This window comes from Amycolatopsis sp. NPDC098790 (assembly GCF_044759945.1).
In the GTDB taxonomy this organism is placed as follows: domain Bacteria; phylum Actinomycetota; class Actinomycetes; order Mycobacteriales; family Pseudonocardiaceae; genus Amycolatopsis.
Genome location: NZ_JBIWAI010000001.1, coordinates 777,577 through 830,487 on the forward strand (window position 1 = coordinate 777,577; position 52,911 = coordinate 830,487).

General features: G+C 70.6%; 56 protein-coding genes and 2 tRNA genes (1 of these 58 only partly in view). 24 read left to right on the forward strand and 34 right to left on the reverse strand.

What is annotated here, in order from left to right; all coding sequences use genetic code 11:
* On the forward strand, positions 1-92 hold the end of the coding sequence (locus ACIQWX_RS03950) for a polysaccharide deacetylase family protein (protein ID WP_400865197.1). The gene continues 673 nt to the left of window position 1, outside the view; only the last 92 of its 765 coding nucleotides appear in the window; the start codon falls outside the window, past its left edge; the stop codon is at positions 90-92.
* Here the strand turns inward: ACIQWX_RS03950 and ACIQWX_RS03955 are convergent.
* The 4 genes from ACIQWX_RS03955 to ACIQWX_RS03970 form a co-directional block, all read right to left on the reverse strand.
* The gene (locus ACIQWX_RS03955; RefSeq protein ID WP_400865200.1) at positions 89-562 is read right to left on the reverse strand and encodes a carboxypeptidase regulatory-like domain-containing protein; all 474 of its coding nucleotides are present in this window, start codon (positions 560-562) and stop codon (positions 89-91) included. The two genes, ACIQWX_RS03950 and ACIQWX_RS03955, sit on opposite strands and share 4 nt — an antisense overlap.
* Positions 559-1,164, reverse strand: coding sequence for an RNA polymerase sigma factor (locus tag ACIQWX_RS03960; protein ID WP_400865203.1), 606 nt, complete (start codon positions 1,162-1,164; stop codon positions 559-561). The genes ACIQWX_RS03955 and ACIQWX_RS03960 overlap by 4 nt, the downstream gene beginning before the upstream one ends.
* Positions 1,165-1,588: 424 nt before the next feature.
* On the reverse strand, positions 1,589-2,254 hold the full coding sequence (locus tag ACIQWX_RS03965) for an SGNH/GDSL hydrolase family protein (RefSeq protein ID WP_400865206.1): 666 nt from the start codon (positions 2,252-2,254) through the stop codon (positions 1,589-1,591).
* Positions 2,255-2,264: 10 nt separating this feature from the next.
* On the reverse strand, positions 2,265-2,876 hold the full coding sequence (locus ACIQWX_RS03970; RefSeq protein WP_400865209.1) for an NAD(P)-dependent oxidoreductase: 612 nt from the start codon (positions 2,874-2,876) through the stop codon (positions 2,265-2,267).
* Between the two features lie 83 nt (positions 2,877-2,959).
* On the opposite strand from ACIQWX_RS03970, the gene ACIQWX_RS03975 reads away from it, so the two are divergent.
* Entirely contained in the window at positions 2,960-3,523 is a 564-nt protein-coding gene (locus ACIQWX_RS03975) for a TetR/AcrR family transcriptional regulator (RefSeq protein WP_400865212.1), read from the forward strand.
* Here ACIQWX_RS03975 and ACIQWX_RS03980 read toward each other — a convergent pair.
* On the reverse strand, positions 3,520-4,008 hold the full coding sequence (locus ACIQWX_RS03980) for a GbsR/MarR family transcriptional regulator (protein ID WP_400865215.1): 489 nt from the start codon (positions 4,006-4,008) through the stop codon (positions 3,520-3,522). The genes ACIQWX_RS03975 and ACIQWX_RS03980 overlap by 4 nt on opposite strands.
* A gap of 93 nt (positions 4,009-4,101) precedes the next feature.
* Here ACIQWX_RS03980 and ACIQWX_RS03985 point away from each other — a divergent pair, with 93 nt between their 5' ends.
* Together ACIQWX_RS03985 and ACIQWX_RS03990 are read left to right on the forward strand one after the other, a co-directional pair.
* Positions 4,102-4,998 carry an ATP-binding cassette domain-containing protein gene (locus ACIQWX_RS03985; RefSeq protein WP_400865218.1) on the forward strand — a complete coding sequence of 299 codons (897 nt, stop codon included), beginning with the start codon at positions 4,102-4,104 and terminating at the stop codon, positions 4,996-4,998.
* Positions 4,995-6,632 (forward strand): ABC transporter permease, encoded by a 1,638-nt coding sequence (locus ACIQWX_RS03990; protein ID WP_400865221.1) that lies wholly within the window; start codon positions 4,995-4,997, stop codon positions 6,630-6,632. The genes ACIQWX_RS03985 and ACIQWX_RS03990 overlap by 4 nt, the downstream gene beginning before the upstream one ends.
* On the opposite strand, the gene ACIQWX_RS03995 is transcribed toward ACIQWX_RS03990, so the two are convergent.
* Together ACIQWX_RS03995 and ACIQWX_RS04000 are read right to left on the reverse strand one after the other, a co-directional pair.
* On the reverse strand, positions 6,629-7,102 hold the full coding sequence (locus tag ACIQWX_RS03995) for a hypothetical protein (protein WP_400865223.1): 474 nt from the start codon (positions 7,100-7,102) through the stop codon (positions 6,629-6,631). The genes ACIQWX_RS03990 and ACIQWX_RS03995 overlap by 4 nt on opposite strands.
* 39 nt (positions 7,103-7,141) lie before the next feature.
* Positions 7,142-7,465 carry a hypothetical protein gene (locus ACIQWX_RS04000; RefSeq protein ID WP_400865226.1) on the reverse strand — a complete coding sequence of 108 codons (324 nt, stop codon included), beginning with the start codon at positions 7,463-7,465 and terminating at the stop codon, positions 7,142-7,144.
* 127 nt (positions 7,466-7,592) lie between these two features.
* Between ACIQWX_RS04000 and ACIQWX_RS04005 the strand changes: the two genes are divergently transcribed.
* Complete coding sequence (locus tag ACIQWX_RS04005; RefSeq protein WP_400865229.1) at positions 7,593-8,816, forward strand: MFS transporter; 1,224 nt, start codon at positions 7,593-7,595, stop codon at positions 8,814-8,816.
* Here the strand turns inward: ACIQWX_RS04005 and ACIQWX_RS04010 are convergent.
* Positions 8,787-9,341: a TetR/AcrR family transcriptional regulator gene (locus tag ACIQWX_RS04010; RefSeq protein ID WP_400865232.1), complete on the reverse strand. Its 555-nt coding sequence runs from the start codon at positions 9,339-9,341 to the stop codon at positions 8,787-8,789. The genes ACIQWX_RS04005 and ACIQWX_RS04010 overlap by 30 nt on opposite strands.
* Positions 9,342-9,437: 96 nt before the next feature.
* Here ACIQWX_RS04010 and ACIQWX_RS04015 point away from each other — a divergent pair, with 96 nt between their 5' ends.
* The gene (locus ACIQWX_RS04015) at positions 9,438-9,857 is read left to right on the forward strand and encodes a nuclear transport factor 2 family protein (RefSeq protein WP_400865235.1); all 420 of its coding nucleotides are present in this window, start codon (positions 9,438-9,440) and stop codon (positions 9,855-9,857) included.
* Here ACIQWX_RS04015 and ACIQWX_RS04020 read toward each other — a convergent pair.
* The 3 genes from ACIQWX_RS04020 to ACIQWX_RS04030 all read right to left on the reverse strand — a co-directional run bounded on the left by ACIQWX_RS04020 (position 9,820) and on the right by ACIQWX_RS04030 (position 11,536).
* On the reverse strand, positions 9,820-10,608 hold the full coding sequence (locus ACIQWX_RS04020) for a metal-dependent hydrolase (RefSeq protein WP_400869380.1): 789 nt from the start codon (positions 10,606-10,608) through the stop codon (positions 9,820-9,822). The genes ACIQWX_RS04015 and ACIQWX_RS04020 overlap by 38 nt on opposite strands.
* A gap of 59 nt (positions 10,609-10,667) precedes the next feature.
* A complete protein-coding gene (locus tag ACIQWX_RS04025) occupies positions 10,668-11,021 on the reverse strand; it encodes an STAS domain-containing protein (protein WP_086673555.1) in 354 nt (117 codons plus the stop codon).
* A 206-nt stretch (positions 11,022-11,227) separates the two neighbouring features.
* Positions 11,228-11,536, reverse strand: coding sequence for a WhiB family transcriptional regulator (locus tag ACIQWX_RS04030; RefSeq protein WP_400865238.1), 309 nt, complete (start codon positions 11,534-11,536; stop codon positions 11,228-11,230).
* A 162-nt stretch (positions 11,537-11,698) separates the two neighbouring features.
* Here ACIQWX_RS04030 and ACIQWX_RS04035 point away from each other — a divergent pair, with 162 nt between their 5' ends.
* The 3 genes from ACIQWX_RS04035 to ACIQWX_RS04045 all read left to right on the forward strand — a co-directional run bounded on the left by ACIQWX_RS04035 (position 11,699) and on the right by ACIQWX_RS04045 (position 13,367).
* The gene (locus tag ACIQWX_RS04035; RefSeq protein ID WP_400865241.1) at positions 11,699-12,115 is read left to right on the forward strand and encodes an anti-sigma factor; all 417 of its coding nucleotides are present in this window, start codon (positions 11,699-11,701) and stop codon (positions 12,113-12,115) included.
* A complete protein-coding gene (locus ACIQWX_RS04040) occupies positions 12,112-12,885 on the forward strand; it encodes a SigB/SigF/SigG family RNA polymerase sigma factor (RefSeq protein WP_400865244.1) in 774 nt (257 codons plus the stop codon). The genes ACIQWX_RS04035 and ACIQWX_RS04040 overlap by 4 nt, the downstream gene beginning before the upstream one ends.
* Before the next feature lie 62 nt (positions 12,886-12,947).
* Entirely contained in the window at positions 12,948-13,367 is a 420-nt protein-coding gene (locus ACIQWX_RS04045; protein ID WP_400865246.1) for an ATP-binding protein, read from the forward strand.
* Here the strand turns inward: ACIQWX_RS04045 and ACIQWX_RS04050 are convergent, their stop codons facing one another.
* On the reverse strand, positions 13,368-13,859 hold the full coding sequence (locus ACIQWX_RS04050) for a MarR family winged helix-turn-helix transcriptional regulator (RefSeq protein WP_400865248.1): 492 nt from the start codon (positions 13,857-13,859) through the stop codon (positions 13,368-13,370).
* 33 nt (positions 13,860-13,892) lie between these two features.
* On the opposite strand from ACIQWX_RS04050, the gene ACIQWX_RS04055 reads away from it, so the two are divergent.
* Both ACIQWX_RS04055 and ACIQWX_RS04060 read left to right on the forward strand, forming a co-directional pair.
* Complete coding sequence (locus ACIQWX_RS04055; protein ID WP_400865250.1) at positions 13,893-14,870, forward strand: aldo/keto reductase; 978 nt, start codon at positions 13,893-13,895, stop codon at positions 14,868-14,870.
* Between the two features lie 18 nt (positions 14,871-14,888).
* Complete coding sequence (locus tag ACIQWX_RS04060; protein WP_400865252.1) at positions 14,889-15,527, forward strand: nitroreductase family protein; 639 nt, start codon at positions 14,889-14,891, stop codon at positions 15,525-15,527.
* A gap of 106 nt (positions 15,528-15,633) precedes the next feature.
* On the opposite strand, the gene ACIQWX_RS04065 is transcribed toward ACIQWX_RS04060, so the two are convergent.
* The 3 genes from ACIQWX_RS04065 to ACIQWX_RS04075 form a co-directional block, all read right to left on the reverse strand.
* Positions 15,634-16,377, reverse strand: coding sequence for a 3D domain-containing protein (locus tag ACIQWX_RS04065; RefSeq protein WP_400865255.1), 744 nt, complete (start codon positions 16,375-16,377; stop codon positions 15,634-15,636).
* Positions 16,378-16,520: 143 nt separating this feature from the next.
* Positions 16,521-17,162 carry an alpha/beta fold hydrolase gene (locus tag ACIQWX_RS04070; protein WP_400865258.1) on the reverse strand — a complete coding sequence of 214 codons (642 nt, stop codon included), beginning with the start codon at positions 17,160-17,162 and terminating at the stop codon, positions 16,521-16,523.
* A gap of 10 nt (positions 17,163-17,172) precedes the next feature.
* Complete coding sequence (locus ACIQWX_RS04075) at positions 17,173-17,853, reverse strand: HNH endonuclease family protein (RefSeq protein ID WP_400865261.1); 681 nt, start codon at positions 17,851-17,853, stop codon at positions 17,173-17,175.
* Positions 17,854-18,031: 178 nt separating this feature from the next.
* On the opposite strand from ACIQWX_RS04075, the gene ACIQWX_RS04080 reads away from it, so the two are divergent.
* Both ACIQWX_RS04080 and ACIQWX_RS04085 read left to right on the forward strand, forming a co-directional pair.
* Positions 18,032-19,075 (forward strand): tetratricopeptide repeat protein, encoded by a 1,044-nt coding sequence (locus ACIQWX_RS04080; protein ID WP_400865263.1) that lies wholly within the window; start codon positions 18,032-18,034, stop codon positions 19,073-19,075.
* A gap of 70 nt (positions 19,076-19,145) precedes the next feature.
* The gene (locus ACIQWX_RS04085) at positions 19,146-19,643 is read left to right on the forward strand and encodes a hydrogenase maturation protease (protein WP_400865265.1); all 498 of its coding nucleotides are present in this window, start codon (positions 19,146-19,148) and stop codon (positions 19,641-19,643) included.
* Here the strand turns inward: ACIQWX_RS04085 and ACIQWX_RS04090 are convergent.
* Positions 19,621-20,529, reverse strand: a complete 909-nt coding sequence (locus tag ACIQWX_RS04090) for a LysR family transcriptional regulator (protein WP_400865267.1) — start codon at positions 20,527-20,529, stop codon at positions 19,621-19,623. The genes ACIQWX_RS04085 and ACIQWX_RS04090 overlap by 23 nt on opposite strands.
* Positions 20,530-20,615: 86 nt before the next feature.
* On the opposite strand from ACIQWX_RS04090, the gene ACIQWX_RS04095 reads away from it, so the two are divergent.
* Complete coding sequence (locus tag ACIQWX_RS04095) at positions 20,616-21,917, forward strand: aspartate aminotransferase family protein (RefSeq protein ID WP_400865269.1); 1,302 nt, start codon at positions 20,616-20,618, stop codon at positions 21,915-21,917.
* Positions 21,918-21,973: 56 nt separating this feature from the next.
* Here ACIQWX_RS04095 and ACIQWX_RS04100 read toward each other — a convergent pair whose 3' ends face one another.
* From ACIQWX_RS04100 to ACIQWX_RS04115, 4 genes are all read right to left on the reverse strand, one after another.
* Positions 21,974-23,323 carry a cellulose binding domain-containing protein gene (locus ACIQWX_RS04100; RefSeq protein ID WP_400865271.1) on the reverse strand — a complete coding sequence of 450 codons (1,350 nt, stop codon included), beginning with the start codon at positions 23,321-23,323 and terminating at the stop codon, positions 21,974-21,976.
* Positions 23,320-24,951 (reverse strand): glycosyl hydrolase family 18 protein, encoded by a 1,632-nt coding sequence (locus ACIQWX_RS04105; RefSeq protein ID WP_400865273.1) that lies wholly within the window; start codon positions 24,949-24,951, stop codon positions 23,320-23,322. The genes ACIQWX_RS04100 and ACIQWX_RS04105 overlap by 4 nt, the downstream gene beginning before the upstream one ends.
* A 320-nt stretch (positions 24,952-25,271) precedes the next feature.
* Positions 25,272-25,574, reverse strand: a complete 303-nt coding sequence (locus tag ACIQWX_RS04110; protein ID WP_400865276.1) for a Tn7 transposase TnsA N-terminal domain-containing protein — start codon at positions 25,572-25,574, stop codon at positions 25,272-25,274.
* Positions 25,575-26,504, reverse strand: coding sequence for a sigma factor-like helix-turn-helix DNA-binding protein (locus ACIQWX_RS04115; protein ID WP_400865278.1), 930 nt, complete (start codon positions 26,502-26,504; stop codon positions 25,575-25,577).
* A gap of 517 nt (positions 26,505-27,021) precedes the next feature.
* Between ACIQWX_RS04115 and ACIQWX_RS04120 the strand changes: the two genes are divergently transcribed.
* From ACIQWX_RS04120 to ACIQWX_RS04130, 3 genes are read left to right on the forward strand one after another with little or no spacing between them, the layout of a single operon-like run.
* Positions 27,022-27,648, forward strand: coding sequence for a hypothetical protein (locus ACIQWX_RS04120; RefSeq protein ID WP_400865281.1), 627 nt, complete (start codon positions 27,022-27,024; stop codon positions 27,646-27,648).
* 6 nt (positions 27,649-27,654) lie between these two features.
* Positions 27,655-30,795: a helicase HerA domain-containing protein gene (locus ACIQWX_RS04125; RefSeq protein ID WP_400865282.1), complete on the forward strand. Its 3,141-nt coding sequence runs from the start codon at positions 27,655-27,657 to the stop codon at positions 30,793-30,795.
* A 16-nt stretch (positions 30,796-30,811) separates the two neighbouring features.
* Complete coding sequence (locus tag ACIQWX_RS04130) at positions 30,812-32,527, forward strand: AIPR family protein (RefSeq protein ID WP_400869382.1); 1,716 nt, start codon at positions 30,812-30,814, stop codon at positions 32,525-32,527.
* Between the two features lies 1 nt (position 32,528).
* Here the strand turns inward: ACIQWX_RS04130 and ACIQWX_RS04135 are convergent, their stop codons facing one another.
* The 6 genes from ACIQWX_RS04135 to ACIQWX_RS04160 form a co-directional block, all read right to left on the reverse strand.
* Entirely contained in the window at positions 32,529-32,996 is a 468-nt protein-coding gene (locus ACIQWX_RS04135; protein WP_400865285.1) for a hypothetical protein, read from the reverse strand.
* Positions 32,997-33,114: 118 nt separating this feature from the next.
* Positions 33,115-33,188: transfer RNA gene (locus tag ACIQWX_RS04140), tRNA-Arg, on the reverse strand.
* A gap of 41 nt (positions 33,189-33,229) precedes the next feature.
* Positions 33,230-33,319 (reverse strand) — tRNA-Ser (locus ACIQWX_RS04145).
* A 65-nt stretch (positions 33,320-33,384) separates the two neighbouring features.
* Positions 33,385-35,100: a phosphatidylglycerol lysyltransferase domain-containing protein gene (locus tag ACIQWX_RS04150; RefSeq protein WP_400865287.1), complete on the reverse strand. Its 1,716-nt coding sequence runs from the start codon at positions 35,098-35,100 to the stop codon at positions 33,385-33,387.
* Between the two features lie 37 nt (positions 35,101-35,137).
* Positions 35,138-37,117 carry an acetoacetate--CoA ligase gene (locus ACIQWX_RS04155; protein WP_400865290.1) on the reverse strand — a complete coding sequence of 660 codons (1,980 nt, stop codon included), beginning with the start codon at positions 37,115-37,117 and terminating at the stop codon, positions 35,138-35,140.
* 119 nt (positions 37,118-37,236) lie between these two features.
* Complete coding sequence (locus ACIQWX_RS04160) at positions 37,237-37,866, reverse strand: dienelactone hydrolase family protein (RefSeq protein WP_400865293.1); 630 nt, start codon at positions 37,864-37,866, stop codon at positions 37,237-37,239.
* Positions 37,867-38,012: 146 nt separating this feature from the next.
* On the opposite strand from ACIQWX_RS04160, the gene hisC reads away from it, so the two are divergent.
* Entirely contained in the window at positions 38,013-39,068 is a 1,056-nt protein-coding gene (gene hisC / locus ACIQWX_RS04165) for a histidinol-phosphate transaminase (protein ID WP_400865295.1), read from the forward strand.
* Here hisC and ACIQWX_RS04170 read toward each other — a convergent pair.
* The 3 genes from ACIQWX_RS04170 to ACIQWX_RS04180 all read right to left on the reverse strand — a co-directional run bounded on the left by ACIQWX_RS04170 (position 39,058) and on the right by ACIQWX_RS04180 (position 40,812).
* Complete coding sequence (locus tag ACIQWX_RS04170; RefSeq protein ID WP_400865297.1) at positions 39,058-39,834, reverse strand: sulfite exporter TauE/SafE family protein; 777 nt, start codon at positions 39,832-39,834, stop codon at positions 39,058-39,060. The two genes, hisC and ACIQWX_RS04170, sit on opposite strands and share 11 nt — an antisense overlap.
* Before the next feature lie 79 nt (positions 39,835-39,913).
* Positions 39,914-40,267 carry a VOC family protein gene (locus tag ACIQWX_RS04175; RefSeq protein WP_400865299.1) on the reverse strand — a complete coding sequence of 118 codons (354 nt, stop codon included), beginning with the start codon at positions 40,265-40,267 and terminating at the stop codon, positions 39,914-39,916.
* Positions 40,264-40,812: a GNAT family N-acetyltransferase gene (locus ACIQWX_RS04180; protein WP_400865301.1), complete on the reverse strand. Its 549-nt coding sequence runs from the start codon at positions 40,810-40,812 to the stop codon at positions 40,264-40,266. Before ACIQWX_RS04180 ends, ACIQWX_RS04175 begins: the two co-directional genes overlap by 4 nt.
* Before the next feature lie 115 nt (positions 40,813-40,927).
* Here ACIQWX_RS04180 and ACIQWX_RS04185 point away from each other — a divergent pair, with 115 nt between their 5' ends.
* Both ACIQWX_RS04185 and ACIQWX_RS04190 read left to right on the forward strand, forming a co-directional pair.
* Positions 40,928-41,611, forward strand: coding sequence for a FadR/GntR family transcriptional regulator (locus tag ACIQWX_RS04185; protein WP_400865304.1), 684 nt, complete (start codon positions 40,928-40,930; stop codon positions 41,609-41,611).
* Complete coding sequence (locus tag ACIQWX_RS04190; protein WP_400865307.1) at positions 41,611-42,423, forward strand: class I SAM-dependent methyltransferase; 813 nt, start codon at positions 41,611-41,613, stop codon at positions 42,421-42,423. Before ACIQWX_RS04185 ends, ACIQWX_RS04190 begins: the two co-directional genes overlap by 1 nt.
* Here the strand turns inward: ACIQWX_RS04190 and ACIQWX_RS04195 are convergent.
* The gene (locus tag ACIQWX_RS04195) at positions 42,420-42,917 is read right to left on the reverse strand and encodes an FBP domain-containing protein (RefSeq protein WP_400865309.1); all 498 of its coding nucleotides are present in this window, start codon (positions 42,915-42,917) and stop codon (positions 42,420-42,422) included. The two genes, ACIQWX_RS04190 and ACIQWX_RS04195, sit on opposite strands and share 4 nt — an antisense overlap.
* A gap of 64 nt (positions 42,918-42,981) precedes the next feature.
* Between ACIQWX_RS04195 and ACIQWX_RS04200 the strand changes: the two genes are divergently transcribed.
* Complete coding sequence (locus ACIQWX_RS04200; RefSeq protein ID WP_400865311.1) at positions 42,982-44,481, forward strand: adenylate/guanylate cyclase domain-containing protein; 1,500 nt, start codon at positions 42,982-42,984, stop codon at positions 44,479-44,481.
* Here the strand turns inward: ACIQWX_RS04200 and ACIQWX_RS04205 are convergent.
* A complete protein-coding gene (locus ACIQWX_RS04205; RefSeq protein ID WP_400865313.1) occupies positions 44,469-45,458 on the reverse strand; it encodes a beta-ketoacyl-ACP synthase III in 990 nt (329 codons plus the stop codon). The two genes, ACIQWX_RS04200 and ACIQWX_RS04205, sit on opposite strands and share 13 nt — an antisense overlap.
* 213 nt (positions 45,459-45,671) lie before the next feature.
* Between ACIQWX_RS04205 and ACIQWX_RS04210 the strand changes: the two genes are divergently transcribed.
* Complete coding sequence (locus ACIQWX_RS04210; RefSeq protein ID WP_364463295.1) at positions 45,672-46,145, forward strand: Lrp/AsnC family transcriptional regulator; 474 nt, start codon at positions 45,672-45,674, stop codon at positions 46,143-46,145.
* Here the strand turns inward: ACIQWX_RS04210 and ACIQWX_RS04215 are convergent.
* Both ACIQWX_RS04215 and ACIQWX_RS04220 read right to left on the reverse strand, forming a co-directional pair.
* Positions 46,123-47,202, reverse strand: coding sequence for an FAD-dependent monooxygenase (locus ACIQWX_RS04215; RefSeq protein WP_400865315.1), 1,080 nt, complete (start codon positions 47,200-47,202; stop codon positions 46,123-46,125). The two genes, ACIQWX_RS04210 and ACIQWX_RS04215, sit on opposite strands and share 23 nt — an antisense overlap.
* Complete coding sequence (locus ACIQWX_RS04220) at positions 47,199-47,627, reverse strand: GbsR/MarR family transcriptional regulator (protein ID WP_400865317.1); 429 nt, start codon at positions 47,625-47,627, stop codon at positions 47,199-47,201. The genes ACIQWX_RS04215 and ACIQWX_RS04220 overlap by 4 nt, the downstream gene beginning before the upstream one ends.
* Positions 47,628-47,932: 305 nt before the next feature.
* On the opposite strand from ACIQWX_RS04220, the gene ACIQWX_RS04225 reads away from it, so the two are divergent.
* Positions 47,933-48,337 carry an SsgA family sporulation/cell division regulator gene (locus ACIQWX_RS04225; RefSeq protein WP_400865319.1) on the forward strand — a complete coding sequence of 135 codons (405 nt, stop codon included), beginning with the start codon at positions 47,933-47,935 and terminating at the stop codon, positions 48,335-48,337.
* Between the two features lie 95 nt (positions 48,338-48,432).
* On the opposite strand, the gene ACIQWX_RS04230 is transcribed toward ACIQWX_RS04225, so the two are convergent.
* The gene (locus ACIQWX_RS04230; protein ID WP_400865321.1) at positions 48,433-49,536 is read right to left on the reverse strand and encodes a S1 family peptidase; all 1,104 of its coding nucleotides are present in this window, start codon (positions 49,534-49,536) and stop codon (positions 48,433-48,435) included.
* Positions 49,537-49,982: 446 nt separating this feature from the next.
* Here ACIQWX_RS04230 and ACIQWX_RS04235 point away from each other — a divergent pair, with 446 nt between their 5' ends.
* On the forward strand, positions 49,983-52,892 hold the full coding sequence (locus tag ACIQWX_RS04235) for an ATP-binding protein (RefSeq protein ID WP_400865323.1): 2,910 nt from the start codon (positions 49,983-49,985) through the stop codon (positions 52,890-52,892).
* Positions 52,893-52,911: the final 19 nt, after the last annotated feature.

A 52,911-nucleotide genomic window follows, 5' to 3' on the forward strand; every position in this document is an offset into this window, starting at 1 on the left:
GCAAGACCTTCAAAGAGGACTACACGGCGTTCGTCGAGCAGGCGAAGAAGGACGGGCTGACCCCCGTCCCCCTGGCCGACTTCCTCGGTTAGAGCACCACCGTCGGCGTCACGACCGTCCGGCGGCACGACACGTCACCGAGGTGCACGAGGATCTGCGTCGTCCCGCGCGGCACGTTGTCCAGCACGAACCGGCCGCCTTCGTCGGCGGTCGTGGACGACGTGCCGTGCTCGGCGACCCGCACCTCGACGCCGTACTGGCCGGCCGGCACGAGCCAGCCGTCGATGCGGTGCAGCTTGCCCATCTTCGTCAGGTTGATCATCACCGTCAGGTCGCTGACGGTGAACGTGATCGTCCCGGTGCCGCCGCCGCGCACGCCGGCGAGGTTGTCCAGCCGCTCCCACCGCGCGACCTCGACGTCGAGGTCTTCGAGGGCGAGCGCGAACTGGACCCGCTGCACCAGATCACCCGGCGGCGGGTCGAGCTCGTCGAGGAAGCGGCCGATGCCGGCCAGGATCAATTCGTCGGAAAAGGCCTCGCCCGGCGTTCCGAGGTCGTTCATCGGCTTCCCCCTTCACTGACGAGCAGATCGCGCATCTGGTCGAGGCAGCGCCCCCTGGTCGGGCCGACGCTGCCGCGTGGCATGCGCAGCGCCTCGGCGACGAGCTGGTACTCCGCGCGACCCGCGAGCACGGTCAGCCGGAGCAGTTCCTGACAGCGTTGGGGCAGCCGGACGAAGGCGCGCCAGACCCGGCGGTCGCGGTCGGCGCGGACGGCTTCGTCTTCGGGTGCCGGTTGGGTGCTCGGCATGGCCTCGGCGACCTCGTCGCTCAAGGGCACCGGCTGGATGCGGCGGCCGAAGGGGTGGGTGGCCTCGCGCCGGGTGGTCGTGATGAGCCAGGCGGCGAGGGCCTTGGGGTCGCGGAGCTTGGCGAGCTGGCTGAACAACGCCAGCCACACGGTCTGCACGACGTCCTCGGCGACCGAGCGGTCGAGACCGTTGGCGCGGGCGACGTGCCAGACGAGCGGGGTCAGCTCGGCGACGAGGCGGTCCATCGCCCGGCGGTCGCCGTCACGGGCCGCGCGCATGCACGCGGCGTGCAGCTCGGCGCCGGTCAAGCCTTCCCAGGGCGGGTCTACCTCTGTGGTCTGCACGTCGGTCACGGTATCTGCCCCTCTTCGGAAAAGTCTTCGAGTCGGCTTCGGCAGTATCGCGGGTCCTTCGGGGGGAAGGAGCGTGCAGGTGGATCTCGGATACATCAAGTCACTTACTTCGTCGGTCGCGCTTGTCGGTCACATGACGATCGCGGGAGGTACCGGCCGACGCGAGCGGGTGAACCCGCGCCGACCGGTACTCCCCTCCCTCAAGGACCCGCTCCCCAACGGGCCCCGCCGGATGTCCCCTCCCCCGAAGGGCACCCGGCCGACGGTGTCCGGAAGCCCCCTCGGCTCCCGGTCACCGCGCATTTCCGAACTCGGCACCCCCTGCCTCGTTCCCATCTCCGTGCTTGGCTGCTCCACAGGACGCAGTGGCGGCACCGCCAGATACCGGAATCTCCAAGTTTTTTCGAAGATCGACGCAGAGCGGCTAACTGATCACGGGGAGTGCGAGATTTCCGGCCCAGCGGGCGTATCCGGCGGGTCCGGGGTGGAAGCGGTCGGACGCGAAGGCGGCCGGGTCGAGCAGGGCGGGGTCCATCGGCACGTGCCGGACGCCGGGGAGCTTCGCGAGGGTCGCGGCCGCCTTGTCGAGGGCGGTGGACCGGGCGGCGAGGACGTCCCGCAGCGGCCGCGGCAGCGCCGGGAAGCGCGACATCGGCGGTACTCCGGCCAGCAGGACGTCGACCGGGCCGAGCCGGCGCCTGATTTCGAGGACGAGTTCCAGCAGGTCACGGCGGTAAGCGGCCGCGCTCCGGAGTTCGATCGTGTCGTTGACGCCGAGGGCGACCACGACCAGGTCGGCTGGGCGCAGCAGCGGGACCAGCTCGGCGCGGGCGACCCGGGCGTTGGCGCCGGTCCGCCCGGCCGCCTGCCAGCGCACCGCCCGGCCGCCCCGCGCGAGTTCGCGGGCGAGGCAGCCGGTGAGCGCTTCCTCGTGGGTCGCCGCGCCGACGCCGTCCACTGTGGATTCGCCGAGCACGGCCAGGCGGAACGGCTCGCCGTCTCCCGGCACGAGCCCCTCGGTCGGCCCGGCGGCGCCGGGGAGCCGCGGGGTCTTGCGCTTGACGTACAGGGCTTGAGCCAGGATCACCATGGCTCCGACGCTAGCCGTGGGCGATCGAAACCTTGGCCCTGATCAGCGTGGGGTCCGCCACGGCGTCGAGCAGGTACGCGGCGACGTCGGCGCGCCGGATCGTGTAACTGCCCCGGACGTTGCCGTCGAGCCGGCTCTTGACGGCTCCGGTGCGCGGGCCGTTGAGCAGCATCGGCGGGCGGACGACGGTCCAGTCCACCGCGCTGGCCATGACCAGGGCCTCCATCGCGCGCATGTCCGCGTACCCGTGCTTGAGGACCGCGTTGAGCATCGGTTTCACGAGCGTGCGGGTGAAAACGCCGTCGCCGTCCGCGTCGAGCCCGCTGGCGCTGACCACCAGCAAGCGCTTCACGCCGGCCTCGAGCGCCGCGCGGGCGCCGTCCGTCTGGACGGTCGTCGGCTTGCGGTCGCGCGTGCCCAGCGCCGAGATGACCGCGTCCCGGCCTTCGAAAGCGGCTGCCAGCTTGTCGTGTTCGTGCAGGCCGGCGACGACTACGCGAGCCGGCAGCTGGAGTTTCGCGGGGTCGCGCACGACGGCCGTGACGTCCCAGCCGCGTTCGAGAGCCTGCTTGACGACCTCGCCGCCGACGCCGCCGGTCGCCCCCAGAACGGTGATCCTCATGGTGTCTCCTTCGTGGTTAGTGAACACTCACCAGGTAAGGTGAGTGTTCACTAACCACGCTGAGAACGCACTCAGGAGCCACCATGGGAAGCCGTGCGGAGATCGTCGCCGCGGCCGCGAAGGTGATGCGCGAGCAGGGCTACGCCCACGCGACGACGAAGGTCATCGCGCAGACCGCGGGTTACTCGGAGGCGATGCTGTACAAGCACTTTCGGGACAAGACGGACTTGTTCCTGAGCGTGCTCACCGAGGAGCTGCCAGCACTGGGCACCGCGCTGGCCGAGCTGACCGCGAACCCGGGTGGGGCGCCGCTGCGGGACAACCTGGCCCGGCTCGCGCGGCTCGGCCTGGCCTTCTACACGGAGGGGTTCCCGATCGCCGTGTCGGTGTTCTCTTCGCGGGACTTGCTGCGAGGCCACCGCGAACGCCTGGGCGGACACGGCCCGCGCGCGCTGTTGGACGGCGTCGCGGAGTACCTGCGCGCCGAGCGCGAGCTGGGCCGGATCAACGCGGAGGCCGACGTCGAGGCAGCAGCTGCCCTGTTGCTGGGGGCGTGTTTCCAGCAGGCGTTCCTGGCGACGTTCGAGGAGCGCGAGCCGGCCGACCTGGCCGACCGGCTCGCGGACACCCTGCTCGCCGCGCTCTAGGCGTTCCGCTCCTCGCGGAGCTTGTGCCAGCGCTCGTACATGCCGTTCAGCTCGACCAGCATGAACGACAGGAAGTCCCGCATCTCGGCGAGCCGCTGCCCGGCCGGCGAGTCCTCGCCGAGTGCTTCGACGCCGCTCTCGGCCGCGTCACGCCACATGATGATCAGCCGGTCGCGCTTGAGGAACGTGGCGTACCAGAGGTCGTCGTAGAGGCGGTAGTGGTCGCGGCGCTCACCGGGCTCGCGTTCCTTGGCGACCAGGCCGATCTGCTCGAGGTAGCGCACCGCGCCGGAGACGGCCGCCGGGCTCACCGACAGCTGTGAGGCCAGGTCGGCGGCGGTCAGCCGGGCGTCGTCGGTGGTCATCAGCGCGGCGAACACCCGCGCGGACATGCGTTGCATCCCGATCTGCGAGAGCACGAGCCCGAGGCTCTCGACGTAACGGCGGACGGCGTCTTCGTCTCTCTTCGTGTCAGGCGTCGTCATCGGCCCATCCTCCCGTACCCGTCCCCCAAGATCACTCAATCTAGACATTTTCTTAACTTCACAACTTCGTGAAGCAAGTGTAGCTTCCGAAGCATGGAAAATGCCATTTCGGTCCGCGACCTGCACAAGTCGTTCGGCCGGACGAAGGCCCTCGACGGCCTCGATCTGCAGGTACCCGCTGGGGAGGTGCACGGCTTCCTCGGCCCCAACGGCGCCGGGAAGTCGACGACCGTCCGGGTGCTGCTCGGCTTGCTCCACGCGGACTCGGGGGACGTCCGGCTGCTCGGCGGCGACCCCTGGAAGGACGCGGCGAGCCTGCACCGCCGCCTGGCCTACGTGCCCGGCGACGTCAACCTCTGGCCCAACCTCTCCGGCGGCGAGGTGATCGACCTGCTCGGCCGCCTGCGCGGCGGGCTCGACGAGAAGCGCCGCGCCGACCTGATCGAGCGGTTCGACCTCGACCCGAAGAAGAAGGGGCGGACGTACTCGAAGGGGAACCGGCAGAAGGTCGCCATCGTCGCCGCGCTCGCGTCGCGGGTCGACCTGCTGATCCTCGACGAGCCGACGTCCGGCCTCGACCCGCTGATGGAGGCGACGTTCCAGTACGCCATCCAGGAGGAGCGCGAGCAGGGCCGGACCGTGCTGCTCTCCAGCCACATCCTCGCCGAGGTCGAGGCGCTGTGCGACAAGGTCAGCATCATCCGCAACGGCCGCACGGTCGAGTCCGGCACCCTCGCCGAGCTGCGCCACCTGACCCGGACGTCGATCACCGCCGAGCTGGCCGGGCCGCCCAACGGGCTGACGAAGCTGGCGAACATCCACGACCTCAAGGTCGACGGCAACCGCGTCCGCTTCGACGTCGAGACGCGCTCGCTCGACGACGCCCTGCGTCAGCTCACCGAAGTCGGCGTCCGCAGCCTGGTCAGCCAGCCGCCGACGCTGGAAGAGCTGTTCCTGCGGCACTACACGACCGAGGCGAGCGCGAAATGACCGCGACCCTCTCGCGCGCCGAAGCCGAGGTCGCGCCCGCGCACGAATTCGCGGGCACCTGGCACCTCACGCGCCTCGCGCTGCGCCGCGACCGCGTGGTCCTGCCGATCTGGATCGTGCTGCTGAGCATCGTCCCGGCCAGCACGGTCAACACGTTCACGCAGTTCTACCCGACGGTCGCCGACCGGCTGGCCCTGCAGGCCGGCGCGAACACCAACCCGTCGTACGCGCTGCTGTACGGCCCGCCGTTCGACTTGACCACCGCCGGCGGGTTCATCGCCTGGCGCATGTGCGGGTTCCTGGCGCTGCTGACCGGGATCATGGTGGTCTTCACGGTCACCCGGCACACCCGCGCGGAGGAGGACACGGGCCGCGCGGAGCTGCTCGGGTCCGCGGTCGTCGGCCGGTACGCGGCGCTGACGTCGGCGCTGCTGGTGGCCGGGGGCGCGAGCGTGCTGATCGGGCTGGTCCAGGCGGTCAGCCTGATCGGCTCCGGCCTGCCCGCCGCCGGTTCGGTCGCCTTCGGCGCGTCGGAAGCGTTGGCGGGCTTGGTGTTCACGGCCGTCGCGGCGGTCGCCGTCCAGCTCGCCGAGTACTCCCGCACGGCCAACGGGATCGGCACCGCGGTCGTCGGCGCGGCGTTCCTGCTGCGCGGCGCCGGGGATTCCACTGTGGACGCCCGCTGGCTGTCGTGGCTGTCGCCGATCGGCTGGGTGCAGCAGGTCCGCGCGTTCGCCGTCGAACGCTGGTGGGTGCTGTTGCTGCCGGTCGCGTTGGCGCTGGTCGTCGGCGCGGCCGGGTACTGGCTGCTCCCCCGCCGCGACGTCGGCGTCGGCATCCTGCCGCCGCGGCCGGGCCCGGCGCGGGCGGCGGCGAGCCTGCGGACGCCGTTCGCGCTGGCCTGGCGGCTGCACCGCGGCCCGCTGCTCGGCTGGGCCATCGGCACGGCGGTCGTCGGCGCGGTGTTCGGCTCGATCGCCAGCGGCATCGGCGACCTCGTCGGGTCGAGCCCGCAGGCGCAGCAGATCTTCGAACGGCTCGGCGGCAGCCACGCGCTGACGCAGGCGTTCCTCGCCGCGATGGCCGGGATGTTCGCGATGGTCGCGTCGCTGTACGGGATCCAGGCGGTGCTGCGGATGCGCGGCGAGGAGACGGCGATCCGGCTCGAGCCGGTGCTGGCCACGAGCGTCGGCAAGCTCCGCTGGGCGGGCGGGCACCTGGTGTTCGCGTTCTTCGGGACGGCGTTGCTGCTGCTCGTCGGCGGGCTGTTCATGGGGCTGGCCAACGGGTTGCGCACCGGCGACGTCGGCGGCTCGGTCGGCGACGCGCTCGCCGGGATGCTCGTCCAGCTGCCGGCGGCCTGGGTGGTCGTCGCGCTGGCGGTGACGATCTTCGGGCTGGCGCCGGGGTTCTCGGCCGCCGCGTGGGCGGTGGGCGCGCTGGCGCTGCTGCTGAGCCTGTTCGGCCCGGTCGTCAACCTGCCGCAGGCCGTGCTGGACGTGTCGCCGTTCCAGCACCCGCCGAAGCTCCCCGGCCAGGAGCTCGTCGCGACGCCGCTGGTCTGGCTGACGGCGATCGCGGTCGTGGCGCTGGTGGCCGGCCTGGTGGGCTGGCGCCGCCGCGACGTCGGCTAGCGCGGTTTCAGCTCGTGGCCCGGACCGGCCACGAGCTGGGCCTGCGGCCCGCCCTGCCCGCAGGCGGGCCCGCCGGGGTGCAGGAACCCGGGCGTGACGGTGACGGTGTGCGGGCGGCCGTCGTCGAACCGGACGGTGACCTTGACGGGCTCGGCGGGCAGGCCGGGGATGTCGGCGAAGCCCTGGAGGCCACCGGTCGGGACCATCGAGGCACTGCAGGCGGCGTCCGGGCCGGTCCCGGTGCAGGACGTGGAGCCGGCGGCGGTCTCCGGCTGGAGGTCGAGGGGCCGCGTGACGCACTGGTCGCCCCAGCAGGCGTCGAGCGTCCCGCGGGTGACGCCGGCGGGGTCCGGGACGGTGAGCCCGATGCCGACCCGGGTACCGATGGCCGGGCAGGCCACCTCACCGCTGCCGGCCCCCTGGCCGCACCCGGCGACGAGGAGCACCGCGACCCACGAAATCCTTCGCATGTGGTCAGGACGGAGTTCCGGGCGCGCGGGTTGCACGGGTCAGTCACGCCACCCGCTGGTGAGCGGAAGAGCGGGCGAGCTTTCGGTGGTGGCGGTGGCCGTGGCCGACGGCGTCACGGTCACTTCGACGACGCTCGTCGTGGTGGTCGGCGGCGAGGTCTGCACCGAGGTGACGGTGGACGGCGGCACGGACGCGGTCACGGTGACGGGCACGGCGGAGATGGTGGTGGCCGTCGGAGTGGTGAGATCGGCGGGCTTGGGAGCCGCCCGCCCGGCGATGAGCAGCGCGGCCACGAGCAGCCCGGCGGAGAAGCCCGCCAGCCCGGTGACCGCGGCGGAGCCCCAGGTAGGTCGTCCGTGCATCCGGGCACCCCCTCGCCACGCGCAGCGCAGGTACGAGGAATAACTCGCGTCGATCTTAGCTGGTGTTACGGAACGTGCACCTTGAGTCGACTTGACTCAACTTTGCGGATCGTGCCACGTTGGGATCATGGGGGCACTGGGGAACCGCGACTTCCGCCGGCTGTGGCTCGCCGATCTGGTGAGCCAGCTCGGGAGCCGGGTCGACGTGCTGGCGGTGCCGCTGCTGGCGGTAACCGCACTCGGCGCGTCGGTTTTCGAGGTTTCCCTCCTGCGGACGGCGGAAAGCCTGCCGTACCTGGTGCTCGGCCTGCAGGTCGGCGCGTGGTGCGACCGGATGCGCCACCGCCCGGTGTTGATCGCCGCCGACGCCGGGCGCGCGGTGCTGATCGCGTCGGTCCCGATCGCCGCGCTGTTCGGCGTGCTCGGGCTGGCGCACCTGCTGGTCGTCGTGTTCGGGGTCGGGCTGCTCGGCGTGTTCTTCGACATCGCGCACCAGACGTACGTCCCGCGGCTGGTCACGCGGGACGAGCTGCCGGACGCGAACTCCCGGCTCCAGACGAACCTGTCGATGGCCGCGGTCGCGGGTCCCGGCCTGGCCGGGCTGGTCGTGCAGGCGCTCGGCAACGCCGCGGCCCTGACCGTCGACGCCGTCAGCTACCTGGGCTCGGCCCTGTGGCTGCGCCGGATCGAAACGCCCGACGTGCGGCCCGAACCCCGGCCGCGGCGGCTGCTCCGCGAGATCGGCGACGGCCTCCGCGTCGTCCGCGGCGACCGGGTCCTGCTGGCCATCAGCCTGCACGGCGCCGTGTCGAGCTTCTTCCAGTCGGTGCACCTGGCCATCGTCGTCGTGTTCCTCGCGCGTGACGTCGGCCTTTCGCCGTGGGCCATCGGGCTGCTCGGCACCGTGACGCTGAGCGGCGCGCTCACCGCCGGGCTCACCGCGCGGCGCATCGGCGCGCGGATCGGCGGCGCGCGGGCGCTGACGGGTGCGGCGGTGCTGTACGGCCTGGCCTACCAGCTCTACCCGTTCACCGGTCCCGGCTGGGCGCTCGCCTGCTACGTCGTCGCCGGGTTCTTCGCGAGCTTCGGCGTCATCGTGCTGAACGTGTTCGGCATGAGCTTCCAGCAGGCCGTCGCGCCACCCGAATTGCTGGGCCGGGTCAACTCGATCACCCACACGCTGATCTTCGGCGCGATCCCGCTCGGCAGCCTCCTCGGCGGGGCGCTGGCGGGCGCGTTCGGGATGCGGGTGACGCTCCACATCGCGGCGGCCGGCGTGCTGGCGTCGGCCGCGATCCTGCTGTGGTCGCCGTTGCGGAAGCTACGCGACCTGACCGCTGTCGGCGCGTAGCCCGTCGACGACGACGCGGACCAGGTGCCGGCTGCCCGGCGAGTACCGCTCAACCGCGAGGCAGCCGACGATGAGCGCCCGCAGGTCGTCGCCGTCGATGTCGCGGCGGACGGCGCCGACGTCCTGGGCCCGCTTCAGCAGTTCGCCGAGCGCGGTGCGGAAGCCGTCGCCCGCGCCGGCCTTGAAGGCGTGGCCACTGGTCTCGGCGAGCGCGTCGCAGATGGCCCGGTTGAGCGACGCCTGCTTGATGACGCGGACGAAGTAGTCGAGGAAGACTTCGCCGGGCTCGTCGGCGGTGACGAGTCCGCGCGCCTCTTCGGCGAACTGCTCGATCCGCTCGAGGACAACGGCCTGGAAGAGCGCTTCCTTGCTGGGGAAGTGCCGGTAGACGGTGCCGGCGCCGACACCGGCCAGCCGCGCGATGTCGTCGAGGGGCACGGCGAGCCCGTCGGCGGCGAACGCCTCCTCGGCGGCAGCCAGGACCTTGGCCCGGTTGCGCCGCGCGTCCGCGCGCATCTTCTCCATGTTCGTCTCCTCGTTGACAACCGGAACGCTGGCTCCGTATCGTCGTAAGCGGGTGCACCGTTCCGATTCAACGCCCAGTCTTCCAGGAGAATTCCGATGCCCGAGACCCGTGCCGTGTTCGACCGCTTCCTCGCCGCCTCGGTCGAAAACCGGTGGGACGACCTCGCCGACTGCTACGCCGAAGACGTGGTCCTCGAAATGCCGTTCACCCTGCCCGGGGCACCTCGCGTGACCAACGGCCGCGAGGAACTACGCCGCCGGTTCCGCCGCGCCGGTGCGTCTCGGCGCATCACCAAGGCCGCGAACGTCGTCGTCCACGAGACGACGGACCCGTCTGTGCTGGTCGCGGAGTTCGACCTCCACCAGGAAATGGCCGGCGAGAGCTTCGTAGCGACCTACGTGATGGTGATGACGATCAAGGACGGCCTGATCACGCACACCCGCGACTACACCGACACCGCCGCGGCGGCGGCGCGGCTCAAGGCGTTGTCGCCTGCTGACTCGCCGGCGGGATGAACAGCCGCTCGACCGTGCTCACCGACCAGTCCCACACCCCGGGCACCAGCAGCACGCCGAGCACCACGAACACCGGGAAGACCAGCCGCTTCTCGACCTTCTTGCCCGTCTTGAACCGCAGGGCCTTCGGGGGCCCGATCTCATACCAGGTCTCGCCCGCGATCGGGATCGGGAACAGGAACGGGCAGCCGGACTCGGTCAGCGCGTCACCCAGGCAATGGGTCAGGCAGCCCGCCGCGACCGCGACGCCGAGCCAGCCCGAAATCGAGGCCAGCTCGCCCGCTCGGTCGGGCGGCGCCGTGAAGAACCACCAGGCCACCGCCGAACCGCTCACCGGCAGCAGCCAGTCGCCCAAAGCGCCTTCGGCCAGCATCAGCCCGAAGATCACCACGCCGACGACGGCCCACGGGCCACCTTCCGTAGTGCCCCAAGAGGTGAGCAAACCGAGGCCGGCCGCGAACAGGACCGTGTGGGACAGGTGACGGTGCTGGCCCGTCACCTTCTCGTCGCGAGGCCCCTTCGTCAGCGCGTAGAACGCCGCCGACACGCGGCGCAGCAGCCAGGACAGGGCGCCCGTCAGCCAGCCGAGCAGGCGGGACGCGCTCGCTCCGGGGTGGTCGAGGTCGGGCAGCAGGGCGAACCCCGCCGTCGTCGCGGCGAAGACCACCGCCTGGTGCACCGAACCGGCCCCGACCGCGGGCGCCAGGGCCAAGCCCGCGCACCAGCCGGTCAGGGCGTGCGTCCGCCCCATCATCGTGCCGTCCCCCAGGTCCACGCGGAAAAATCAGTCCGCGGAACCGTAGCGGGCGGTCAGGCTTGGGGGTCCTCCGACACGCTCAGGTGTTCGGCCACGCCGGTGAGCTCGATCACGCGGCTCACGGCGGGACTCGGGACGACCTCGAGCTCGACTTCCTGCTCGCCGGCCTGGCGTTGTGCGCGGAGCACCACGTTCAGCGCGGAGGAATCGAAGAAGGTCACCCCGGTCAGATCGGCCACGACCCGCTGCGCGCGCTTGTCCGCGATCAGCCCCGCCAGGGCCTCCTGCAGCTGCGGGCTGGTGAGCAGATCGAGCTCGCCGGTGACCACCACCCGGGGCTCCGTCGCGTCGGTGTCCAGCGTGATGCCGAACCCGGGCGGGGTGGCGTTCTGGTCGGCTGCGGGCATGCAGTTTCTCCTCGTCAGGCGCTGCTCCTGCGCCGGGTACGCGCCTGCTGTCTCAAGCGGCAACCGTGTCACCGTGCCTTCCTGAAGCTCACGCCGGCACGGTCAAAGGCAACTCCGGGGCCAACCCTAACCCAGGATGCGACCGAGCCCGCCACGGCCGCCGCCCTTTCGCTCGCACTCTTCACGTGTGATCGGATCCTGCCTGGTCAGTGCGCACCGACGGCCTTGCGCGCCGCCCTGCGCTGGCGCAGGAACAGCTGCCGCCGCTCGATCTCGCCGAGGCCGCCCCAGATGCCGTACGGCTCCTGCACGGTCATCGCGTGCGTGCGGCACTGCGCCAGCACCGGGCAGGTCTGGCAGATGGCCTTGGCCCGGGACTCGCGCCGCTCGCGCGCCGAACCCCGCTCGTTGTCCGTGTGGAAGAACAGGCTGCTGTCCGCGCCCCGGCACGAACCGCGCAGCTGCCACTCCCACTCTTCAGCAACCACGTTGGGCAGCCGGCTGACGTCAGCCATGTCGTCCCTGCCTTTCCCCGGAAGAGCATGTCGACCCGTACATGCCCGCCGGTGGAGCGGATCAAACGCGGGTTTGGTTTGCTCACCCCACGGGCATCTCGCGACCGGGCGTGAAGAGGACACCGCCGACCCCTGGAGCGCGAGCCGGAGAAAGGAACAAACGTGGAGGACAACGCCCCGCTCGTCCCGGAAGGCGCGCAGGTCATCGAGGTGCGGACGGCCGCGATCCCGCACGTCGTGCCGACGCTGCGCACGATCGTGGCGGACATCGCCATGCGCCAGGACTTCGACCTCGACGCCGTCGAGGACCTCCGGATGGCGGTGGACGAAGCCTGCTCACTGCTGCTCCCCGCCGCCTCGGACGGCAAGCTCACCTGTGTCTTCTCGTGGAGCGGGCCGCGCATCGAGGTCTCGGTGTCGGTGCTTTCGGACACGCCCGACCACGAAGACGACTCCGGCCTGTCGTGGCAGCTGCTGACCGCGCTCGCGACGTCGGCCGAGCGCACGGTGACCCCGGAGAACGGGCGCTACCTGTCCCGGGTCGACCTCGTCCGGGAGAGCCAGGCGGCGGACTCGTGAGCGATCCCGCCGGGGACAGCGGGAACGACGTCGCCGCGCTGTTCACCCAACTCGCCGGGCTGCCGGCGGACTCCCCGGAGCGGGAGCGCATCCGCGACACGCTGGTGCGCACGCACCTGGAGCTCGCGCGCAACCTGGCCCGGAAGTTCCGCAACCGCGACGAGGCGATGGAGGACCTGGTCCAGATCGCCACGGTCGGGCTGATCCACGCCGTCGACCGGTTCGACCCCGAGCAGGGGACGGACTTCCTGGCGTTCGCCGTCCCGACGATCTCCGGGGAGCTGCGCCACCACTTCCGCGACAACAGCTGGTCGGTGCGGGTGCCGCGGCGGCTCAAGGAGCTGAACGCGAACATCTCCGCCGCGCGCGAAGAGCTCACGGTGCAGCTTTCGCGCGCGCCGAAGCCCAGTGAGATCGCGGCGCGGCTCGGGGTGCCGATCGAGGACGTCTACGAGGGTCTTCGCGCCGGTCAGGGCCGCTATGGCGCGTCGCTGGACCATCTGCTGGAGAACGCCGCGCACACGCGGTTCGGTGCGCCGGACGCCGAGCTCGGCCAGGCCGAGCTGCGCGAGGCGCTGCGCCCGATGCTGGACAGCCTGCCCGAGCGGGAGCGCAAGATCGTCGCGCTGCGGTTCGGGTCCGGGATGAGCCAGTCGGACATCGCGCGCCGCGTCGGGGTCTCCCAGATGCAGGTGTCGCGGTTGCTGGCCGCGACGTTGAAGAAGCTGCGTTCGGGCCTGGACGAATCCGAGCTCGCCGACGGCACCTGATTAGCCGCTCAGCCGCTTGGGTACCAAGCGGACGGTACCGGAACTCACTGGGAGGGGGACCGATGACGACATCGAGGATGCCGCAGCGCACGGCTGTTCAGGCCGCGCCGCTGATGGTGCCCCTCCCGGACGACGTGACGGCCCCGGCCCGGGCGCGGCACGAGGTGCGCTCGGCCCTGCTCGCGGCCGGCCTGTGCGAGGCGCAGCTGGACGACGTCCTGCTGGCCACGTCCGAACTGGTCACCAACGCTTTCGAGCACGGCGAGCACCCGTGGCGCCTCGAGCTGGCGTACGCCGACGCGCGGCTGACCCTGCGGGTGTACGACGCGGGCCGCCTGCTGCCCGAGCTGCGGGCGCCGTCGCCCGCCCAGGCGCGTAGCCGCGGGCTCGTCCTGGTCCAGGCGCTCTCGGAGGACTGGGGTTTCGAACGCTGCCCCGGCGGCAAGGTCGTCTGGGCCGTCTTCCGCATCCTCGGCGCCTGATCAGGGCTCCAGCAGCTCCCGCGCGGCGGCGGTCTCCGCGATCCGCTGCCGGAACGGCTTCCGTTCCAAGGCCTCGACGATCGCCGCCAGCACCCCGCGCAACGGATAGGGCAGCTCGGCTTCCAGCGCCTCCGACGCCTCGGTCGTCGCCGTCCACTCCGCCTCGATCAGCGGCAGCAGGCCGCGGGTCTTCTCGGTCAGGGACACGATCCGCTGGCGGGCGTCCGCGCCCGGTTCGAGGCTGACGAGCCCGGCCCGGTTCATCTGCGCGACGGTCTGGCTGGCCGCCGAGTGCGTCACGCCCATCTCCGCCGCGAGGTCGCGGATGGCCAGCGGGCCGCGCGCGAGCAGCGCCCGCACGACTCCCGAGTACCGCGGGCGGTAGTCGGCGAGGCCGATGTCGGCGAGGAACTTCGCGACGTCGCCGTCGAGGATCTCGAGGACGTGCCGCATCCGGGTCCCCAGCCCGTCCGGACCCGATGTCATGGCCATGACCGCCGATCATAGGTGTGCTTGGATCGCGGCATGGAGAACCGGAAGATCGCCCGGCTGGGCCGTGAGGTGTCCGTCGTCGGGCTCGGCTGCTGGCAGCTCGGCGCGGACTGGGGCGAAGTCGACGAAAAGGACGCACTGGCGGTGCTGGACGCGGCGGCCGACGCCGGCGTCACCTTCTTCGACACCGCGGACGTCTACGGCGACGGGCGCAGCGAGCGGCTGGTCGGCCGGTTCGCGGCCACGCGCGACGGGGTGTTCGTCGCGACCAAGATGGGCCGACGGGTCGAGCAGGTGCCGGAGAACTACGTCGCCGCGAACTTCCGCGAGTGGAACGACCGGTCGCGCCGCAACCTCGGCGTGGACACGCTCGACCTGGTCCAGCTGCACTGCCCGCCGACGCCGGTGTACTCGTCGGACGCGGTGTACGACGCTCTCGACGAGATGGTCTCCGAAGGCCGGATCAAGGCGTACGGCGTGAGCGTCGAGACGGTTTCGGAGGCGCTGACCGCGTTGGCGCGGCCGAACGTCGCTTCGGTGCAGATCATCCTGAACTGCCTGCGGCTCAAGCCACTCGAGCAGGTGCTGCCCGCGGCGGCCGAGGCGGGAGCGGGGATCATCGCGCGGGTGCCGCTGGCGTCGGGTCTGCTGTCGGGTCGCTACACGGCGTCGACGACGTTCGCCGCGGACGACCACCGGAACTTCAACCGCCACGGCGAGGCGTTCGACGTCGGCGAGACGTTCTCCGGCGTGCCGTACGAGGTCGGGCTGGAGGCCGTCGAGCGGCTGCGCGGGCTGGTGCCGGCGGACCAGACGCTGGCGCAGTTCGCGCTGCGCTGGATCATCGACCAGCCGGGCGTGAGCACGGTGATCCCGGGCGCGCGCAACGCTTCGCAGGCCACGGCGAACACGGCCGCGGCTTCGCTGCCGCCGTTGTCCGCGGAGGCGCTGGCGGGGGTGCGCGAGACGTACGACGAGCTGGTGCGTCCGCTCGTGCACGATCGCTGGTAGTCCCGGCATGATGGGCCGATGATGACGCCCGAAGAGCTCCTGACGACCACCAGGACCGTCCGCAAGCGGCTCGACCTGAACCGGCCCGTGCCGCTCGACCTGGTGAAGCACTGCGTGCAGGTGGCGCTGCAGGCGCCGAGCGGCTCGAACACCCAGCGCTGGCAGTGGCTGGTGGTCACGGACGCGGACCAGCGCGCGGCGCTCGGGAGCATCTACAGCCGGGCGTGCCGCGAGTACCTGTCTTCGGATCGCGCGGCCGGGAAGCTCTTCGCGGACGACCCGGTGCGGGCCCCGGTGCAGCAGCGGATCGGCAGCAGCGTCGAGTACCTGGCCGACCGGATGGGCGACGTGCCGGTGCTGGTGGTGCCGTGCCTGGAGACGCCGTCTGCGGAGCTCCCGGCGGGCAACCAGGCGGGGCTGTGGGCATCGCTGCTGCCGGCGGTGTGGAGCTACATGCTGGCGGCGCGGTCGGTGACGCTGGGAACGGCGTGGACGACGCTGCACCTGGCGTACGAGCAGGAGGCCGCGGAGGTGCTGGGGCTGCCGAAGAACGTCCACCAGGCGGCGCTGATCCCGACGGCGTTCTACACGGGCGAGACGTTCAAACCGGCGGCGCGGCAGCCGCTGGAAGAGGTCCTGCACCTCGACCGCTGGTAGGCGGTCGTGAGTGAGAAACAGTGTTGAAACACTGTTTCTCACTCACGACCCTTTGGCGGCCTCCTCGCCGGGGCGTTTGGGGACGTCGGCGAGGAAGCCGGGTCGCTCAGCGCACGGTCAAGGTGAGCCGCTGGATGCCCCACGCGTCGGCTTGGGAGCCGGGCAGCCAGACGTCGACGATGTCGTCCTTGATCCAGCTGCCGATGTCCGCCGCGAAGCATTCGCCGTAGCCCGGCACGGAAAACCTGGTGCCCCACGGGATGATCCGGGCGTCGACCGCGCAGAAGCCCGGGCCGGCGCTGTACCCCAGCGCGGTCTGGGCGACGTCGTTGTAGGACGTGACGCGGTAGTTCAGCGTCGTCCCGGCCGGGACGCGGTAGGCGGCGAGGTGGTTGCCGCTGTCGAGGCGGTAGGCCGTCGAGATCTGGCCGAGCGAACCGGGCGAGTTGTCCTCGGCCGTCATCGCGTAGAGCTGGTAGTTCGCGTTCTGGCACGGGCTCGCGTCGGTGACGGTGAGCGTCGGCTGGCCCCAGTCGCTGATCCACTGCAGGGCCTGGCCGTTGCGGAACGCGCGGTAGGCCTTCGCGCCGGCGACGCGGGCGAAGGTGAACGTGAGCTTGCCGTCCGCGCCGAGGCCGCCGCTGACCGAGCCGGGCGCGGGCAGGCGGTTCGTGACGTCGACGGCGCCGACGAGCGTGCCGGGACCGTGGCCGCCGGTGACCGGGCGGTCCGGGATGGTGCCTTGGTAGAAGTGCTGGCAGGCGGGCAAAGTGGCCGCAGACGCGGCCGGAGCGACGACAACGCTGCCGGCCGCGAAGGCCGCCAGCGCGAGGACCCTGGCGAAGCGCATGACGGGGAGACCTCCATGGTGGGGACCGGGGTGGAGGTGACGCAGGTGGGGAGGTGCGGGTTCGCCGCGCACCTGACGTTAAGTGGCCTGGACCACTCAGTCAATAGGTCTAGACCTTTAAGTTTCCCGGTACCCCGATCGGCTCAGCCGAGGTAACTCACCAGGCGGTCGGCGATCTGCGCGGGGTGACTCAGCGGAGCGCAGTGCGGGCCGTCGACCTCGTCCGGTGTCAGGCCCAGGCGCTCCTGCGCGACCCGGCGCTGGAAGTCCGGCGTGAAGAACCGGTCGTCTCGGCACAGCAGCACCCGCGTCGGGACGTCCGGGTGCGCCGGCAGCGGCCACGGCTCGTCCCACTCCTTGCTCACCTGGTCGCGCCCGTGCGCCTGGCACTGCGCGGCCAGCTCCGGTGAGACGCCGTTGAAGAACTGCTCGGTCTCGCTCAAGCCCTCGGGCGACGAAAAGCCCGTGGCGGACCACCACTGACCCGGCGGCTCCCCCGGCGCCGGGATCATCCCGGCCAGGTAGACCAGCAGCCGCGCGCGCAGCTTCGCCGCGACCAGCGACGCCGTGAACCCGCCGTACGAATGCCCGACGACGGCGACGTCCGAAGCGTCGCCCAACGCCGTCAAAACCGTGTCCACGAACGAAGACAGCCCCGCCGACGGGTCCGTGATCGGCAGGTCCGGCGCGACGAAGCCGTGGCCGCGCGCCTCCAGTTCCGGGCCGAGCAGGTGGAAGTCCCACCCGCTGCCGCCGCCCCCGTGGATCAGCGCGAAGGTCGTCATGCCGGCCAGCTCAGCAGCGCCGGAGCATGTCCGTCAAGGCGGTTTTCTCGCCTTCGGTGATCGTCAGGCCGTAGTAGTGCTTCACCACGATCCAGTCGGTCGCGTAGGTGCACCAGAACGCCACGAGCGGCGGCTTCCACTGGTCCGGCGCCTTGTCGCTCTTCTGCTGGTTGAGGTTGTCGGTGACGGCGAACAGCTGCGGCCGGGTGAGGTCGTTGGCGAACTGCTCGCGTTTCTCGGTCGTCCACGTCTTCGCGCCGCTGGCCCACGCCTGCCCGAGCGGGACCATGTGGTCGATGTCGAGGTCGGTCGCCTTGGTCCAGGTCTCGTCGTCGTAGACGCTCGTCCACGTCCCGGACGTCGCCTTGCAGTCCTTGTCGGTCTGGACGTCCTTGCCGGCGCGCTTCAGGACGACTTCGCGGGTGTCACAGCCTGACCCTTGGCTGTCCCAGTGCGGGAACTTCTCACGCGAGTAGCCGTCCATGGACGTTCGCGCGGCGACGGTCAGCTCGCCGAGCTGCTTCTGCACGTCGGCCGCGGTGGCCGGGACCGGTGCCGCGGACGACGACGCGGGCGGCGTCGCGCCGGAGCTTCTGCTCGTCGCCCAGTACCCGAAGAAGGCGATCGCCAGGATCGCGACTACCAGCAGAGATCGTTGGGTCACGCTGAGCCGAAAGCCGCGGGCCGCCACGATTTTCTCCTCTCGAATTCACCTGAGCGCGGCGTAGTCTCACCCCTGCCGGCCTGGGAAAACCGCGCCGACACGACGACCTGGCGCGAATGTGACCTCGCCCACCCACGGCAGGGGTGTCACACCGAGCCGATCATCTGCGACTACCGGAGCAGGACCCATCCGGAGGGAGCAGCCGATGCCCGGCCGGCTCAAGAAGTTCGACGAGTTCTTCCAGCGCAAAGCCGCGGAAGGCGGCAACGTCGTCGCCATGGCGCGGATGGGCTCCGCCATGCGCGAGCAGGGGAACCTCGCCGAGGCCGAGTCGTGGTTCCGCAAGGCCGCGATGGGCGGCGACCGCGTCTCGATGACGTCGCTGGCGCACCTGCTCTCCGAACGCGGTGCGCAGGAAGAGGCCGAGCGCTGGTACCACGAGGCCGCGCTGGCCGGCGAGCCGCACGGGATGCTGAACCTCGCCCGCTCCTACGAGCGGCGCGGCAAGCGCGAGGACGCCCAGCACTGGTACGGCGAGGCCGCCCGCACCGGCGACCTGCCCTCGATCGCCGCGCTGGGGCACATGCTGCGCGAACAGGGCCGGACCGAAGAGGCCGAATCGTGGCTGCGCCAGGCCGCCGACGCCGGGGTCACGAGCGCGATGATCGACCTCGGCGTCGTGCTGCGCGACCGCGGACAGGCCGCCGAAGCGTCCCGCTGGTGGCGTTCGGCCGTGCAGGCCGGCGACCTCGCCGCCACCTGCCAGCTGGGGAGGCAGGCCGAACGGCTCGGCCGCCCCGGCGACGCCGAGTCGTGGTACCGCCAGGGCGCGGCGGGCGGGCACGTCGAGGCGATCGTCCGGCTCGGGCTGCTGCTGCACCGCCGCGGTGACCTCGAGGAAGCCGAGAACTGGTACCTCGACGCGGCCGAGCGCGGCGACCCGGCCGCGATGACCAACCTCGGCGTGCTGGCCCGCAACCGCGGCGACGAAGGCGAGGCCGCCGCTTGGTACCGCAAGGCCGCCGAGCACGGCAGCGTCCCCGCGCTCACCAACCTCGGGCACCTCGCCGAGCACCGCGAGGACCTCGGCGAGGCCGAGCGGTGGTTCCGCCGGGCCGCCGACACCGGCGACGTCCAGGGCATGCTCAGCCTGGCCCGGATGCTGCGCTCGCGCGGCGCCGCGCACGAGGCCGAGCAGTGGCTCGCGCGAGCGGAGCACGTCCAGGACGATCGAGAGCACCGCGTCTGACTATTGTGTGACCCACTTCACAGATCTAGCCTGGACCGGGGACGAGCCACCGCACTGTGGAGGTCGCGGAATGAGGCCACGAGTCCTGGTCGCCGGCATCGGCAACACCTTCCTGAGCGACGACGGTTTCGGCGTCGAGGTCATCAAGGAGCTGGAGGCGGCCGACCTGCCGCCGTGGGTGCAGATCGCCGACTACGGCATCGCGGTCACGCACCTCGCCTACGACCTGATGGGCGGCTACGACACGACGATCCTGCTCGACGCGACCCCGCACGGCCGCCCGCCCGGCACGCTGTCCCTGCTCGAGGCGGACACCGACGACCTGACCGCGTCGGCCTCCATCGACGCGCACGGCCTGCGCCCGGACGCGGTGTTCCGCCTGCTGAACCTGCTCGGCGGCGACGCCGGACGCGTCCTGGTGGTCGGCTGCGAACCGGCGTGCCTCGACGGCGGGATCGGCCTGTCCCCGGAGGTGGCAGCCGCCGTCCCGGCCGCGGTCCGCGCGGTCACCGAGCTCGCCTGGGGAACCAGCCCGGAGCTGCCGCTCAAGGAAAGCGCGGAGGTCTGAGCGCCGGGAGGTCGGGTGGCTGTCGCAGCGCGTCGAGGACCACGTTCACCCCCCCGCGCAACGGTGTTCCCCTGCGCACCACCGCCGCGATCGTGCGGGTCACCGGTGTTGCCAGCTCGCGCGTCGTCACCCGGTAGCGCCGGTCCACCGCCAGCAGGGGCAGCAGCGCGATCGACAATCCCGCCTCCACGTGCTGCAACGTCATCAGGTAGTTGCTGAACCGGCACACCACCCGCGGCTCGAAGCCCGACTCGCGGCACAGTCGCAGCGTCAGCTCCGCCATGTACGACTGCGGCACGTCCAGCGCCCACGCCGAGTCCGCGTACGCCGACAGATCCGCCGGGCCGCGAGCCCCCTCCGAAGACGTCACCAGCACGATCGGGTCCGTCGCCAGCGGGACGATGTCGAGGTCGGGGCCCAGGGGCAGCTGGACGAAGTCGGTCGTCGTGATGATCACGTCCGCGTCGCCGCCGCGCAGGGCCGGGATGCTCGCGTGCGGCTCCAGCTCCAGCAGCTCGACGTCCAGGTGCGGGTACGCGCTCGCGAGCCGCGTCACCGCCGGGACCGCCATCGTGTGGATCGCGCTCTGGAACGCGCCCAGCCTGACCAGGCCGACCGGCTCCTCGCCGAGGCTGCGCAGCTCCGCCTCGACCGTGTCCATGTGGTCGAGGATCGCCCGCGCGCGCCGCGCCAGCACCAGCCCCGCCGGCGTCAGCCGGACCCGGCGGCCGGTGCGTTCCAGCAGCTGGGTGCGGGTTTCCGCTTCGAGAACGGCCAGCTGCTGCGACACGCTCGACGCGCTCAGGTTCGCGTCCTGCGCCACCGCGCGGACCGTCCCCAGCGTGTCGAGCCGGCTCAGCAGCCGCAGGCGCCACGGGTTCAGCATCACCCCATTCTTGTGCGGAAGAACCGAACAAGAAAGCCGGAATCGTGAGATGGACGTGACGCTCGAAGCGGCCTTACCGTCGAGTCATGGCTGACACCTTCTGGGGCGACGTCGACCGGCACCTCGTGCGTTACGGCGGCGCCTTCACCCACGAAATCATCGACCGGGCCGAAGGCAGCTTCGTCTTCACCGAAGACGGCCGCCGGATCCTCGACTTCACCTCCGGCCAGATGAGCGCGATCCTCGGGCACGCGCACCCGGAGATCGTCGAGACCGTCCGGCGGCAGGTGGGCAGGCTGGACCACCTGTTCAGCGGCATGCTGAGCCGCCCGGTCGTCGACCTCGCGCGCCGGCTGGCCGAGACGCTGCCGTCACCGCTGGAGAAGGCGCTGCTGCTCACCACCGGCGCCGAGTCGAACGAGGCCGCCGTCCGGATGGCCAAGCTGGTCACGGGCAAGCACGAGATCGTCTCGTTCGCGCGCTCGTGGCACGGGATGACGCAGGCCGCGGCGAGCGCGACGTACAGCGCGGGCCGTCGCGGCTACGGCCCGGCCGCGCCGGGCAACTTCGCCATCCCGGCGCCGAACGCGTACCGCCCGGACTTCACCGACGCTGCCGGCGAGCTGGATTGGCGCCGCCAGCTGGACTTCGGGTTCGAGCTGATCGACGCGCAGTCCGTCGGCAGCCTGGCCGCGTTCCTGGCCGAGCCGATCCTGAGCTCCGGCGGGATCATCGAGCCCCCGCCGGGCTACTTCGCCGCGCTGGCCGAGAAGTGCCGCGAGCGCGGCATGCTGCTGATCCTCGACGAAGCCCAGACCGGGTTGTGCCGCACGGGGAACTGGTACGCGTTCGAGCGCGACGGCATTGTCCCGGACATCTTGACGCTGTCGAAGACGCTGGGCGCCGGGCTCCCGCTGGCCGCCGTGCTGACGAGTGCCGCCATCGAGCAGGAAGCGCACGACCGCGAGTTCCTGTTCTTCACGACGCACGTGTCGGACCCGCTCCCGGCGGCGGTCGGCAACACGGTGCTGGACGTGCTGACCCGCGACCGCCTCGACGCGCGGGCCCTCGAACTGGGCTCGTTGCTGCGCCGGGGCCTGGAGGAGATCGCGACGCGGCACGAGGTCGTCGGCGACATCCGCGGCCGCGGCCTGCTGGCCGGGCTGGAACTAGTGGTGGACCGGGAAACGAAGAAGAGCTCGGACGAGCTGGGCGCGCGGGTCACGCAGCGGTGCCTCGAACTGGGGCTGCACATGAACATCGTGCAGCTGCCCGGGATGGGCGGGGTGTTCCGGATCGCGCCGCCGCTGACGGCGTCCGAAGAGGAGATCTCCCTTGGTCTGTCCATTTTGGACCAGGCGATCGGCGACGCCGTCAAGATGTCATGAGAAAGGCCTCCTTGCCGGCCCGGGGAGCCGGCAAGGAGGCCTTTTCCACGACGACGTCAGAAGCCCGCCGTCACCTTGGTGAAGTCCCAGTCGTTCTGGGCGATGCCGCTGCACGCGGCCTGGACGCCGCCGCCGGGGCAGCCCCGGTCGCGGTTGACCGACCAGAACGCCAGGCGGGCGATCTTGTTCGACTTGGCCCAGTTGGTGATCTGGGTCCACGTCGACACGTCGGTCAGCTCCTGCTGGTCGGACAGCCCGTTCATGCCCGAGATGCCCAGGTGCGCGTACGCCGTGGCGTCACTCCAGCCGAACGTCGACTTGAGCTTGTCCCGCAGGCCGTTCGCCGCGCTGACCGTGCTGTTGTACATGTTCGCGCCGCCGCCGAAGTCGAACGGCATGATCGTGTACACGTCCACGTTCGCGCCCAGGGCCTTCGACTGGTCGATGAGCCGGTTGCCGTAGAAGTTCGGGCCGGTCGTCGACGTGCCGAAGGTGAGGATCGTCTGGATCCCCGGGTTGTTCTGCTTGACGATCTTCAGCGCGTTCAGGATGCGGTCCTGCACGGCCTCGTTCTCGAACTCGTCGGAGTTCTCGATGTCGATGTCGATCGCCTTCAGCCCGTACGCGTTGATCACCTGCTGGTAGGCGCCGGCCAGCGCGGCCGGCGTCGAGCAGTTCGGCCCGAGCTTGTTGCCGCTCCAGCCGCCGAACGACGGGACGATCTGGCCGCCCGCCGCCTTGATCTGCGCGATCGCGGTGGCGTCGGCGCTGCCCTGCAGGGGCCGGCTGCTGTCCCACGCCGGGTTGCAGCCACCGCTGGCGTTGATGAACGCCATGGTGAACCACTTGATCCCGGTCGCGTTCATGACCGTCTGCGGGTTCGGCGGGCTGCCCCAGCCCATGTACAGGTACGGCGCGCCCTTGCCACCGGTACCGGGCGGCGGGGTCGTCGTGGGCGGGGGCGTCGTCGTAGGCGGCGGTGTGGTCGTGGGGGGCGTGCCCCCGGCGGAGCACGAACCCCCGTTCAGCTTGCAGTTCGACGGCGCCGTGTACGCACCGGAGTACGCCACGTTGAAGCCGAAGCTCGCGCTACCGCCGTTGCCGACGTTGCCGTTCCACGTGTTCTTCACCGTGACGTGCTGGCCGGACGCCGTGTAGCTGCCGTCCCACAGCGACGAGACCTTCGCCCCGGAAGGCAGGTCGAACTCGACGGTCCAAGCCGCGAGCGTCGAGCCCGAGCCGTTGGCGATCGTGTACTTGCCTTCGTACCCGGTGCCCCAGTCGGAGCCCTTCGAGAAGGTCGCGGACACGCCGCCCGCCGCGTTCGCCGGGGCGATCACGAACATCGCGCCGATCGTGGCGGCCGCGGCCGCCAGCCCGAGTGCGGGCAACCACCGGCGCGTCACGACAGGCCGTTCTTCATCGCGGTGATGAGCTCGCCGCCCGTGGTGTCGCCGGTCAGCTCCCAGAAGAAGGCGCCGCCGAGACCCTGCTGCTTGGCGTAGGACATCTTCCCGCCGATGGTCGCCGGGGTGTCGTAGCTCCACCAGTTGCTGCCGCACTTGGCGTACGCGGTGCCGGCGAAGGTGCCGGTCGACGGGCAGGAGTTCTTGAGGACCTTGTAGTCCTCGATGCCCTGCTCGTACGTGCCCGGCGCGGGACCGGTCGCCGTGCCACCCGGCGTCGACTGCGTGACGCCGGTCCAGCCGCGGCCGTAGAACCCGATGCCCAGCAACAGCTTGCTCGACGGGACGCCCTTGCTCTTCAGCTTCTGGATGGCCGCGTCGGAGTAGAAGCCCGGGGTCGGGATGCCGGTGAAGTTGGTGAGCGGGGAGTGCGGGGCCGTCGGGCCCTGCGCCGCCCAGGCGCCGAAGTAGTCGTACGTCATGACGTTGTACCAGTCGACGTACTGCGCGGCGCCGCCGTAGTCGGCGACGTCGAGCTTGCCGCCGTTGCTGCCGTCCGCCGTGATGGCCGAGGTGATGAGGAACGACGAGCCGAACTTCGCCCGCAGCGCGCCCATCAGGTTCTTGTAGGCCGCGGCACCGCTGGTGTCACAGGAAAGGCCGCACGCGTTGGGGTACTCCCAGTCGATGTCGATGCCGTCCCAGATGTCCGCCCAGCGCGGGTCCTTCAGCAGGTTGTAGCAGGACTGCGCGAACGCGGCCGCGTTCTGCGACGCCTGGCCGAAGCCGCCGGAGTAGGTCCAGCCGCCGAACGACCAGATGATCTTGAGGCCCGGGTGCAGCTTCTTCAGCTTGCGCAGCTGGTTGAAGTTGCCCGCGACCGGCTGGTCCCAGGTGTCGGCGACACCGTCGACGCTGCCCGCCGCGTCGTAGGTCTTCTGGTAGTCGGCGTACGGGTCGTCGTTCGCCGTGCACTGCCCGTTCGTCACGTTGCCGAACGCGTAGTTGATGTGCGTCAGCTTGCTCGCCGAACCGGAGGTTTCGATGTTCTTGACGTGGTAGTTGCGGCCGTAGACGCCCCACTGCACGAAGTAGCCGACGTTCTTCAGCGCGCCGGTCTGCGGCGGCGTGGTCGTCGTCGGCGGGGTGGTCGGCGTGGTCGGGGTCGTCGGGTTGGTGGTCGGCTGCGTCGGGGTGGTCGGCGTGGTGGTGGGGGTGCCGCCGCCGGCGTCGCAGGAACCGCCGTTCAGCTTGCAGTTCGCCGGCGCCGAGTAGGTGCCGGAGTAGGCGACGTTGAAGCCGAAGCTGACGGCCGAACCGTTGCCGACGTTGCCGTTCCAGGTGTTCTTGACGGTGACGTGCTGGCCGGCGGCGGTGTAGCTGCCGTCCCAGAGCGACGCGATCTTCGCGCCGGACGGGAGGTCGAACTCGACCGTCCAGGCGGCGAGCGTCGAGCCGGAGCCGTTGTTGATCGTGTACTTGCCTTCGTAGCCGGTGCCCCAGTCGGAGCCCTTGGTGAAGCTGGCGCCGACACCGCCGGCGGCGCTGGCCGGCACGGTCACGAGACCGACCGCGAGCGCGCCGACCGCGGTGAACAAACCGAGGAGGTGCCATCTCTTTCTGGACATCGCTCTCCCTTGAGCCAGGTACGGGAACGGCGCGGCACCGCGGGGGGACCGAGGCGGCGTTTTCGCACCGTTTGCGAAGACGTTACGTGGTCCAGACCAATTAGGGAAGCGTCACCACGGAGCGTGGTTGACGGTCAAGACCACGGCAGGAAGAGGGCCGCCAAGTGGTCCAGTCCAGTGACACTGTGCAGTCGAGCGACGTCATCGGCGATGTCACCCGGCGAATAGCCCAGCCGACAGGCGGAACGGCGAGTGCTGCCAGAACCACCCGTTCCGCAGAACGAGGGCGGCGAGATCGGTGCGGTGGAGGCCATAGTGGTTCAGCAACGGTTCCACTCGCGTCCGATTGGTCGGCCCCTCTGCAAGGTGGTCTCGTAGTGCCTGTTTGGCAGGGAATCGACCTCTCGCCGCACCAGGTCCGCCGGGCTGGTGAGGCGATCGGGGATCGCCACGAAGCCCCATCCCAGCTCCTGGCAGTAGTCGCGAGCCGCGGCGAACTTGGCCACGTTCTCGGCCAGGGCAAAGTCGTCGATCCCGGCTTTGACCTCGACCAGCAGGCGCCGACCGTCACGGAGGTCAACGAGGAGGTCGGGATAGTAGTCCTGGCGCACCCCGGACAACACCTACGACAGTCTGGTGGGCTGCTCACAGCAAGTCAGAACGAGGTCGTCGGCCGCGTCGAGCAGCTGGACGATGTCCAGCTCCGCCTTCGATTCGCAGCTGACCTCGCGTCTGAGTCGCGGCGACCACCACCGACACGGATTGCTCCGGCGCGGCAGCTGCCCCGGCGAGCGGACCGGCGTGGGCGCACCTCCCGCCGGCGTTCCGGTAGCCGGCGGCCATTCGGCTTCGCCGATCAGCCGGAGGACCTTGGCGGTCCGCCGGGTACGTCGCTCGCTCGCTCTGATCCGCTGTCTTTCTTCTTCCGCCGCCAGCCGGTTGCGCTGCTCTCGCTCGTGATGACACCTCTCGACAGCGGCCACCAGTCCACGGCAGCTCGGCGCCTTACCGCCGCACAGCCGGCCCACCACCGTCACCGCCACCTCACGCGGCGCGTGCGGCATCACGAACTCGACGAAAATCAGCACCAGATCGGGATCGCAAGCACGCTGCCCGTCCGGGACCAACGCTCGGCGCAATCGATCGCCGGCCTCGTGCCAACCTCGCTGCACCCCGTCTCCCGCCGTGACCAGGGCACGATCGAGTTCTCGGCTCTGGACCTGGCGGATCCGCTCCCGACTCAACCCGAACTGCTGCGCGATCTCGGCCATGGTCGTCGCCCCGGTCGTCAGGCCGAGCCTCATGAGCAGGATCTCGCGGTTGCGTTGCCACAGCCGCGCCAGCCCGGCGCGTACCGGCTGCTCTCCGGCTGCCTTCCCCTGTTCGCCAGCCGTCCTGAGCTGATCGGCTGTGAGCCGGATGTCCGCGATGCCGGGGGAATCGCATTCGAGCACCCAGTCCGCGAGATCGAGCGCACCTTGCCGCTTCACAACCGCGCGACCGGCCTGCTCCAGCCGGCCGTCGTCGAAGCCCGCGAACAAGTTCCAGTTCATCGGTGGCCGCCGCCCATCCCGTCTCCGCCGTCAGGGCGGTCCGGACGTCGAGTACAGCTTGTCGACGCGCAGGACCGGCTCTCGGCACCCGCGACGGTCGTTCGACATCCACCGTCGCCAGCGCCGGAGGATCGCTCACCGGACGCACGAACTGCGGTGAACGCACCACCGACCTCGCCCAGTCGATCAGCGCAGCATCGCTGTCGAACATGCGATCCGGCACGAGCAGGTGCTCGATCCGGGCGCAGATAGCCCCAGTCGACCGCTGGTGCCGCGGCGACGTCTTCCAGCCGATCTTCCCCTCGGAGTTCCTCCAGAAGCTGGTCCTCTTCCGCCCGTAGCCACTTCTTCCCCTGCCGCGCCGGCCGCCCTCTGCACTGCCCTCCCCGAGCCATCGAGCACCAGGATAAGTGCTCTTCCGGCTCGCTGATCAACCACCGGGAATTGGCGGCTGCATCGCTGCTCCGGTCGAGCGAAAGGCGTGGTGCCTGCAGGCCGCGTCACTAAGGTGAATCGCATGGAACCGCTCAGCCTTCCCGCGCGATCTGCTCTGCTGGTCCTGATGACACTCGGCGATGCCGTTCCAAACTCGCGGATTCGCAAAGAATTCGGCCTTGAGATCAAGAAATCGGCTCGGGAAGAGCTGGTTGACTGCGGATACATCAAGGTCACGTCAGGCCCTCGACAGAGCAACCTGCACGAGCTGACCGAGGATGGCTGGAAGGCGTGCCGTGCGGAGCTGCGTGCTGACGCCCCTGCGAAAGCGCCACCTGCCTACCGTTTGCTTTACCCGGTCCTCAACCTGTTCGAGCGGCACCTCACGACGATCAAAGCCACGTTGGCCGACGTGGTCTTGGCAGCCGGCGACACAGACGCAGCAGTATCCGATGCCGACGCCGCGGTCCGATCGGCTTACTGGACTCTGACGAAAGAACCAGACGCCTTGGTGTCGCTGGTCCACTTGCGCGACAAGCTCGAGCTACCCCGCAAAATCGTCGATGAGGCACTTAAGCGGCTCGACTTGCTCCCGGGAGTCCGGTTGATCGCGGAGGTCAATCAGAAGAGCCTGTCCGAAGAGAAAAGAAAGGCTGCGATTCGCATCGGCAATCAGGACAAACACCTGCTCGCCATCAAATCGAGCTGAGGCGGCATGGACGAAGGTGTCCGCCGCGCTCTGCAGCACCTGCGTTTCGGCTGGGCAGCGAGCATGGAAGATGTCTGGCAGCCGTCCAGCACGCACGTACCGGAGCTCAACGAACACGCACTGCAAGCCATCATGGCCGCCTTCGCCGACGCTGACGCGAGTTCGGGCAGTAGCCCGCTGAGCGTCGCCGTGGTCGGTGAGCACGGCTCCGGGAAGACACACGTGCTCGGTGCCGCTCACCAGCAAGTCAGCCATCGTGGCTACTTCTTCCCCGTCAGCCTGCACATCAGCGACTTCTGGACCGGTATCGCAAAGTCCTACCTCGAAGGCCTCCGCCAGCCGGGCCCCGACGGACGCAGCCAGCAGGCCAGGTGGCTGGATCTGCTGGCCAACCGGCTGAAGCTCTCGCTGGAGCACGAGGCACGGCTTGCGAGCCGTGCCTCGATGACCAAGCCGTTCCTCGACGAAATCATCGACCGGCTGGAACGCCTCTCGCCACGATGGGGCCGGGAAAGCAGGCACGTCGCACGAGCTCTCGTCTTGCTGGAGGTTGGTGACACCACGGCTCGCGACGTCGCCGAGAGCTACCTGACCGGTGATGAGGAATCCGTCGCCGGCGAACGCATCCGGTGGGACATCCTACCGACCGCCAGGCCTGCACGGGAGCGGGTCCGGGCCATCTCCCGGCTTCTCGCCTTGACCGGGCCCACGCTGCTCACCATCGATCAGATCGACGAGCTGACTGGCCGCTCGACCCGAGGTTCGGAGCAAGTCGAGCCGAAGACGCTCGACGTGCTCGACCGATTCATGGTCGGCCTGATGGATCTCCGGGACACGACCGCACGGACGGCGACGGTGGTGGCCTGCCAGCCGCACTCGTGGGAGCGGATCCGCCGCTTCGCCATCGGCTCGGCACTCGATCGTTTCGAGCAACCGGAGATCCAGCTGGGCCGGATTCCTTCATCGGAGGTCGGGCGTGCTCTCATCGCCGCCTGGTTCGCCCCTCGCTACAAGAAGGCGGGCTTCCAGGCGCCCTATCCGACCTGGCCGGTGCGTCCGCAAGCTTTCGACGAGGTCGTGCGCTTCAATGCCCGGCAGCTGCTCCAAGCGGTCCGCCGGCACGTCCAGGACTGCCTGGACACCGGGGAACTGCGCGAGATGACCACCCTGCAGGAAGAGCCCCAGCACGTCCGCGTCGTGGCCGCACCGACGGCGCTGTCGGTGCTGGACGGGAAGTTCGCCACCCTCGTCAGCACGGTCGACATCCGTGACGCACTGCAGCCGGAGACCGAAAACAGCCGGATGAGCGAAATCCTCGAAGGAGCGCTCAACTGTTACGCGATCGAGCGAGCCGGTCCGTTCGAGGTCGCGCCCCGGCCAGGTGGAAACCCGTGGTTCCACGCTCAGCTGCGGCAGCCTGCCGAAGATGCCGACGCCGACCGGAGCTGGAGCTTCCGGGCGATCGCGACGACCAGTGCCTTGTCGTCACAACGAGTGCTGAAACGGGTTCAGGACAGCGCCGGCTTGGACCCGGCCTTTCCGCACCGCCGGGCCTATGTCTTGCGAACCGGTAACTGGCCGACCGGCACCCTGAAGGCGGGCAAGCGGCTCACCGACTTCCGCCAGGCCGGTGGCGTGCTGATCGATGGCGTGTTGCACGACGACCTCAAGGTGTTCGCGGCGTTGACGCAGTTGCGCAACGCCATGGACCCGGAGTTCGACACGTGGCTGCGCGCGCGGACCCCGGCGAGCAGAACCACGCTGTTCCGGACCGTCTTCGGGGATCCGGGTCCGTCGGGCAACGGAGCCGCTCCGGCGCCCGAACCACCCCACGATCCGGTCGAACCCCTTTTCACCTGGCCGCCCACTGACCAGGATTCGGATCCGGCTCTGCTCGCCGGCCCCGAATCGGACGGTGTCCCGGCAGTCCCGCTCGGCACGACGGAGGACGGCACCGATGTGCGCGGTTCTCTGCTCTCCCTACGCAAGCACACCGCGGTGTTCGCTGGGTCCGGCTCCGGCAAGACCGTTCTTCTGCGCAGGTTGATCGAGGAGTGCGCGTTGCAAGGAGTGTCGTCGATCGTGCTGGATCCGAACAACGACCTGGCCCGGCTGGGTGACCGCTGGCCGGCGCCGCCACCCGGCTGGCGGCCGGGCGACGCAGCCCGGTCGGAGCGGTACCTTCGCGAAACCGAGGTGGTTGTGTGGACACCGAGGGTCGAAGGTGGTCGCCCGCTGAGTTTCCAGCCGCTGCCGGACCTCGCCGCGCTGGCGGATGACCCCGACGAATTCGGGCAGGCCCTCGAAACCGCGGTCGCTGCCCTGGCCCCACGCGCCCGGGTATCCGCCGCCACCGCGAAGGCCGACCGCGCGCAAGCTCTCCTGCGCGAAGTGCTCACCGAGTTCGCCAACCGCGGAGGGGGCGACCTCGAGGCGTTCCTGGACCTCCTGGCCGACTTGCCCGAAGGCGTCACGTCGTTCGCGCGGGCTGGCGCGGTGGCCACGGAACTGGCCGAGACGCTTCGCGCCGCGGTGATCAACGACCCGCTCTTCGGCGGCCGCGGCACCGCCTTCGACCCGGCCACGCTGCTCACCCCGACGTCCGGCAAGCGAGCCCGGATTTCCGTCATCAGCCTGGTGGGGTTGCCTGCTGAGCAGCAGCGACAGGGGTTCGTCAACCAGCTTCAGATGGCGTTGTTCGCCTGGATCAAGAACCACCCCGCCGGTGACCGCCCGCTCCGCGGCCTGCTCGTCATGGACGAAGCGCAGACGCTCGCACCGTCGGGAGCGATGACAGCCTGCACAGCCAGCACCCTGGCGCTGGTTTCGCAAGCGCGCAAGTACGGGCTGGGCTTGGTCTTCGCGACCCAAGCGCCCAAAGGCATTCACAACCGCATCGTGGGCAACACCGCAACCCAGTACTTCGGGTTCATCAACAGCCCCGTCCAAGTTGCCGCGGCGAAGGAGATGGCCGCCCAGCGTGGCAGCTCGGTAGTGGACATTTCCCGGCTCGGCGCCGGCGAGTTTTACCTGGTGACCGAAGGCGAGCCGTTCCGGCGAATCAGCTCCCCGATGTGCCTGAGCCACCACCCGCCCAGCGCGCTGACCCCCGAGGAAGTCGTCACGCGAGCTCGGATCGGCCGGTGAAGGAGAACCCGTGGACATGGTGATCGGCGGGCTCACCCGCGAATTCCAGAAAACGCACGACCTGACCTCGCTGCCGGAGAGCGAAGCGTTCGAGGCATTCGCCGCCTACTGCGTCCTTAGCTCGTTCTACGAGAGCGAATTCGCCCCGGACACCTTCCGCACCGGTGGCGGCAACGATCTCGGCATCGACGCCTTCGCGGTGCTGGTCGACGGGGAGCTGCTGCACGAAGCCGACGACGTGGCACGGGTGATGGACAGCCGGATCCGGCCAGTCGTGGACATCGTCTTCCTCCAGGCCAAGACGAGCAGCAAGTTCGAAAGCCGGGTGATCTCGGACCTCGCCGACAACCTCCTGCACCTCCTCGACCAGGCCGAACTCCCCTATCCGGCGTCGGACGACATCCGGAACATCCGCCGGTGCCTCCACGATGCGGTCTACGGCAACGTCGGCAAACTCGCCGGCCGGCTGCCCCGGCTCCACGTGTTCTACGTGACCACCGGGAGCGAAGTCGCCGCCATGATCAGGCAGAAGGCCACCAGCGCGGAACGCAAGCTGAGCGCGACCGGGCTGTTCGACGAAGTTTCCTTCGACTGCACGACCCGGCAGCACATGCGCGAGCTCTACCGGCGAGCGACCAGCTCGGTGACCGCGGAGTTCCCAATGCCCCGACGGATCGTCGTGCCCAGTACTGCTGCGGTCGAGCAAGCCGTCACGGGCTTGATCGCGGCCACCGACCTGGTCGAATGCGTCCTTTCCGACGACGCGGGCAGGCTGCGCCGCACGCTCTTCCACGAGAACTTCCGTGACTTCCAGGGCTACAACGAGGTGAACTCCAAGATCCGGGACACCTTGTGCGACCCCGGCGAACGCGACTTGTTTTCGTTGTACAACCTGGGCATCACCATCGTGACCCGTGGCCTGAAGCCGATCGGCGACCGCGTGATCCTGACGGACTTCCAGATCGTGAACGGCTGCCAAACCTGTCATGTTCTCTTCGACCAGCGCCACCAGCTGACTCCCGGTGTGCACGTGAAACTCATGGTCGTGCACACGCAGGACGAGGACGTCGTCAGCGGGATCGCCGCCGCGACCAATCGGCAGACGATGATCAGCGAGGAGGACCTCAGCGTCCGTGACGAGTTCCACCGCTTGCTGGAGGAGTACTTCGAGCACGGCCGGGACAGGCAACAGCGGCTCTACTACGAGCGGCGATCAAAGCAGTACAGCGAACGGAAGGACATCGAGAAAGTCAGGGTGATCGGCCGAGCGCAGCTGACGCGTGCATACCTCGCGATGTTCCTCGACGAGCCGGCCGGGGTCGGCCACTTCAAGTCACTCATCCAGGAGCGTGGCCGGGAGCTCTTCCAGCCAGACCAGCAACCGGTCTACTATTACCTGGCCGCTGCCACATGGTACCGAGTCGAATGGTTGTTGCGGAACAAGCGCATCGACAAGAAGTACGCGCCCGCGCGCTACCACCTGCTGGCCGCGGTGAGATGGCAGTCGATGGGCACCAAGGCACCGGATCACCGGCCGCGCGTAGCCGAAGAGAAGTGCACGCAACTGCTCCGTGATATCTGGGACCCGAACGCTTCGGAACGGCTCTTCACCCGGTTGCTGCGCCCGCTCCAGCGAGCAATGGACGCCGAACCACCGTCGGTTCCGGTGGGGGAAATGGTCCGCACGCAGCGCTTCGCCGATCGGTTCCGGCAGGAGCTGCTACGACGCTGACTTACTCGCGCGGCCGCAGGGCGTTCTGGTTCCTGACCACGGTCAGTTCCTGTCCCTCTCGCCGGTACCGCACTTTGGCCCACCAGAGACCGTCCTCCCGCGGAGCCGCCTCCCAGGAGAGCTGGCCCTGGTACCACTCGTCACCGTCCCGGACGAGGCACGGCTTGGGCACCGATACGGGCGCCACCGCCGGTGTACGGCGAGCCAGCCATTCTGGTGTGCAGCAGTACTCGCACGGCTCCAGCGAGCCCGGGCGTACGTCCGCCCAAACGACCTGCACCGCCGGGTGCGTCTCCTGCGCGCGGGCCGCGGCATGGCGCTGGCCGCGCAAGAGCCAGTCGCAGGCGGGATCGTTGTGGTAGGCCGAACCACCGTCCGTGCGGTAGCCGTGCGGCCGAACACCCGGCGGCGGGGGTTTGCACGCCGCGCATTGGCCCGGCAGAAGGTCGTGTTTGCAGCGGCCGTCCACGCCAATCACGGTAGAACAAGCCGTGAGTTCGTGACACAGGTCACGACGACCGAGTCGGAGACTGACAAGAAAGAAGCCCCCTCTTGCGAGGGGGCTTCTTTGCTGTCTCAACCAGACGTGCGCCCGAAGGGATTCGAACCCCTGACCTTCTGATCCGTAGTCAGATGCTCTATCCAGCTGAGCTACGGGCGCGTGTTCAGTTGTAACCTAGCACCCGGCGAACCGGGCACCAGCGGAGGCTCCGGGATTTGAACCCGGGAGGGGGGGTTACCCCCAACCGCATTAGCAGTGCGGCGCCATAGACCAGACTAGGCGAAGCCTCCTGGGCCCAACGACCACTGCTCAGATAGGTTACACACCCCCGGATCACCCCTGAACACGACCCCCCTCACGCGCGTTGCAGCAGCCTGAGCAGGCGCGGGGACCGGCCGCCGAGCCCCTCGGCTTCGAACGTCGCGATGCCCACCCGGGGTAGCTCGCGGACGCCCGGGTAAACCAGGTACCTCGGCACCCAGCGGGGCTGGAACTTCGCGTTGAACTTGTACAGCGTCTCGATCTGGATCCAGCGCGAAAAGAAGTGCAGGACCTTCGCCGACATGCGCGCGACCGGGCCGGCGCCGATGCGCTGGCCCTGTTCCATCAACGCGCGGAACGCCGCGAAGTTGAGCGACACCTGCGAAATCCCGTGCCGGCCTGCCGCCAGCAGGAGCTCCGAGATCATCAGCTCGTTGACGCCGTTGTCGGCCGACCGGTCGCGGCGCATCACGTCCAGGGACAGGCCCGTCGAACCCCACGGGACGAACTGGAGCACGCCCCGCACGCGGCCGCCCTGCTCAGCCGTCACCAGGACCGAGCCCGGGTCGCCCATGCGGCCGAGTGCCATCGAGAAACCGCGCTCGGTGTCCGTGCCGCGCCAGTTGGCCGCCAGGACCTCCAGCTCTTCCAGCTCGCCCGGACGCAGGTCCTCCGTGCGCCGCACCAGCACCTTGTAGCCCGCGCGCTTCGTGCGGGCCGCGGCTTGGCGGACGCCGCGCATGATGCGTCCGTCCAACGTGAACCCCTCGGCGTCGACGACCGCCTCGTCGCCGATCTCCAGCACCTCCAGGCCGAAGCGGGCCCAGACCGTCGCGCCCAGCTCCGAGACGCCCATCGCCGCCGGGACCCAGCCGTTGCGGCGGCACACCTCCAGGTACTCCTCGATCGCGCCCGGCCACGCCTCGTGGTCGCCGAGCGGGTCGGCCGAGCACAACGCCACCCCGGCGATCACGCGGTAGGTGACCGCGGCCTTACCCGTCTTCGAGAACACCGCGAACTTGTCCCGCCGCAACGCGAAATAGCCGAGGGAGTCACGCTCGCCGTGCTCGTCGAGCAGCTTGCGCAGGCGGGCGACCTCGTCGTCGGTCAGCCGCGGCGCCGGCTCCGCCGAGCGCAGCAGGAAGTACGCCGACACCAAGACGGCGGCGAGGCCGAACAGCAGCCCGACGGCCGCCGTCAGGTCCTCCAGCCACATCTGGTGGAACACCGCGGGCCCGCTGGCTCCCACGAGCGCGAGCGCGGACTCCGCCAGGCGGTCCGGGAAGCTCATCGGCGCCAGCACCGCGCGCGAGGCCACCGACAGCAGGATGACGTTGATCACGAACCCGGCCAGCACCAGCTGCAGGAACACGCGCACCGCGCGCCAGCGCCCGACCACCGGGTCCGCCTTCGCGATGAAGTAACGCCGGTTCGCGATCAGGCCGACAAGCAGCACCACGGACACCAGCCCGGCGCCGAAGACGTGCCGCAGCCCGATGTGCGACACCGTGAGCAGCACCGTCGCGCCGACGGCCAGCTGCCACGCCCGGCGCTTGCGGCGTCGCAGACCCGCGGCCAGCAGCACCAGCAGCACGCCGGTGACCAGCGCGACGGTCGCCGCCGCGACCGTCGCCTCCTGCGGCAGCTCCAGCCATTCCGACAGGTGCCCGCGCAGGCTGCGGCGCCCGGCGGGCACCAGGACCGACACGAGCGTCATCAGTCCGGCCAGCCGGGTCACCCAGGTGATCACCCCCACGGTGGTGGCTCCCGCCACCCGCCAGGTGGTCTGCGCGCGGGTTCCCGTCACCACCTGTACAACCCGTTGCGGACGATCATGCTTCCCCCATTCACCCCCCGGCGAGCTCCACGAACGGCGTCAAGGCCGCCGGGTTGGCCAGCGCGTCTCGGCTGACGGCCCGGTCGGGAGCCACACCGGCGAGAATCTTCTTCACCGGTACCTCACACTTCTTACCGTTCAAAGTCCGGGGAATCTCCGAAACCACGACGAACCGATCGGGTACATGCCGCGGTGACAGCGCGCTGCGGAGCTCCTTCTTCAGCCGGGGCTCGACGTCTTCGAGCGAAGCGCCGCCGGCGAGCACCACGAAGCAGATCAGCTGCCCGTCCTCGTTGCCGGCCGCCGAGGTGTCCACGACCAGGGAGTCCGCGATTTCGTCGTAGCCCTCGACGACCCGGTAGAACTCCGCCGTGCCCATCCGGACGCCGCCGCGGTTGAGCGTCGAGTCGCTGCGGCCGTAGATCACCGCCGACCCGCGGTTGGTGACGCGGATCCAGTCGCCGTGGCGCCAGAGCCCCGGGTACATCTCGAAGTAGGCCTCACGCAGGCGCGAGCCGTCCGGGTCGTTCCAGAAGAACACCGGCATCGACGGCATCGGCTTCGTGATCACCAGCTCGCCGACCTCCTCGACGACGGCGTTGCCCGCCTCGTCGAACGCGTTCACGGCGGCCCCCAGCGCCGGGCAGGACAGCTCCCCCAGCCACACCGGGACGTCGGGCGCCGACGCGACGAACGCCGCGCACAGGTCGGTGCCGCCGGAGACCGAGCAGATCTGGACGCCCTTCCCCACCTCGTTCACGATCCACCGGAACCCCTCGACGCTCAAAGGAGCCCCCGTGGAACCGAGCGCGCGCAACGCCGTGAGGTCGTAGCGCTCGGCGGGCTTGATGCCGGCCTTCAGGCAGCTCTGGATGAACGGCGCCGACGTCCCGAAGTACGTGACGCGGTGCTGCTCGGCCAGGTGCCAGAGCGCGTTGAGGTCCGGGTGGCCGGGACTGCCGTCGTAGAGCACGATCGTCGTGCCGACGAGCAGGCCGGAGATGAGGAAGTTCCACATCATCCAGCCGGTGGTGCTGAACCAGAAGAACCGGTCGCCCGGCCCGAGGTCCGTCTGCAGCGCGAGGGCTTTGAGGTGTTCGAGGGTGATGCCGCCGTGGCCGTGCACGATGCCCTTCGGCAGGCCGGTGGTCCCCGACGAGTAGAGCACCCACAGCGGGTGCGCGAACTCGACCGGCTCGAACAGCAGCGTCGCGCCTTGGTGCTTCGCGAGCAGCTCGGCCCAGTCGAGTGCACCGTCCAGCCGGCCTTCGCCGACGTACTGCACGAGCACCGTCGCGGCCAGCGACGGCAGCTTCGCCTGCAGGTCGGTGACCGTGCCCCGGATGTCGAACTGGCGGCCGTTGTACGCGTAGGCGTTGACGGCGAAGAGCACCTTCGGCTCGATCTGGACGAACCGGTCCGCGATGGCGCGGACGCCGAAGTCCGGCGAGCACGACGACCAGATCGCCCCGACGCTCGCCGTGGCGAGGAACGCGACCAGCGTCTGCGGGCAGTTCGGGGCCAGCGCGACGACGCGGTCGCCCTTGCCGACGCCCAGTTCGAGCAACGCGGCCCGCGCGGCGGCGACCTGTGCGCGAAGCTCGCCGTACGTGAGGTGGTCCGCGAAGCCGTCTTCGCGGTGGAAGATCACCGCGAGCTCGTCGTCGCCCTTCAAGGCGCCCGCGACGCCGGGGGTGAGCGCGTGCTCGGCGTAGTTCAGCGTGGCGCCGTCGAACCAGACGGCGTCCGGCATCTCACCGGAGAGCACCTCGCCGGGTTGGTCGTGCCAGCGGACGCCGAGGAAGTCCGCGACCGCCGTCCAGAAGTCCGGGCCGCGCTCGACGGAGAACTCCCAGAGCGAGTGGTAGTCGTCCACCTCGACGCCGCGTTCGGCACGCAGCCACTGGCGGAAGGCTTCGATCTTGGTGTCGGCAACGTGGCTCGGCTCAGGGCGCCAGAGCACTTCGGGGGCGTCGGCGGTGTGCGTCACGTCACGACTGTACTGCGCCAAATATCACCAATCCGGCGACAGCCACGGCCGATGGCTTTCGTAGCGACGGTTGCGCGCGCTCGGGGGCGGCCTGCTTTTCGCCGGATTGGTGATCGCGCTCAGCGCAGGTGGGCGTCGAACCAATTCAGGGTCCGCTGCCACGCTTCTGCGGCCGCGCCGGGGTCGGCGTCGAAGCGGTGGTTCGCGCCCGGGTAGTGGACGACGTTGGTGGCGACCTTCGCCGACGCCGCCGCGTCACGCAGCCGCTCGACCTCGGCGCCGCCCGCCTCGTCGCCGGCGTCGCCGTACATGCCGAGCCACGGGCTGGTGAGCTTGCCGGCGATCTCGACCAGCGCGGGCAGTTCGGCAGTCTGCTGCCCGCCGACACTGACCGCGGCACCCAGCCGGCGATGCGAGGCGACGACGAGCGCCGCGGTGCCGCCCAGGTCGAAGCCCATCACGCCGAGCAGGTCGGCCTGGACGCCGCGGTCGACGAGCCAGGCGAGTGTGATGTCCGTCGCGTCGAGCAGGTCCTGCTGCGTCAGCTCCGCGTTTTCGAGGTGCGGGGTGACGGTCAGCCAGCCCTCGATGGCGAGGCTGGCGAGCAGCAGCTTCACGCCGTCGGTGACGCCGTCCGCCTCGTGCAGGACCACCAAACCGCCGCGTAGCGACCCTTCCGGTTCCGAGAAGGTCAGCGTCAGGGCCCGGCCGTCGGTGCGCTGGTAGTCCACGGTGCTGGTCGACGTCATTGCGTCACTCAATCACTTCGAGGTGAACGGGAGGAACCCAGTTAAGCAGCTCCCCTCGTCACATACCGCCTGAAGGGAGTCGCGGGGCGGCGGGCGGAAAAGATACGGTGACGGGGTTGTCCCGTTCAATCGGAGGAGCGCCGAAGATGTCGTCCGTGTCCCCCCGTGCCGACCTCGAATCGTTGCCGAAGTACATCCCCGGCCGGACGATCGAAGGCGCGATCAAGCTGGCGAGCAACGAGGTGCCCGGCGGCGCGCTGCCGAGCGTCGCGCAGGCGATCGCCGAGGCCGCGGCCGGCATCAACCGCTACCCCGACACGGGCTCGCAGGCCCTGCGCGAGCGGCTGGCGCGCGAGCTGGACGTGCCGGTGGAGCGCGTCGCGATCGGCTGCGGCTCGGTGTCGCTGTGCCAGCAGACGATCCAGGCCGCCTGCGCCCCCGGCGACGAGGTGCTCTTCGGCTGGCGGTCGTTCGAGGCCTACCCGATCGTGACGCAGGTGGCGCACGCGAAGCCGGTGCTGGTCCCGATCACCGAGGGCCAGGAGCTCGACCTCGACGCGATGCTCGCGGCGATCACCGACCGCACGCGCGTGGTCTTCGTCTGCAACCCCAACAACCCGACCGGCACGGCGATCCGGCGTGCCGAGCTCGAGCGGTTCATCGACGCGGTCCCGCAGCGCGTGCTGGTGGTGCTGGACGAGGCGTACAAGGAGTTCGTCACCGATCCGGAGGTCCCCGACGGCGTCGAGTACACGCGGACGCGCTCGAACGTCATGGTGCTGCGCACGTTCTCGAAGGCGTACGGCCTCGCGGGCCTGCGCGTCGGTTACGCCGTCGCGCCGGAGCCGATCGCGGACGCGCTTCGCCAGGTGTACGTGGCTTTCTCGGTGAACATGCTGGCCCAGGTGGCCGCGCTGGCGTCGCTCGACGCGGCCGACGAGCTGCTCGCGCGCTGCCAGGAGATCGTGGCCGAACGCGGCCGGGTGCGCGACGAACTGATCGCGGCCGGCTACCGGGTGCCCGAAACGCAGGCGAACTTCGTCTGGCTGCCGCTGGGTGAGCAGGCCGTGCCGTTCGCCGAGCACGCGCTGGACCGCAAGCTGGTGGTGCGCCCGTTCGCCGGCGACGGCGTGCGCGTGACGATCGGGACCCGCGAGGAGAACGACCTGTTCCTGGCCGCGGCGCGCGACTTCAGTCGCTGAACTGCTTGACGACCAGCTGGACGACGGCGGCGAGACCGATCACGACGATCACGCCGCGCAGCACCGCCGGCGGCAGCTTCCGGCCGATCTTCGCGCCGAGGAAGCCGCCGGCGGTCGACCCGACGGCCAGCCACAGCACCACGGGCCAGCTGATCGGCGCGACGAACGCGTAGATCACGCCCGCGACGACGTTGACCACGGCGGCGAGGACGTTCTTGACGCCGTTGAGCTTCTGCAGTGGTTCGGACAGCAGCATGCCCATGACGGCCATCAGCATCACGCCCTGCGCGGCGGTGAAGTACCCGCCGTAGACGCCGATGAGGAAGATGAAGAACATCAGCAGCGGGCCGGCTTTGTGCTCGGTCTCGCCGTTTTCTTCGCGGCGCTTCGCGACCCACTTCGAGACGCGCGGCTGCACGATCACCAGGATCACGGCGAGGCCGACGAGCACGGGGACGACGGCTTCGAAGGCGTCCTTCGGCAGCGACAGCAGCAGGATGGTGCCGCCGATAGCACCGAGGAACGACGCGACGGCGAACTTCGCGACCTGCCGCCAGTAGCCGGTGAGCTCGTGCCGGTAACCCCAGGCGCCGCTGAGGGTGCCGGGCGCGAGGCCGATGGCGTTGGACGTCGTCGCCGTCAGCGGCGAGTAGCCCAGCGCGACGAGGACGGGGAACGTCACGAGGGTCCCCGACCCGACGACGGCGTTGATGGTGCCCGCCCAGATCCCGGCGACCACGACGATCACCGCGTGCCACCACGTCATTTAGCACTCACGTGCGGAGCCTAAGCACCTCGGCGCGGGCCCGCGAAGCGGATGGGCCCAGATGTGGCAGGCGAGACAGTCACTTCGGGGTGAACACGCAGAATTCGTTCCCTTCCGGGTCGGCCAGCACGTCCCATTCGATCTCGTCGTCGCGTTCTCGGACCAGGGTCGCGCCCAGTTCCAGCAGTTCGGCTTTGTCGCCGAAGACGTCCAGGTGCATGCGGTTCTTGCCCGCCTTCGGCTCCGGGACCGGGTTGAGCCAGATCAGCGGGCCTTTCTCCGCCGGGTCGACGATCGGGACCGGCCAGTCGTCCGGGCGTTCGTCGCCGGTCAGCGAGTCACGGCGGACGTACCCCAGCGCCCGGCACCACCAGTCGGCCAGGGCCTGGTGGTCGGCCGCGTCGAGGGCGAGGTCCTTGAACCGCGCGGTCATCGCGCTCCTTCCGGTACGTGGGCGGGCACCACTTCGGAAGCCACCCGCCAGCCGAGGGCGCCGTAAAGACCGCGCCCGGCTTCCGATGCCAGCAACACACTCGACCGTGCCTGTGCCGCGACGCCCAGGCGGTGCACGACCACCCGGCCGAGGCCGCGCCGCCGGTGGGCGGGCTCGGTGACGATCCGGTCGAACACCGCCACGCCGCCGGCCACCGCGACCCAGCCGCGGGCCGCCGGCTCGCCCGCGGACGTCACCGACACCGACCACACCGGCCCGTTGCCGCTCACCGCCACCTCGTACGGCGCCGGCACCTCGGCGGCCGGGAGGTCGCCCTCGAACGTCATCAAGTACTCCGTCTTCCCCGCCTCCCACTCCGGTGTCAGGCCCGCGAGCACCGCTTCCCGCGCGCCGCACGTCTTCAGCCACGTGGCCGGCTCGGCCACCGTCCGCGCCCGCGTGGCCACCGTCGACGGTGACCGCAGCAGGTAGCGAACCCGGTGCGCCGGCGCGCCGACGTCGACGCGGAAGCCGTCCGGCTCCACGACCGGCTCCGGCACCGCGCGCGAGACCGCCCCGCACCCACGCCCCCAGGATGTCCATGCCCGTGATCATGGCAGGCACCCCCGACAGTTTCCGCGAGCTGAGAGGATGGGCGGCGTGGACACCGAGCAGGTCTGGAGCGCGACCGTCGACCGGCTGCGGTCGCTGATCGACTCCGGGAAGCTGCCGCCGGGCTCCCGCCTGCCCGCCGAACGCGTCCTGTGCGACGACCTCGGCATCAGCCGCGGGTCGTTGCGGCAGGCCCTGCGCGTTCTCGACTCCATCGGGTACGTCCGGATCCGCGCCGGCTCCGGCACCTACGTGCGCGAGCAGCAGGAACAGCCGCTGCGGACGTGGTTCACCGAGCACGACCAGCTCGTCGAGAAGCTCTTCGACCTGCGCGCGACCGTCGAACCGACGCTCGCCGAACGGCTCGCCAGGCAGGCGACCGCGAAGACCGTGAGCCGCCTCGAGGACAACGTCGCCGAGATGGCCCAAGCGGCCGAGGACGGCGACATGCTGCACGTCATCGCCGCCGACGCCGAGTTCCACCGCGTCATCGCGCAGAACGCGGGCAACGACGACGTCGCCGGGCTGCTGCGGTCGGTCCTCGCCCTGGTCGGCGAGGAGCGCCGGGCGGCCCTGCGGCTGCCCGGCCAGATCCGCAAGGCGGTCGACGACCACCGCGCGATCCTCGACGCGATCCGCCGCTCCGACCCCGCCGCGGCCCGCGAGCTGACGCTGAAGCACCTGGTCGACGCCAAGACGTACGCGCACGACTTCGCCGCGGAGGAACGCTGATGGAGAAGGTGCACTTCACCGGGGAAAAGGCCACCATGCTGGCCACCCTCTACGGCCGCGCGCTCGACAGCCGCGAGGCCGACCCGATCCTCGGCGACCACGCGGCCGACGAGGCCGTCCGCCGGATCGACTACGACTTCACCAAGCTCGGCATCAGCCGCGATTCGGCGGTGAGCGTGGTGCTGCGCGCCAAGCCGATCGACGAGTGGGCCGCGGAGTACCTGGCAGCGCACCCGGACGCGATCGTGCTGCACCTGGGCTGCGGCATGGACACGCGCTTCCAGCGCCTGGCGCCGCCGGCGTCGGTGCACTGGTACGACGTCGACTACCCCGAGGTGGTCGAGCTGCGCGAAAAGCTCTACGCGGCCGCGCCGAACCACACGAACATCGGCACGTCGGTGACCGACTTCGGGTGGCTGGACCAGGTGCCGTCGGACCGTCCGACGCTGATCGTCGCCGAGGGGTTGACGATGTACTTGACGCCCGCGGACGGCACCGAGCTGATCCGTCGGCTGGTCGCGAAGTTCCCTTCGGGTGAACTGATCTGCGACGTGTTCAGCAAGTTCGGCATCAAGGCGCAGAAGCTGAACGCCCCGGTCCGGCGCGCGAAAGCGACGTTGCACTGGGGCATCGACGACCCCCACGAGCTGGAGCGCCACGGCTTGACGCTGGTGTCCTCTTTGGACGCCGCGCACTGGTCGACGCCGGAGGTGCTGGCGCGGATGCGGCCGGTCACCCGGTTCCAGTTGCGGGTGTTGAAGTACTTCCCGCCGCTCGCGCGGATGGCGCACCTCGTCCGGTACCGCTTCTAGCGCGACTCGAGGACCCGCGCCACGAACTTGTGCAGCTTCTCCTCCAGCCGCGCCAGGCGTTCGTCGAGGGTGAGCGTCTCGTACGGCTGGGGCACGTCGGACTTCAGCTCGCCGCGGACGTACTGGCAGCAGCCGAGGTTCCCGCACGCGTAGGTGCCCAGCGTGTTGCCCTCGCGGCCGGCCTTCCCAGCACGCCGGCCGGAGAAGAGCGTGATGTCGGCGAGCCCGTGGGTCGTCGTGCAGAAGCCGCAGGTGTTGCTGCGCAACCGCGACTTCGGCGGCGCCGCCGCGCGCAGGGCGAGCCCGACCACCTCGCCGCCGTACGGCAGCACGAGGTAGGCGCGCGCCGGTGCCTTCGGGTCGCGCCAGCCGAGGAACTCCCGCTTCTCCCAGGGGATGTCCTCGGGCCGGGCGGGCAGCGTCACGCCCTTGGCTTCGCCGCGGGTGCAGTTGACGAACGAGGCCCGGATCTCGTCCTGGCCGAGTGGCTCCATGATCGGCACCGTAATCAGCGGGCACCGGCGGTGGCCACGCATTTTCGGCCGTACGATCAACGCCGTGCGCAAGATCGCCGTGAAGAACTTCCGGGTCGTGTTGCGCACCAGCCTGGGCTTCGCCGGGCTCGGCGTCGGGTCCAGCGTCGCCGGCTCCGGGGTCGTCGCCCTCCTTCTCCTCCTGCAAGGCCTGCCCGGGGACGTCGGGGACCGCGGGTGGGTGCTCGGCCTGACCGCCGCCGCCATCGTGGCCGGGTCGCTGCTCGCCGGGACGCTCTGGACCGCCTGGCTGCAGCGGCGCACCGCCATCTGGTTCGTGCTCGGGCGGCCGCCGTCGGAAAGCGAAGCGAAACGCGCCTTGCGGCTGCCCGTCGACATGGCCGTCGTCAGCGGCACGCTCTGGCTCATCGGGACCGTCGTCCTCAGCGTGCTGGCCGGCGTGCTCGGGTCCGGCGACGACGCCGTCGGCATGGCGACCGTCATCGGGCTCGGCGGCCTCACCACCGTCGGGCTCACCTACCTCGCCGCCGAATGGGTCGCGCGGCCCGTCATGACCATCGCGCTCGGCATCCTGCCGCCGCGCGGGTCGCTGCCCGTCACCGTGCTCACCCGGCTGGTCGTCACCTGGGCGCTGGCCAGCGGCGTCCCGTTCGTCGGCGTGTTGCTCGTCGCCACGCCGCCCGACCTCGGCTCCGGCGACCACACGGCGAGCCTGATCATGCTGTCGGTCATCGGCCTCGCGGTCGGCGCCATCGGGACCGCGCTGCTGGCCAGGGCCGTCGCCGCACCCCTGCACCGGCTGCGCGTGGCCCTCGACCGGATCGCGCGCGGCGACAACGAGGTCGCGGTCGACGTCGACGACTCCAGCGAGATCGGCCTGCTCCAGACGTCGGTCAACCAGCTCGCCGCCGGACTGCGTGAGCAGGCGCGGATGCGGGACCTCTTCGGCAGGCACGTCGGCGCCGAGGTCGCCCGGCACGCGCTGGAGTACGGCGCGTCCCTGTCCGGCGACGTCCGCGAGGTCACGGCGTTGTTCGTCGACGTCGTCGACTCGACCGCGCTCGCCTACCGCACCCCGCCGGAGGAACTGGTGCGGAAGCTGAACCGGCTGTTCGCCGCCGTCGTCTCCGCGGTGAACGCCCGCGGCGGGCTCGTCAACAAGTTCCAGGGCGACGCCGCGCTGTGCATCTTCGGCGCCCCGACGCGGCTCTCCGACGGCCCGACGGCCGCCCTCGCCGCGGCCCGCGCGATCCGGGACGAGGTCTGCGCGGACGGCGAGCTCGACCTCGGCATCGGCGTCTCCAGCGGCCCGGTCTTCGCCGGGCAGCTCGGCACCAGCAGCCGGCTCGAGTACACCGTGATCGGCGACGCCGTCAACGAGGCCGCGCGGCTGACCGAGCTGGCCAAGGCGGTGCCGTCACGGATCCTCGCGAGCGACGCCGTCGTCTCGGCCGCTTTGCCGAGCGAAGGCGCGTACTGGGTGAAGCACGGCGAGCTGGAACTGCGCGGCCGTCAAGAGGCGACGCCGACCTGGACGGCCGGCCCGGAACCTCAGGACAGCTGACCCAGATCCGGCCAGCGCAGCACGGTCGAACCCCAGGTCAGGCCCGCGCCGAACGCGCTGAGCAGCACGCGGTGCCCGGGCGCGAGGGTGCCGTCGGCGCGGGCGTCGGCCAGGGCGAGCGGGATCGACGCGGCGCTGGTGTTGCCGACGCGGTCGATGTTCGCGACGACGGCGTCGGCCGGCATGCCGAGCTGCTTCGCCGTCGCCTGCAGGATCCGGATGTTCGCCTGGTGCCCGACGAACCGGTCGACGTCGCCGACCATCCAGCCCGCGCGGTCCAGCACGGTCCGAGACGACTCGGCCATCCGCGCGCACGCGTGCCGGAACACCGCGGTGCCCTGCATCGCGAGGAAGCGGTCACTCGGCTGGTCGGACAGCCGCCGCCGCGCGCCGCCGGCCTCGACCCACAGCAGGTCGGCGTGCTCGCCCTCGCTGTGCAGGTCGAACGGGCCGAACGCGCCGGGCTCGTCCGGCTCGCCCGCCCGCAGCAGGACCGCGCCCGCGCCGTCGCCGAAGATCGGGACGGTCGTGCGGTCGTCCGGGTCGATGAGCGTGGTGAAGGTGTCGGCGCCGATGACCAGGACGCGCTCGGCGAGGCCGCCCGCGATGAAGCCGGCGGCGGTGGCCAGTGCGTAGACGAAGCCGCTGCAGACGGCGTTGACGTCGAAGGCCGCGGCGGTGCCTAGCCCGAGCCGGGCGGCGACCTGCGGCGCGCTGGCCGGGCAGGGCTGGTCGGGGGTCGACGTCGCGAGGACGACGATGTCGGCGGAGCCCCCGCCGAGTGCTTCGCGGCCCGCCCCGACCGCGAGGTCCACAGTGGACTCGTCCGGCCCGGCGACGCGGCGCTGCCGGATGCCGGTGCGGGTCCGGATCCACTCGTCCGTGGTGTCGAGCCGGGCGGCGATCTCGTGGTTGTCCAGGACTTTCGTCGGCAACCACGAGCCGAGGCCGGTCAGCACGGCGGCAGGTGCGGGCACGGGAGAGCCTCCCCACGCCGGCGGGTTGGCGGAGCGACCGGCTGGTCTTCCACTTCTATGGGCTACCCCCTGGTAGACCGGTGAGTTGTGTTCCAGGTCACGAAAAAAGTTGTTTCACTTTCGCCTCGGACGGAGTAGTGAGCGGCGTCACGGTGGAGTGAGCCGCCAGCGAACTCCCGGCAAATCGTCGGGGGTCCCGGTTAGCCTGCTGGAGTGCAGACACCCGACCTCGACCAGCTGGACATCGCCATCCTCGCCTGCCTCCAGGAGGACGCCCGCACGATCGCCGAGACGATCGGCGCGAAGGTCGGTCTCTCCGCCGCGGCGGTGCAACGGCGGATCAAGCGGCTGCGCGAGGCGGGCGTCATCGAGCGCGAGGTCGCGGTGCTGTCGCCGGAGGCGCTCGGGCTGAGCATGACGTTCGTGGTCATGGTCGAGCTGGAGCGGGAGAACCTCGCGGTGCTGGACGCGTTCCGCCGCCAGGTCCTGGCCGACGACTGCGTCCAGCAGTGCTACTACGTCACCGGCAACGCCGACTTCGTGCTGGTCGTGACGTGCCCGGACATGACGGGCTTCGAGGCGTTCACCCGGCGCATGTTCTTCGACAACCCGAACGTCCGGCACTTCACGACGAGCGTGGCGATGGACCGGGTGAAGGTCGGGCTCACGCTCCCGCTGGGGCCGTAGGCGGGGTCCAGGACCACAGCTTCTCCGTCTGCTTCCGGACCACGGACGCGGGCGCGCGCATGCCGAGCCGGTTCAGCGCGTATCCGAGCCTCGACGTCGTCAGCGCCATCGCGCCCTTCTGGCGGGCCATCCGGGCGATGCCGTGGGTGCGGGAGAGCCGGGCGCGGTCGTAGCCCGCGAGCCCGACGGCCGCGAGCGTCACCGCGTCCTCGATCGCCTGGCACGCGCCCTGGCCCATGTCGGGCGTCATCGCGTGGGCCGCGTCGCCGAGCAGCGCCACGCGGCCGCGGACGTACGACGGCAGCGGTGGCAGGTCCGTGACGTCGTTGTGCAGCACCTTCGGCGTCACGTCGAGGAGCGGCTCGACGTGCCAGCCGCGCACCCGGCGCCGGACTTCGGCCAGGTCGTCGTCGTACCGGATGCCCGGCCGCGGTTCGTGCACCGCGAGCGCCCAGTACAACCGCCCGCCGCCGATCGGGTGGACCAGGAAGTAGGCGCCGCGGCCGAAGGTGAACGTGCCGGCGCTCTCGACGCCGGGTTCGGTCACGCCCCGCCAGACCGTGTAGCGGAAGTGGGGTGCGATGCCGGGCCAGAGCGCCTCGCGGACCGCGCTGTGGATGCCGTCCGCGCCCACCACCAGGTCGGCCGTCACCCGTCCGGTGTCGTGGACGACTTCCCCGTCCGAGGTCACTTCGCGGACCGCACACCCGGTCCGGACGACGTCCCGCGGCAGCTCGGCGGCGAGCAGCCGGTGCAGGTCCGCGCGGTGGAAGCAGGACAACGGCGTGTCGTGCGCCGGGTCGAAACGCCTCAGGAACTCCCCCGACGGCAGGCACAGGTTGTACGCGGCTTGCGACGGCGTCGCGGCCGCGCGGACCTTCTCCCCGACGCCCACCGCGTCCAGCGCACGCAGGGCGTTCGGCGCGATCGAGAGCCCGGCGCCGACTTCGCCCAGCTCGGGGGCGCGTTCGAGCACCTCGACGTCCCAGCCGGCGTTGATGAGGGCGAGCGCCGCGGTGACGCCCCCGATGCCGGCTCCGGCCACCACTGCTTTCACTTCGGTCCCTCCAGAGCTTCGGCGAGCCAGGCGAAGGTGTCTCGCGCCGCGCGGACGCGGGCAGCACGCTCGTCGCCGGGTTCGAACAGCGCGAGACCGTCGTCGGCGATGGCGACGAACGACGCGAGCGTGGCGATGCGCTCGCGGACCACGCGCGGCCAGGCGTCGTCGTCGATGCGGAAGTAGGTCGTGCGGTCGCCGGGCACGCGCTGCTTGCGGACCAGCCGGGCCGCGGTCAGCAGGTTCATGTTCGAGGTGAGCGACGCCCGGCTGGCGCCGATGACCCCGGCGATCGCGGTCGCCGACTGCGCGGGCGGGTCGCACACCATCAGCCAGCCGAGGATGCGGCCGGCGATCGGCGGGATGCCGTATTGCTCGGCGAAGAAGGCCGCCGCACGCTCGGCCCAGGCTGTCGGCTCGTCCATGCTAGTAGACACTAGCATCTTCTGAACTCAAGGAGACCGGGCTCTCTGCTGCACGGTCCACAGTGGATTGCCGGCACCGCCATCACGCTCGGCGCTGCGGAAGAAGCTCCCCGAAGCCCTGCGCGAACCGTCACCGGCAGTCGCCGGGTGAACGCAAGGGGTATGTGCCGGACGTTACACCACAATGGACGGGTGCAACCGATCAAGTGAACGTGAGAGTTTCTTCGTCATGACCGTCTGCCCTGGTCATCTCCTCCTCGAACAGTTCGCGCCGCGCGAACCGCCACCGGACTCCAGGAGGGGCCATGCAGACCGACGCCGTTCACCAGAGCCAGTTCGTGGTGCTGAACGAAAGCACCACGCCCGTCCTGTCCCGCCTCTCCTACCACGCCGAAGAGCCGTTCGCGGTCACCGTGGCGTTCCGGACCGAGCGCGGCCGGTGGATCGAGTGGACCTTCGCGCGTGACCTCCTGGTGGACGGCCTCGACGAGCCGGCGGGCCTCGGGGACGTCCGGATCCGCCCGGACCTGTCCGAAGACGAAGACTTCCTGACCCTGGAAATCGAGTCACCGGACGGCTATGCGTCGTTCGAGCTCGAAGTCGAGGACGTCCGCAGCTTCCTCGACGCCTCCTACGAACTGGTGCCGCTCGGCGAAGAGAGCGCGCACTTCGACGTCGACGGGCTGATCGAGGAGATCAGCAACGTCTGACCCCGAACCTCCCAATCCCGCGGCGAGGACGAAGGGCGGGTTTCGAGTGCGCTGGAGGCACTCGAAACCCGCCCTTTCGCTGTCTCTGAACGGGATCAGCTGGTCTTGAGGGTGGTGCCGGTGCCCGAAAGCGCGCCGGCGATCGGGTAGAAGTACGTCGTCGCCGTGTTGCCGCCGGACAGGATGCCCTGCGCCGAGTTGCCGCTGATGAAGCCGCCGCCCGAGTCACCCGCGGCCGAGCGGACGTTGGTCGCGGTCATGCCGTTGACCGTGCCCTCGGAGTAGCGGACGCTCTGGTTCTTGGCGCCGATGGTGCCGCAGGTCCAGCCGGTGGTCGAGCCGGCCTTGCAGACCGACGTGCCGGTCGCCGCGTTCGACTGCCCGCGCACCGCGGTGCCGTTGTTCATCTGCGCGACGGGAGTCCAGTTGCTGTTGGTCCGGACCGCCGCGTAGTCGACACCCGGGAAGCGGTAGGTGATCCAGCTGCCGAGCGAGGCGCCGTTCGACCCGGTCAGCGAGCCGCCGCCGGTGAGCGCGCCGCAGTGGCCGGCGGTCACGAAACCGGTCGTGGTCGCGAAACCGACCGAGCAGCGCGACGAACCGCCGATGTAGTAGGCGTCCCCGCCCCGGATGTTGGCGTGCAGCGTGGGCTTCGAGGCCGCGTCGAGGATCGTGATCGACGACTTGTCCACACCGGACTGCGTGAGGAACGCGTCGGCCGCGGCGCGCTGGCCCTGCAGGACGGAAAGCGTGACGCGGTTGGTGACGGAGTCCACGCCCCAGCCGGTGATCGCGTACGGCGCCGAGGCGTCGAGGGCCTTGAACCTCTCCACAGTGGAGTCGAGCTGGCGGGCGCTGAACTTCACGACCTCCGCCTCGGCCCCGGAAGCCTGGATCTTCGCGACCGACGCGGCATCCGTCGTCTGGATGTGCGCCTTGCCCGTGGCGGCGTTGTAGGTCGCGCCGCCGAACGCGTCGCCGAGCGTCGCGCTGACGGCCTCGGTGACCTTGGTCGCGACGTCTTCGCTCTTCAGCCGCGTCAGCACCTGGTCGTGGGTCAGGCCCAGGTCGCGCTGCATGGCGGGCACGATGTCCGGGTTCAGCAGGTCCTGGCCCGACGCGGGGACGGCGACCGCGACGAGCGCGCCCGTCGTCATCACCGCGGCGGCAGCGGCACCGAAGAGTCTGGCGATCTTCATGCTTCTCCCTAGGTGGTTACGCGCGGCTCTGCACCGGCCACGCAGTGGTACTCCCCCGGGTGAGCGTCCCCGCAGTGGGCGTTACGGTGCAATCCGGGCGCCCGGCGAATGGGTATACGCATTCAGCCCGGACGAATCCCCTGCTCCAAGCGGTCCTGACCATGGTCTGTCACCCGGTCGGACAGGTCCTTAAGTAGGGTTTCCGTGAACTACTTTCCGTATCCGATCCGCGTCCCTGAACGTGTTAAGCACTGCCGGAACGGGCGATCCACCGACGTTTCGTAAGCGCAGTGACGCGGCAGCGGCGGATCCCGCGGCAAACCGGTGACAGCGGGTAGGCGGACGTGTGACGGTGGTACCGACCACCTATTCGGTTAATGGTTTACGGAGCGTCGAGCGCTGCTTAGGCTCCCGCGCACACCCCGGTTGGTCGAGGAGGGCGCGTCATGTGGCTCACGGCTCCCCGCCCCACCTCGGTGAGCGTCCGGTCGGGACCCGCCCGGCTGACCGGCCGCGACACCGAGCTCGACGCCATCGTCGAGGTGCTCCGGCGGCGCCCGGCCGCCGTCCTGATCGAGGGCGAGCCCGGCATGGGCCGCACGCGGCTGCTCGCGGAGATCGGGCGCCGCAAGGAGTTCGCCGGCGGTCGCGTGCTCACCGGCGCCTGCCAGCCGCTGCGGGAACCGTTCCCCTACGGGCCCGTCCTGGAAGCGCTTCGCGAGGTGGGCGACGCCCCGCTCGGGCCGCTCAGCCCGGTCGCCGGCGTGCTCCGGCCGTTGCTGCCGGAGCTCGCGGAAGCGCTTCCTCCGCGGCCTGAACCACTCGCCGACCCGGTCGCCGAACGCCACCGCGTCTTCCGCGCGGTGCGGGAGCTCCTGCACGCCTGCGGACCCACGCTCGTGCTGATCGACGACCTCCAGTGGGCCGACGAGGACACCCACGACCTCATGCGGTTCCTCGCCGGCTCGATGCCGCCGGAGCTGGCGGTGGTGGCGACCTACCGATCGGCGACCGACGTGCGGCCCGGCCCGCTCGGCGCCCCCTTCCGGACCGACCAGGCCGTCCACTCCGCGCGGGTCGCGCTCGGCGCGCTCGACGTCACCGCCGTGCGCGCGCTCGCGGTCGAAATCCTCGATCTCCCCCGCGTCACCGACGAGTTCGCCGCGAAGCTGCACGAGTGCACCGCCGGGATCCCGTTCGTGGTCGAGGAAACCCTGCGGGCTCTGCGCGAAGCGGCTGAGCGGCTGCCGGTCGGCGAAGTCCTGTCCGACCGGATGCTGGAGAACCTCGAAGTGCCCGTGCTGCTGCGGGAAGCCGTCACCGAACGGCTGGCCGGGCTTCCCGAGCCCGCCGTCCGGCTGGCCGGCGCGGCCGCGGTGCTCGGCGTCGGCGCCGAAGCCGCCGTGCTCGGCGAACTCGCCGGGCTGCCCGACGACGCTCTCCGCACCGCGCTGCTCGCCGCGTTGTCCGCCGGCGTGCTCGGCGAAGTCGGCGACAGCAAGTACGGCTTCCGGCACCCGTTGGCGCGCAAGGCGGTCTACGACACGGTGAGCGGGCCCGAACGCGCGCTGCTGCACGCGCAGGCGATCCGCGTGCTCGCCGCGCAGCCGTCCCCACCGTTGACGCTGCTGGCGCGGCACTCCCGCGCGGCGGGCCGCGTCGACCAGTGGCGGCACTACGCCGAAGCCGCCGCGGACGAAGCCGTCACCCGCGGCGAGACGTCCCGCGCGATCGACCTCCTGCAGTCGGTGCTCACCGAACCCGGCCCGGCGCAGCCGGACATCGGGCGCGTCGCCGGCAAGCTGAGCCAAGTCGCGCTGCGCGGCTTCCGCCCAGACGTCATCGGCACGCTGCAGCGCGTCCTCGAAGAGGTGACGCTGCCGCCGTCGGTCCGCGGCTCGATCCGGCTGAGCCTCGGCATGCTGCAGGTCCGGACCATCGGCGGCCTCGGCCGCGGGCGCCTCGAAGTCGAGCGCGCGGTCGGTGAGCTCACCGACCGGCCCGACCTCGCCGCGCGCGGGATCACCCTGCTCGCCCAGCCGATCGACGGGCTGACGCCGTTGTCCTGGCACGAATCCTGGCGCGCCCGCGCGGGCGAAGTCTACGAGCGGCTCGACGACCCCGAGCTGCGGCTCGCGCTGACCGCCGACCGCATCGCGGCGGCGTCGCACGTCGGCGACGCCTCGGCGTGGGCGGAGTTCGAGGCGCTCCCGGACACCGTCGGCACGGTCGCCGAGCGCGTCCAGCTGGCCCGGCTGTGGTGCAACCTCGCCGACGGCCAGTCGTGGGCGGGCCACCTCGACCGCGCGGAACGGCTGGTGACCGAGGGCGTCCGGCGCGCGACCGACGCGGGCGCGTTGTACGCGATCGGCCTGATCCAGGGCACCCGCGTCCGGCTGGACTGGGTCCGCGGGCGCTGGACCGGGCTCGCCGAAGCCGCCGAGCAGCTGCGTGACAGCTATCCGGAGCTGGGCCCGATCGTCATGGAGTCGTCGCTGGTGCTCGGCGGGCTCGCGGCCGTGCGCGGCGAGTTCGCCGCCGCGCAACGACATCTGACCGCGGCGAGCGTCCACGCGCCGGACCGCGGGCCGATCCCGGTCGTCCTGTCGGCGGCCGGCGTGCTGATCTCGGTGCTGCTGGCGACCGACGACGTCGACGGCGCGTGCGCGGTGGCCGACACGGCGGTGGCCGCGGCCGGGCGCAAGGGTGTCTGGATCTGGGCGGCGGCACTGGTCCCGGCGGCGGCGCAGGCGTACGCGCGGGCCGGGCGCTGGCCCGAGGCGGACAGCGTGGTCGAGGCGTTCGCCCGCGGGATCGAAGACCGGGACGCGCCGGTCGCCGCGGCCGCGTTGGTGGCCGGCCGGGCGGTGCTGCTGGAGGCGCGGGGCAAGCACCTGGCCGCGGCGACGCTGTTCGACGAAGCCGCGTCGGGGTATGCGGCGCTGCCGATGCCGTACCCGGCGACGGGCATGCGGGAACGGGCGGCGATGTGCCGCCTCGCCGCGGGCAACCGCGACGCGGTCGAAGAGCTGACGGCGGCGGCCGAGGCGTACGAGCAGCTGGGCGCGACCCGCGATGCCGGACGCTGCCGCCACCAGCTGCGCGAGCACGGCGCGTGGGCACCTTCGCAACGCGGGCGGCGGGGCTACGGCAGCGAGTTGTCGCCACGGGAACGGGAAGTGGCGCGGATGCTGGCGGAGGGCCGGACGAACCGGGAGATCGCGGACGGGCTGTTCCTCTCGCCGCGCACGGTCGAACAGCACGTCGCGAAGGTCCTGCGAAAACTCGGCGCCCGTTCCCGGACGGACGTGGCCCGCAAGCTCCCGGGCGAAGTCACCACGGCCCCCGCCGGCTGAGCCCGAGCTTTCACGTGAA

Excerpts from the sequence above, each read along its gene's own strand:
- ACIQWX_RS04190 (WP_400865307.1), top strand. The coding sequence starts at position 41,611 with ATGGAGAAGGTGCACTTCACCGGGGAAAAGGCCACCATGCTGGCCACC.
- ACIQWX_RS04115 (WP_400865278.1), bottom strand. The coding sequence starts at position 26,504 with ATGAACTGGAACTTGTTCGCGGGCTTCGACGACGGCCGGCTGGAGCAG.
- ACIQWX_RS04125 (WP_400865282.1), top strand. The coding sequence starts at position 27,655 with ATGGACGAAGGTGTCCGCCGCGCTCTGCAGCACCTGCGTTTCGGCTGG.
- ACIQWX_RS04065 (WP_400865255.1), bottom strand. The coding sequence starts at position 16,377 with ATGCGCTTCGCCAGGGTCCTCGCGCTGGCGGCCTTCGCGGCCGGCAGC.
- ACIQWX_RS04015 (WP_400865235.1), top strand. The coding sequence starts at position 9,438 with ATGCCCGAGACCCGTGCCGTGTTCGACCGCTTCCTCGCCGCCTCGGTC.
- ACIQWX_RS03990 (WP_400865221.1), top strand. The coding sequence starts at position 4,995 with ATGACCGCGACCCTCTCGCGCGCCGAAGCCGAGGTCGCGCCCGCGCAC.
- ACIQWX_RS04195 (WP_400865309.1), bottom strand. The coding sequence starts at position 42,917 with ATGGAGCCACTCGGCCAGGACGAGATCCGGGCCTCGTTCGTCAACTGC.
- ACIQWX_RS04025 (WP_086673555.1), bottom strand. The coding sequence starts at position 11,021 with ATGCCCGCAGCCGACCAGAACGCCACCCCGCCCGGGTTCGGCATCACG.
- ACIQWX_RS04050 (WP_400865248.1), bottom strand. The coding sequence starts at position 13,859 with ATGGCCATGACATCGGGTCCGGACGGGCTGGGGACCCGGATGCGGCAC.
- ACIQWX_RS03970 (WP_400865209.1), bottom strand. The coding sequence starts at position 2,876 with ATGAGGATCACCGTTCTGGGGGCGACCGGCGGCGTCGGCGGCGAGGTC.
- ACIQWX_RS04090 (WP_400865267.1), bottom strand. The coding sequence starts at position 20,529 with ATGCTGAACCCGTGGCGCCTGCGGCTGCTGAGCCGGCTCGACACGCTG.
- ACIQWX_RS03975 (WP_400865212.1), top strand. The coding sequence starts at position 2,960 with ATGGGAAGCCGTGCGGAGATCGTCGCCGCGGCCGCGAAGGTGATGCGC.
- ACIQWX_RS04225 (WP_400865319.1), top strand. The coding sequence starts at position 47,933 with ATGCAGACCGACGCCGTTCACCAGAGCCAGTTCGTGGTGCTGAACGAA.
- ACIQWX_RS04220 (WP_400865317.1), bottom strand. The coding sequence starts at position 47,627 with ATGGACGAGCCGACAGCCTGGGCCGAGCGTGCGGCGGCCTTCTTCGCC.
- ACIQWX_RS04170 (WP_400865297.1), bottom strand. The coding sequence starts at position 39,834 with ATGACGTGGTGGCACGCGGTGATCGTCGTGGTCGCCGGGATCTGGGCG.
- ACIQWX_RS04080 (WP_400865263.1), top strand. The coding sequence starts at position 18,032 with ATGCCCGGCCGGCTCAAGAAGTTCGACGAGTTCTTCCAGCGCAAAGCC.
- ACIQWX_RS04085 (WP_400865265.1), top strand. The coding sequence starts at position 19,146 with ATGAGGCCACGAGTCCTGGTCGCCGGCATCGGCAACACCTTCCTGAGC.
- ACIQWX_RS04005 (WP_400865229.1), top strand. The coding sequence starts at position 7,593 with ATGGGGGCACTGGGGAACCGCGACTTCCGCCGGCTGTGGCTCGCCGAT.
- ACIQWX_RS04230 (WP_400865321.1), bottom strand. The coding sequence starts at position 49,536 with ATGAAGATCGCCAGACTCTTCGGTGCCGCTGCCGCCGCGGTGATGACG.
- ACIQWX_RS04175 (WP_400865299.1), bottom strand. The coding sequence starts at position 40,267 with ATGACCGCGCGGTTCAAGGACCTCGCCCTCGACGCGGCCGACCACCAG.
- ACIQWX_RS04060 (WP_400865252.1), top strand. The coding sequence starts at position 14,889 with ATGATGACGCCCGAAGAGCTCCTGACGACCACCAGGACCGTCCGCAAG.
- ACIQWX_RS03985 (WP_400865218.1), top strand. The coding sequence starts at position 4,102 with ATGGAAAATGCCATTTCGGTCCGCGACCTGCACAAGTCGTTCGGCCGG.
- ACIQWX_RS04130 (WP_400869382.1), top strand. The coding sequence starts at position 30,812 with ATGGTGATCGGCGGGCTCACCCGCGAATTCCAGAAAACGCACGACCTG.
- ACIQWX_RS04020 (WP_400869380.1), bottom strand. The coding sequence starts at position 10,608 with ATGGGGCGGACGCACGCCCTGACCGGCTGGTGCGCGGGCTTGGCCCTG.
- ACIQWX_RS04160 (WP_400865293.1), bottom strand. The coding sequence starts at position 37,866 with ATGACGTCGACCAGCACCGTGGACTACCAGCGCACCGACGGCCGGGCC.
- ACIQWX_RS03995 (WP_400865223.1), bottom strand. The coding sequence starts at position 7,102 with ATGCGAAGGATTTCGTGGGTCGCGGTGCTCCTCGTCGCCGGGTGCGGC.
- ACIQWX_RS04000 (WP_400865226.1), bottom strand. The coding sequence starts at position 7,465 with ATGCACGGACGACCTACCTGGGGCTCCGCCGCGGTCACCGGGCTGGCG.
- ACIQWX_RS04070 (WP_400865258.1), bottom strand. The coding sequence starts at position 17,162 with ATGACGACCTTCGCGCTGATCCACGGGGGCGGCGGCAGCGGGTGGGAC.
- ACIQWX_RS04120 (WP_400865281.1), top strand. The coding sequence starts at position 27,022 with ATGGAACCGCTCAGCCTTCCCGCGCGATCTGCTCTGCTGGTCCTGATG.
- ACIQWX_RS04030 (WP_400865238.1), bottom strand. The coding sequence starts at position 11,536 with ATGGCTGACGTCAGCCGGCTGCCCAACGTGGTTGCTGAAGAGTGGGAG.
- ACIQWX_RS03965 (WP_400865206.1), bottom strand. The coding sequence starts at position 2,254 with ATGGTGATCCTGGCTCAAGCCCTGTACGTCAAGCGCAAGACCCCGCGG.
- hisC (WP_400865295.1), top strand. The coding sequence starts at position 38,013 with ATGTCGTCCGTGTCCCCCCGTGCCGACCTCGAATCGTTGCCGAAGTAC.
- ACIQWX_RS04095 (WP_400865269.1), top strand. The coding sequence starts at position 20,616 with ATGGCTGACACCTTCTGGGGCGACGTCGACCGGCACCTCGTGCGTTAC.
- ACIQWX_RS03955 (WP_400865200.1), bottom strand. The coding sequence starts at position 562 with ATGAACGACCTCGGAACGCCGGGCGAGGCCTTTTCCGACGAATTGATC.
- ACIQWX_RS03980 (WP_400865215.1), bottom strand. The coding sequence starts at position 4,008 with ATGACGACGCCTGACACGAAGAGAGACGAAGACGCCGTCCGCCGTTAC.
- ACIQWX_RS04235 (WP_400865323.1), top strand. The coding sequence starts at position 49,983 with ATGTGGCTCACGGCTCCCCGCCCCACCTCGGTGAGCGTCCGGTCGGGA.
- ACIQWX_RS04010 (WP_400865232.1), bottom strand. The coding sequence starts at position 9,341 with ATGGAGAAGATGCGCGCGGACGCGCGGCGCAACCGGGCCAAGGTCCTG.
- ACIQWX_RS04055 (WP_400865250.1), top strand. The coding sequence starts at position 13,893 with ATGGAGAACCGGAAGATCGCCCGGCTGGGCCGTGAGGTGTCCGTCGTC.
- ACIQWX_RS04105 (WP_400865273.1), bottom strand. The coding sequence starts at position 24,951 with ATGTCCAGAAAGAGATGGCACCTCCTCGGTTTGTTCACCGCGGTCGGC.
- ACIQWX_RS04045 (WP_400865246.1), top strand. The coding sequence starts at position 12,948 with ATGACGACATCGAGGATGCCGCAGCGCACGGCTGTTCAGGCCGCGCCG.